The organism is Nocardia jinanensis (genome assembly GCF_014645735.1).
Taxonomy (GTDB): Bacteria; Actinomycetota; Actinomycetes; order Mycobacteriales; family Mycobacteriaceae; genus Nocardia; species Nocardia jinanensis.
In genome coordinates this window covers 1-41,497 of the sequence record NZ_BMMH01000036.1, presented here as the reverse complement: position 1 = coordinate 41,497, position 41,497 = coordinate 1, and the positions used below count along the sequence as shown (strand labels likewise).

At 67.9% G+C, this 41,497-nt stretch carries 34 protein-coding genes; 22 read left to right on the top strand and 12 right to left on the bottom strand.

Annotation, left to right across the window (positions count from 1 at the left end):
* The first annotated feature begins 192 nt into the window (after window positions 1-192).
* Window positions 193-3,807, top strand: coding sequence for a transcription-repair coupling factor (gene mfd / locus IEY68_RS33960; protein ID WP_058853036.1), 3,615 nt, complete (start codon window positions 193-195; stop codon window positions 3,805-3,807).
* Window positions 3,804-4,571 carry a nucleoside triphosphate pyrophosphohydrolase gene (locus tag IEY68_RS33955; RefSeq protein WP_058853037.1) on the top strand — a complete coding sequence of 256 codons (768 nt, stop codon included), beginning with the start codon at window positions 3,804-3,806 and terminating at the stop codon, window positions 4,569-4,571. Before mfd ends, IEY68_RS33955 begins: the two co-directional genes overlap by 4 nt.
* Window positions 4,572-4,582: 11 nt before the next feature.
* On the opposite strand, the gene IEY68_RS33950 is transcribed toward IEY68_RS33955, so the two are convergent.
* The 8 genes from IEY68_RS33950 to IEY68_RS33915 all read right to left on the bottom strand — a co-directional run bounded on the left by IEY68_RS33950 (window position 4,583) and on the right by IEY68_RS33915 (window position 13,682).
* Window positions 4,583-5,158 (bottom strand): TerD family protein, encoded by a 576-nt coding sequence (locus IEY68_RS33950; RefSeq protein WP_058853038.1) that lies wholly within the window; start codon window positions 5,156-5,158, stop codon window positions 4,583-4,585.
* Between the two features lie 112 nt (window positions 5,159-5,270).
* Window positions 5,271-5,753: a pyridoxamine 5'-phosphate oxidase family protein gene (locus tag IEY68_RS33945; protein WP_058853039.1), complete on the bottom strand. Its 483-nt coding sequence runs from the start codon at window positions 5,751-5,753 to the stop codon at window positions 5,271-5,273.
* A gap of 308 nt (window positions 5,754-6,061) precedes the next feature.
* Window positions 6,062-7,465: an MATE family efflux transporter gene (locus IEY68_RS33940; RefSeq protein ID WP_058853040.1), complete on the bottom strand. Its 1,404-nt coding sequence runs from the start codon at window positions 7,463-7,465 to the stop codon at window positions 6,062-6,064.
* On the bottom strand, window positions 7,462-8,598 hold the full coding sequence (locus IEY68_RS33935) for a PLP-dependent cysteine synthase family protein (protein WP_082681079.1): 1,137 nt from the start codon (window positions 8,596-8,598) through the stop codon (window positions 7,462-7,464). Before IEY68_RS33935 ends, IEY68_RS33940 begins: the two co-directional genes overlap by 4 nt.
* Window positions 8,599-8,654: 56 nt before the next feature.
* Window positions 8,655-10,037 carry an alanine racemase gene (locus tag IEY68_RS33930; RefSeq protein ID WP_082681080.1) on the bottom strand — a complete coding sequence of 461 codons (1,383 nt, stop codon included), beginning with the start codon at window positions 10,035-10,037 and terminating at the stop codon, window positions 8,655-8,657.
* Complete coding sequence (locus IEY68_RS33925) at window positions 10,028-11,038, bottom strand: ornithine cyclodeaminase family protein (protein WP_189094669.1); 1,011 nt, start codon at window positions 11,036-11,038, stop codon at window positions 10,028-10,030. The genes IEY68_RS33930 and IEY68_RS33925 overlap by 10 nt, the downstream gene beginning before the upstream one ends.
* The gene (locus IEY68_RS33920; protein WP_058853041.1) at window positions 11,010-12,170 is read right to left on the bottom strand and encodes a TauD/TfdA family dioxygenase; all 1,161 of its coding nucleotides are present in this window, start codon (window positions 12,168-12,170) and stop codon (window positions 11,010-11,012) included. The genes IEY68_RS33925 and IEY68_RS33920 overlap by 29 nt, the downstream gene beginning before the upstream one ends.
* Window positions 12,171-12,473: 303 nt before the next feature.
* Window positions 12,474-13,682 (bottom strand): DUF7373 family lipoprotein, encoded by a 1,209-nt coding sequence (locus IEY68_RS33915; protein WP_058853042.1) that lies wholly within the window; start codon window positions 13,680-13,682, stop codon window positions 12,474-12,476.
* Between the two features lie 144 nt (window positions 13,683-13,826).
* Here IEY68_RS33915 and IEY68_RS33910 point away from each other — a divergent pair, with 144 nt between their 5' ends.
* Complete coding sequence (locus tag IEY68_RS33910) at window positions 13,827-15,371, top strand: FHA domain-containing protein (protein WP_058853043.1); 1,545 nt, start codon at window positions 13,827-13,829, stop codon at window positions 15,369-15,371.
* 20 nt (window positions 15,372-15,391) lie between these two features.
* Here IEY68_RS33910 and IEY68_RS33905 read toward each other — a convergent pair whose 3' ends face one another.
* Window positions 15,392-16,825 (bottom strand): neutral zinc metallopeptidase, encoded by a 1,434-nt coding sequence (locus tag IEY68_RS33905; RefSeq protein ID WP_058853044.1) that lies wholly within the window; start codon window positions 16,823-16,825, stop codon window positions 15,392-15,394.
* A 115-nt stretch (window positions 16,826-16,940) separates the two neighbouring features.
* Between IEY68_RS33905 and IEY68_RS33900 the strand changes: the two genes are divergently transcribed.
* From IEY68_RS33900 to IEY68_RS33855, 10 genes are all read left to right on the top strand, one after another.
* Complete coding sequence (locus IEY68_RS33900) at window positions 16,941-19,559, top strand: FHA domain-containing protein (protein ID WP_063001146.1); 2,619 nt, start codon at window positions 16,941-16,943, stop codon at window positions 19,557-19,559.
* Between the two features lie 88 nt (window positions 19,560-19,647).
* Window positions 19,648-21,558: a hypothetical protein gene (locus IEY68_RS36635; RefSeq protein WP_268241639.1), complete on the top strand. Its 1,911-nt coding sequence runs from the start codon at window positions 19,648-19,650 to the stop codon at window positions 21,556-21,558.
* Between the two features lie 152 nt (window positions 21,559-21,710).
* Entirely contained in the window at window positions 21,711-22,154 is a 444-nt protein-coding gene (gene rplM, locus IEY68_RS33890) for a 50S ribosomal protein L13 (protein WP_063001142.1), read from the top strand.
* Window positions 22,151-22,663: a 30S ribosomal protein S9 gene (gene rpsI, locus IEY68_RS33885; protein ID WP_189094668.1), complete on the top strand. Its 513-nt coding sequence runs from the start codon at window positions 22,151-22,153 to the stop codon at window positions 22,661-22,663. The genes rplM and rpsI overlap by 4 nt, the downstream gene beginning before the upstream one ends.
* Window positions 22,664-22,858: 195 nt before the next feature.
* Window positions 22,859-24,244, top strand: a complete 1,386-nt coding sequence (glmM, locus tag IEY68_RS33880; RefSeq protein WP_063001141.1) for a phosphoglucosamine mutase — start codon at window positions 22,859-22,861, stop codon at window positions 24,242-24,244.
* Window positions 24,245-24,382: 138 nt separating this feature from the next.
* Window positions 24,383-24,574, top strand: a complete 192-nt coding sequence (locus IEY68_RS33875; RefSeq protein WP_063001148.1) for a PspC domain-containing protein — start codon at window positions 24,383-24,385, stop codon at window positions 24,572-24,574.
* Between the two features lie 156 nt (window positions 24,575-24,730).
* A complete protein-coding gene (locus tag IEY68_RS33870; RefSeq protein ID WP_063001140.1) occupies window positions 24,731-25,039 on the top strand; it encodes a DUF6802 family protein in 309 nt (102 codons plus the stop codon).
* A 130-nt stretch (window positions 25,040-25,169) separates the two neighbouring features.
* Window positions 25,170-25,490 (top strand): hypothetical protein, encoded by a 321-nt coding sequence (locus IEY68_RS33865; protein ID WP_189094667.1) that lies wholly within the window; start codon window positions 25,170-25,172, stop codon window positions 25,488-25,490.
* Window positions 25,491-25,495: 5 nt separating this feature from the next.
* Window positions 25,496-27,145 carry a hypothetical protein gene (locus tag IEY68_RS33860; RefSeq protein WP_189094666.1) on the top strand — a complete coding sequence of 550 codons (1,650 nt, stop codon included), beginning with the start codon at window positions 25,496-25,498 and terminating at the stop codon, window positions 27,143-27,145.
* Window positions 27,146-27,748: 603 nt separating this feature from the next.
* Window positions 27,749-28,195 carry a hypothetical protein gene (locus IEY68_RS33855; protein WP_189094665.1) on the top strand — a complete coding sequence of 149 codons (447 nt, stop codon included), beginning with the start codon at window positions 27,749-27,751 and terminating at the stop codon, window positions 28,193-28,195.
* Between the two features lie 73 nt (window positions 28,196-28,268).
* Here IEY68_RS33855 and IEY68_RS33850 read toward each other — a convergent pair whose 3' ends face one another.
* Window positions 28,269-29,153, bottom strand: coding sequence for a poly(ethylene terephthalate) hydrolase family protein (locus tag IEY68_RS33850; protein WP_063001133.1), 885 nt, complete (start codon window positions 29,151-29,153; stop codon window positions 28,269-28,271).
* 36 nt (window positions 29,154-29,189) lie between these two features.
* Between IEY68_RS33850 and glmS the strand changes: the two genes are divergently transcribed.
* Window positions 29,190-31,073, top strand: a complete 1,884-nt coding sequence (glmS, locus tag IEY68_RS33845; protein ID WP_063001131.1) for a glutamine--fructose-6-phosphate transaminase (isomerizing) — start codon at window positions 29,190-29,192, stop codon at window positions 31,071-31,073.
* Between the two features lie 54 nt (window positions 31,074-31,127).
* On the opposite strand, the gene IEY68_RS33840 is transcribed toward glmS, so the two are convergent.
* Complete coding sequence (locus IEY68_RS33840; RefSeq protein WP_063001129.1) at window positions 31,128-31,535, bottom strand: cupredoxin domain-containing protein; 408 nt, start codon at window positions 31,533-31,535, stop codon at window positions 31,128-31,130.
* A gap of 57 nt (window positions 31,536-31,592) precedes the next feature.
* Between IEY68_RS33840 and IEY68_RS33835 the strand changes: the two genes are divergently transcribed.
* From IEY68_RS33835 to tsaD, 8 genes are all read left to right on the top strand, one after another.
* Window positions 31,593-33,062 (top strand): NAD(P)H-hydrate dehydratase, encoded by a 1,470-nt coding sequence (locus tag IEY68_RS33835; protein WP_063001127.1) that lies wholly within the window; start codon window positions 31,593-31,595, stop codon window positions 33,060-33,062.
* 335 nt (window positions 33,063-33,397) lie between these two features.
* Window positions 33,398-34,357 carry a class I SAM-dependent RNA methyltransferase gene (locus IEY68_RS33830; protein ID WP_063001125.1) on the top strand — a complete coding sequence of 320 codons (960 nt, stop codon included), beginning with the start codon at window positions 33,398-33,400 and terminating at the stop codon, window positions 34,355-34,357.
* Window positions 34,358-34,495: 138 nt separating this feature from the next.
* Window positions 34,496-35,644 carry an alanine racemase gene (alr, locus tag IEY68_RS33825; RefSeq protein WP_082681321.1) on the top strand — a complete coding sequence of 383 codons (1,149 nt, stop codon included), beginning with the start codon at window positions 34,496-34,498 and terminating at the stop codon, window positions 35,642-35,644.
* Entirely contained in the window at window positions 35,641-36,720 is a 1,080-nt protein-coding gene (locus IEY68_RS33820) for an alpha/beta fold hydrolase (protein ID WP_058854731.1), read from the top strand. The genes alr and IEY68_RS33820 overlap by 4 nt, the downstream gene beginning before the upstream one ends.
* The gene (gene tsaE / locus IEY68_RS33815) at window positions 36,713-37,180 is read left to right on the top strand and encodes a tRNA (adenosine(37)-N6)-threonylcarbamoyltransferase complex ATPase subunit type 1 TsaE (protein ID WP_189094664.1); all 468 of its coding nucleotides are present in this window, start codon (window positions 36,713-36,715) and stop codon (window positions 37,178-37,180) included. Before IEY68_RS33820 ends, tsaE begins: the two co-directional genes overlap by 8 nt.
* 85 nt (window positions 37,181-37,265) lie before the next feature.
* Window positions 37,266-37,973 (top strand): tRNA (adenosine(37)-N6)-threonylcarbamoyltransferase complex dimerization subunit type 1 TsaB, encoded by a 708-nt coding sequence (gene tsaB, locus IEY68_RS33810; RefSeq protein ID WP_058854729.1) that lies wholly within the window; start codon window positions 37,266-37,268, stop codon window positions 37,971-37,973.
* A gap of 2 nt (window positions 37,974-37,975) precedes the next feature.
* Window positions 37,976-38,488 (top strand): ribosomal protein S18-alanine N-acetyltransferase, encoded by a 513-nt coding sequence (rimI, locus tag IEY68_RS33805; RefSeq protein ID WP_058854728.1) that lies wholly within the window; start codon window positions 37,976-37,978, stop codon window positions 38,486-38,488.
* Window positions 38,485-39,528: a tRNA (adenosine(37)-N6)-threonylcarbamoyltransferase complex transferase subunit TsaD gene (gene tsaD / locus IEY68_RS33800; RefSeq protein WP_058854727.1), complete on the top strand. Its 1,044-nt coding sequence runs from the start codon at window positions 38,485-38,487 to the stop codon at window positions 39,526-39,528. The genes rimI and tsaD overlap by 4 nt, the downstream gene beginning before the upstream one ends.
* A 152-nt stretch (window positions 39,529-39,680) precedes the next feature.
* Here tsaD and IEY68_RS33795 read toward each other — a convergent pair whose 3' ends face one another.
* Complete coding sequence (locus tag IEY68_RS33795) at window positions 39,681-41,258, bottom strand: DUF7159 family protein (protein ID WP_063001123.1); 1,578 nt, start codon at window positions 41,256-41,258, stop codon at window positions 39,681-39,683.
* Between the last annotated feature and the right edge of the window lie 239 nt (window positions 41,259-41,497).

The window sequence follows — 41,497 nt, the reverse complement described above, 5'->3', positions numbered from 1 at the left end:
CGTCTCGCCGTTCAGGCCTCGAAAGCGCATGAGCCGAAGGCTCGAGTCTCGAGGCCTGAACGGCGAGACTCAGGGCCTCAACCCCCGCGCGCCAGCGCGCCGAAAACACAGCCGCTGGTAATTCGCTGGATGCTCGTCGATAGACTCGCGAGGCCCGGTGGAATCGCTTTCGTTCGGCGTTCAGGAGAGAAAATGTCTGCCCCACGTCCACCACTGGCGGGACTGGCCGCCGCGGCCGGTGCCGATACCGCGTTGCGGACCGTTTCCGGGATGCTCGGGCGATCGCTGGTGGAATTGGTGGCGCCGGCGGCGGCGCGATCGTTCGTGGCGGCGACCATGGCGGCCGAGCGGCCCGTGGTGGTGGTGACCGCGACCGGCCGGGAGGCCGATGATCTGACACTGGAACTGAGCGAGATGCTGGGGTCGGCGATCGCGCAGTTCCCGTCCTGGGAGACGCTGCCGCACGAGCGGCTGTCGCCGGGTGCGGATACCGTCGGGCGCCGGCTCGAGGTGTTGCGGCGGCTGGCGCATCCGGAGGATCCGGTGTTCGCGGAGCCGTTGCGGGTCGTGGTGACCACGGTGCGGTCGCTGACGCAGCCGATGGCGAGCGGTCTGGGCGATATCGAACCGATCGTGCTGCGAATCGGCGGGGAAGCCGATTTCGACGAATTGGTCGCGCGGCTGGTCGAATTCGCGTACACGCGGGTGGATATGGTCGGTAAACGCGGCGAGTTCGCGGTACGCGGCGGCATTCTGGATCTCTTTCCGCCCACCGCGGATCATCCGGTCCGGGTGGAGTTCTGGGGGGACGAGATCACCGAACTGCGGCCGTTCTCGGTGGCCGATCAGCGTTCCCTGGGGGAGAACTCGGTCGATACCGTGGTCGCGCCGCCGTGCCGGGAGCTGTTGCTCACCGCGGCGGTGCGGGAGCGGGCCGCGCAGGTGGCGGCGGCGAATCCGGCGGATGCCGCGCTGGTGGAGATGCTGGCGAAGCTGGCCGAGGGTATTCCGGTCGAGGGTATGGAGGCGTTGCTGCCGGTGCTGCAGCCCGGCGAGCTGCGGCTGCTGACCGAGCAGCTGCCCGAGAACACCCATCTGCTGGTGTGCGATCCGGAGAAAGTGCGGACCCGGGCGGCCGACCTCATGCGGACCGGGGAGGAGTTCCTGGAGGCGTCGTGGACCGCGGCCTCCTTCGGAGCCGATGCGCCGCTGGGCGCGCACGGGCTGGACCTGGCGGCGTCGGCCTATCGCCCGCTCACCGATATCCAGGCGAGCGCCGCGGCCCGGGAACTGCCCTGGTGGACCCTGAGCCCGCTGGCGTCCGGTGATCCGTCGGAAGTGGAGTTGCCGGTGCAGTCCGGCCCCACCGCGCGGGGCTCCGACGAACTGGTGGCGACCATTTTCGCCTCGCTGCGCGCGCATGTGACAACCGGCGGCCGTGCGGTGGTGGTGCTGGCCGGGCACGGTACTGCCCAGCGCACCCTGGAGCGGCTCGGTGAGGCGGAGGTTCCGGCCGCGGAGTTGACCGCCGGTGCGGAGCCGGTGCCCGGGGTGGTCGGGGTGTTGTGCGGGTCGCTGCACGACGGGGTGATCTTCTCCGACGCCGGCCTGGTGGTGGTCGCGGAATCCGATCTCACCGGTAACCGGGTCACCGCCCCGGGCGACGGGAAGCGGCTGCCCGCCAAACGCCGCAACCAGGTGGATCCGCTGGCATTGAACGCCGGGGACATGGTGGTGCACGACCAGCACGGGATCGGCCGGTTCGTGGAGATGATCGAGCGTACGGTCGGTGGCGCGCGGCGCGAATATCTGGTGATCGAGTACGCGCCCGGTAAACGAGGGCAGCCCGGCGACCGGTTGTTCGTGCCGATGGAATCGCTGGATCAGCTGTCCAGGTACGTGGGTGGGGAGCTGCCCAGCCTGTCGAAGCTGGGTGGTGCGGACTGGGCGAATACCAAGCGCAGGGCACGTAAGGCGGTCCGGGAGATCGCCGGTGAACTGGTGCAGCTCTACGCGGCACGGCAGGCGGCGCCCGGTCACGCGTTCGGGCCGGACACCCCGTGGCAGCGGGAGATGGAGGACGCGTTCGCGTTCACCGAGACCGTGGATCAGCTCACCGCCATCTCGGATGTGAAGGCGGATATGGAGAAGGCCGTGCCGATGGACCGCGTGGTCTGCGGCGATGTCGGTTACGGCAAAACCGAGATCGCGGTGCGGGCGGCGTTCAAGGCCGTGCAGGACGGTAAGCAGGTGGTGCTCCTGGTGCCGACCACCCTGTTGGCCCAGCAGCATCTGCAGACCTTCTCCGAACGGCTCGCCGGGTTCCCGGTGACCGTGAAGGGTCTGTCCCGGTTCACCGATCCCGCGGAATCGCGGGAGGTGCTCGCCGGGATGGCCGAGGGGGAGGTCGATATCGTGATCGGCACCCATCGCCTCCTGCAGACCGCGGTGCGCTGGAAGAACCTCGGCCTGGTGATCGTGGACGAGGAACAGCGTTTCGGAGTGGAACACAAGGAACACATCAAGGCGCTGCGCACACATGTGGACGTGCTCACCATGTCCGCGACCCCGATCCCGCGCACACTGGAGATGAGCCTGGCCGGTATCCGCGAGATGTCGACCATCCTCACTCCGCCCGAGGAGCGGCATCCGGTGCTCACCTATGTGGGCGGCTACAACGACAAACAGGTGACCGCGGCGATCCGGCGCGAACTGCTGCGCGACGGCCAGGTGTTCTATGTGCACAACCGGGTGTCCTCGATCGAGAAGGCGGCCAAGCGGATCCGCGATCTGGTCCCGGAGGCCCGGGTGGTGGTCGCGCACGGGCAGATGAACGAAGACACCCTCGAACGCACCGTGCAGGGATTCTGGCAGCGCGAATTCGATGTCCTCGTCTGCACCACGATCATCGAGACCGGACTCGACATCTCCAACGCCAACACCCTGATCGTGGAACGGGCCGATGCCCTCGGCCTCTCTCAGCTGCATCAGTTGCGCGGGCGGGTCGGGCGCAGCCGTGAACGCGGATACGCCTACTTCCTGTATCCGGGGGAGAAACCGCTCACCGAAACCGCCTACGACCGGCTGGCCACCATCGCGCAGAACTCCGATCTCGGCGCGGGTATGGCGGTGGCGATGAAGGACCTCGAGATCCGCGGCGCCGGTAACGTGCTGGGCGCCGAACAGTCCGGGCATGTAGCGGGCGTGGGATTCGACCTCTACGTGCGGCTCGTCGGCGAGGCGGTGGAGGCGTATCGGGCCGCCGCGGACGGGAAGCCGATCACCACCGAGGAGACCAAAGAGGTCCGTATCGATCTCCCGGTGGACGCGCATATCCCGCCCGACTACATCGCCAGCGACCGGTTGCGGCTGGAGGCATACCGCAAACTCGCCGCCGCCCACGACGATCCGGCGCTGGCCGCGGTGGTCGAGGAACTCGTGGACCGCTACGGCCCGCTGCCGGTCGAGGTCGGCCGGCTGGTCTCGGTGGCCAAACTGCGACTGCTGGCGCGTGAGTACGAGGTCACCGAGATCGCGGTCACCGGGACGACAGTGAAGGTTTCGCCGCTGTCGCTGCCCGATTCGAAACAGATGCGGCTCAAGCGGATATATCCGAGCGCCACCTACCGGGCGGCCAGTTCGGTCGTGCAGCTGCCGCTGCCCCGGGTGCGGGACAGCGTCGGTGCCGACCGGTTGCGCGATGTGGTGCTGCTGCAGTATCTCGCCGATCTGCTGCTCGCGCTCGACGGCAAAGCCGCCGGAGCGGTCGATCTCACGGTCGCGACCGAGGTGAGTCCGGCGCGATGAAATCCGATCCCGGCGACGAGCGGGCCGATCGCCCCGAACCCGGTGTGCTCGAATCGGAAACGGCCACCGTCGCCGCCGGTCTGACCGATGCGGTGGAGGTGATGGATCGGCTGTGGCGGTTCGGCGGCTGGGAGGTCACCCAGACCCACGATTCGCTGCGTCCCTACCTGCTCGAGGAAACCTACGAGCTGCTCGACGCCATCCAGCAGGAGGATGCCGCCACCATCCGGGAGGAGCTGGGCGATCTGCTGTTGCAGGTTCTGTTCCACTCCCGGATCGCCGAGGCGGCCGCGGAATTCACCATCGACGATGTGGCCGCCGCCCTGGTGGCCAAATTGGTGAATCGCAGCCCGCATCTGGCCGCGGGCCCCGACGAATACGGTTTCGGTGCGGCGGCCACGGTCGAGGAGAAAGCGGCGGCGCAGGAAAAGGCCTGGGAGGAAAAGAAATCCGCGGAGAAGACGCGGCGTTCCTGCCTGGACGGTATCGCCATGGCGCAACCGGCGCTGGCGCTGGCCGAGAAGATCTGCTCGCGTAGCGTGCGTGCCGGTCTTCCGGCGGATCTGATCCCGGAGGATCTGCGTATCGTCCACCTGGGCGGCCCGGAGAGCGCCGAAGAGCGATTGCGCAAAGCCGCCCTCGCCTTCGCTACTGCCATTCGGCAGGCGGAGGACGCCGCCGAAACCGCACGGGGTGCCCGTCTTCCGCTGTCCGCCGAGGATTGGCTCGAGCACTGGCCGGCCGGCACCCGGCGAGGTCACTGACCGCGGCTGTCCTAGATGTTCACTCCGTAGTCGCGGGCGATCCCCGCCAGCCCCGAGGCGTAGCCCTGGCCGATCGCGCGGAACTTCCATTCGCCCTGCCGGCGATAGAGTTCCCCGAACACCATGGCGGTTTCCGAGGAAGCGTCCTCGGACAGGTCGTAGCGGGCCAGTTCCGCGCCGGTGTTCAGATCGACGACACGGATATAGGCGTTGCGGATCTGTCCGAAGGACTGACCGCGCTGGTCGGCGTCGTGGATGGAGACCGGGAAGAAGATATTGGTGATCGTCTCCGGCGTATTGGCCAGATCGACATTGATCACCTCGTCGTCACCGTCGCCCTCACCGGTCAGGTTGTCGCCGGTGTGCTCGACGGCGCCCTCCGGTGACCGGAGGTTGTTGTAGAACACGAAATGCTGATCCGAAAGGACCTTCAGGCTCGGCCCGGTGACCAGGGCACTGGCATCGAGGTCGTAGTCGGCGCCCACTGTGGTGCGCACATCCCAGCCGAGGCCGACAGCGATCTTGGTCAAATTGGGGGCCTGTTTGGACAGCGAGACATTGCCGCCCTTGGCCAGTGTGACGCTCATATTCTCCTTCCCACGGCGCCGGAAGCGCCCGATGGCCGACGGCGCCGGGGTGCCCGGCAGATGTATACGAGGCGCCGCCGCACCGGATGAGTACTGTGCCGGGCGGCCGGACTCAGATCTTCTCTTCGTTCTCGGCCCAGGACTTCAGCGTCGCCACCCGGTGCTCCAGGGCCCGCAGCTCGCTGTCGTCGAGCACCGTGCGCTGAATACCCTGCGCGACCGCGAAAGCCGACTGCCGGTGATCGTCGATAACGTCCACATCGAGCCGGACCGCCACATAATCATCGGCTCCGGGCATCTCCTCGGCGATAACCTTGGCCGCACCACGAGCACACAGCGCCACATTGCCACCGCCCAGGATCAGCAGGGCGACCTGCGGCCGCTCCCGCAGCCGGGCCAGCGATCCGCGATCGAACTTGAGGCTCAGCAGGATTCGCCGGTCACCGGCGCGCACGGGCCACGAAACCGGAATGGCATGCGGCGCGGGATCGGTGGTGACCAGAACCGCGATCGTCTCCTGCGGCCATACCGGCAGTGCTTCCAGCTCGGGATGGTCGGTTGCGGGATCTTCCGCAGGACTGATTGCGGCTGCCATATCGTCCCCTCCTGGATCGACGTGGTACAGCGGGGGTATGCCGCACCACGTACCAGTCTAGAGGGCGGCGCGGACACGCGCGTGGGAAGCACCGGCCGCGACCTGCGATGGAACGCACTGGTACCGACCGGAATCGGTGAGATGCCGGAAAGGGGAACCTCAGAACCCGAGGTAGGTTGTTTTTGCAGGCCGGTCAGATCCGGGTGGTGCGCTTCCCTCGGCCACTTTCTCCGCTGTGCCCATTTCCGAACCGAACAGGACGACGATACGTACGCGCCACTCCTTCCCTCGGGTTTTGGAAGGCAACCCTAACTTACAGCCTCCCGCTGGCGGGGTGCGAGCATTGCGTCCTGCTCGTCCAGCAAGCTGAAATATTTGCGCAGCATGAGGGCAGCGGTGGCGGCCAGGCCCGCGGTCAGTCCCCACCAGACCCCGGCCGCGCCCAGACCTGCCGGATAGGCCAGGACCAGCGCCGTCGGCAGTCCGACGATCCAGTAGCCGACCACCGACAGCCGGAAACCCGCATTGGTGGCCTGCAACCCGCGCAGCAGGCCGGTGCCGATGTTCTGGGCCGCGTCGAAGAGCTGCAGCACGATACCGATGAGCAGCAGCGACCGGGCCATCTCGACCGTCGCGGAGTCGGTGGGATCGAGGAACGGGCGCAGCACCAGGTCGGGGACGAAGGCATAGGCCAGGCCGGTGAGCAGCGTGACCGCCCCGGCGAACTGCAGCGCCAGCCAGGCCAGGCCCCGCGCGTGTGCGGTCTCGTCCCGGGCGACACTGTGGCTGACCAGGATCGAGGCGCCGTGCGAGATACCGATCGCTATCTGGAACACGATGTAGATCACCTGGTACACCACGTTGTGAGCGGCCAGCGCCGCCGGCCCGAGCGCGCCCATGACCAGTGCGAGTACCGAGAACATCCCGGCCTCGGAACCGTAGGTGAGGGCGATGGGTGTGCCCAGCCGCAGTTCACCGCCCACGGTCGCCATTCGCACCGGCCACGGGCGGACCGGCAGGGTGCGGCCCAGTTCCGGATCGCGGCGCACCATCGTCCACAACACGGCGAACATGAGCAGGAACACCAGCGAGGTCGCCACCCCGACACCGGTCAGCCCGAGCGTGGGCAGCCCGGCCCAGCCGTGGATGAGAGCCATGGCGAGCACGAGATTGACCGCGATCGAACCCAGGGTCACCGCCAGCAGTGCCTGCGGCCGCTGCATCCCCACGGTGTATTGGCGCAGCACCTGGAACCAGAGGCAGGGCAGCAGACCGGGCGCCAGCGCCACCATCAGCGGTCGCGCGTCGGCCAGCACGCCGGCGTCCTGGCCGAGCCACTGCAGCGACCAGCCCAGTCCGATCAGTATCGCGCCGCCGAGCAGGCCGGCGATGGTGGCGATCAGGAAACTCGACCGCACCACCTCGCGGACCTCGGGGTCGGGATCCTCGCCGCGTTTTCCGGCGGCGCCCACCGCGGCGGCGATTTGATTACCGCTGCCCGTGATCAGTCCGACGCACATGGTGCGGATCTGGTTGAACAGCACCAGCGCCAGACCACCCGCGGCGACCGCGCGTACACCGAGGCTGCCCATCAGGGCGATATTGGTGGTGGAAACGGCGACCTGCGCGAGCTGGGTCAGCGCAATGGGGGCGGCCAGGGCGGCCAGCCGCCGGGCGTCGGGACGATATCGCGAGAGGGGTGTGCTGATCACCGGGCCCGCACCATAGTGTCCGATTCCTCCGTATGGTCGTGATCGCCCGGTCGAGCGACGCGGACGGCGTGGGTATTCCCGGCAGCGGCATCGTTCAAAACAGCCGCCCCCACCGGATGATTGCCCCGGCCCGCCGGGGCGTACTGCGCCAGCATGGCGTGGACTTCGCGTTCGGCCTCGGTATCGAGCAGTTCACGAGCGGCCATCCAATCGTCGTCGAAGACGGTATCGAGATACTTCTCGCCACCGTCACAGACGATGGTGACCACGGTGGACCCGGCCGGGAACTCCTCCAGCCGGGTCAGCGCGGCATGGACCGAACCGCCCGCCGAACCACCGAGCATCAGGCCCAGCCGGCGCGATACCGCGCGGCAGGTGGCGAACGCGGCCCGATCCGTCACCTTCACTCCCTCGTCGAGCAGGTCGTAGTCCACGGCGGTGCCGATGGTGGCCCCGGGCGGGGTGCCCGTGCCGGACTGCCAGTACGGTCCGCCCGCTCCGCCGAAGGCGATCGACCCGACCGGTTCCACCCCGATCACCCGCGGTACACAACCCAGCTGTCGCAGCCGGGTCGCGGTACCGAACAGGGAACCGCCGGTACCGACCGCGGACAGCAGGATATCGACGCGGTCCACCTCGGCCAGTAATTCCTCGGCGACCGCGTAATACCCCACGGCGTTGGCGTCGTTGTTGTGCTGTTCGGTGAAGAACGCGTCGGATTCCCCGGCCGCCATCGCCGCCGCGTGATCTTCCCGCGCCGAGGTCGCCAGATTGTCGTCACCGTCGTCGGCGACGAAAACCAGCTCCGCGCCCATTGCCCGCATCGCCCGCAGTTTGTCCTTACTCGCGTGATGGTCTACTACCGCGGTGAAACGATAGCCGCGTTCGGCGGCGACCACCGCGAGACCGAGCCCGGTATTTCCGGAGGTGGATTCGATGATATGTCCGCCATCGCGCAGCAAACCCCGACGCTCCGCGTCGAGAACCATTTCCCGCGCCATCCGGATCTTGGCGGCGCCGGTGGGGTTGAACTGTTCGAGCTTGAGAAGTAATCGGGTGCCGGACGGGGTCGCGGCCAATTCGAAGAGCGGGGTGCGGCCGATCAGGTCCGTGACACGGGTGACGAGGGACATGGCGGTTCTCCTGGGCGTCGATAGCGGGCAGTGCGACGAGACCGGGGCTGCCGGTCTCACTGACAGGATTGATCGAGAGCCCAGCGATACCGGCCGCCCGGTGCCTCGGAGAGCACCACCTTCGGCGGGAGGGGTAGTTCGTGAAAGGGCGATTCGTTGGAATCCATTTGATATCCGGCGGTATTCGGGTAGATCAGCAGATCGCCGGGAACGGCTGCGCGGGGCAGCGGAATCCGGCGCCAGCTCAGCATGTCGGATTCGAGGCAGGTGGCGGCACCGACGACGGTGGCCGTCGGGGTACCGGGCTCCTCGGGCCAGAGCACCGGGTCGGGGAGGTATTCACTGTCGAACCATTGTTCGGAAAGGCTCAGGCTGGAGCCGTCCACGGTCAGGATCCGGTAGGGCTGCCCGTGTTCATGGCGGGTCTTGCCGCCCTGTACCCGGAAAACCGTGCTGCCCGCCCGGTCCAGCAGGGCGCGGCCCGGTTCGACCGCGACGGTCGTATCGGTACGCCGCAGTCGGCCCGCGAGATCGTCGCGTTCGAGAATCGTGGCGAGCATGGCCGGGCCGGGCTCGGGAAAGGAATACGGGTAGTACGACTCGAACGCTTTGCCGGAATGGAACCAGCGACGGGTCACCTGCTGCTGGAATGCCGACCATTCGGTGGCGGGAACATAGTCGACACCGAAGCCGCCGCCGAGGGAGATGATGGTCGCCGGATGGCCCAGTGAGCGTGCGGCACGGCAACGGTCGAGCAATTGCCCGGCCATATCGGCGCGCGGAATCGGGTCGTAACCGGAGAGATGGAAGCTGAAGCCCTGCACCGAAATCGACGGATACTCCGCCGCCTCGGACACCGCGTGGTCGAGTTCCTCGGCCGACATCCCGAACCTGCTGGCCGACGCCGCGGGCAGGGCCCGCAGCAGGACTCTCATCGGGATATCCGATGCGGCCAGTCGTTTCAGCTCACCGATACTGTCCACCGCGATCAGGCAGTCGTGCCGGGCGGCCAGCCAGTGCAGCTCGTCGGATTTCTCGGGGCCGGTGACCATCAGCTCGGATCCGCGGATTCCCTGCCCCAGCGCAGCGGTGAGTTCACCGGTGCTCGCGATATCGATACCCGCCCCGGCGGTGGCGCAGGCGCGCGCCACGCAGGCCGCTTTATTGGCCTTCTTGCCGTAGTAGACGGTTCCCGAGACCCGGGATTCGGTGAAAACCCGCTGGAATGCCCGGATATTGTCCACGACCCTGGCCGGATACATCAGATGGAAAGGGCCCCCGACCGCGAAGGCGATATCGCCCAGGAGTTGCGGGTCGGCGAGGACCTGCTGCTCCCATCGATCGCGACGGGCGGGCACCGGTACCGCCACCGTCCCGGCGTTTCGGCCGGGAGAACCCGGTTCTGCTCCGGCCGGGGCGTCGGCTCCGGTCAATCCCATAGCGGAACCTCCGTGCCGCGGCCTTCGGCGATCGCGCGGACGGCCAGGGCGTGCGCCACCGCGACATCGGTGAGCACCAGACCGCTGTTGTAGACGAAGATCTTGTCCTCCGCCCGATGCCGGGCCACGGCCCGCCGGCTCAGAATCTGTGGCAGTTCCGCGTCGACTCGGCGCAGTTCGCCGTTGTCGTCGGCCATATCAGTGCCCGTGAGCGCCATCTGCTCGGCACTGGTGGCGACGACCCGGTCGGCGTCGTGCAGGGTCGAGGGGGCCAGTCCGTAACCCACGAGAACGACTACCGAACCCGGTTTCAGGTGTTCGGATTCGATGGCCACCTCGGTGCCCGGCCCGGCGGTCGCCAGCACCACGTCGGCCGTCCGGGCCGCGGCGTACGGATCGTCCACATTCTCCAGCAGCGCGTGCGGTGCGTAGTCGGCCAGCTGCCGGTGTACCGCCTCGATGCCCTCGGGATGGGTGCCGTACAACATCAGTTTGCGCAGTTGCGGATTGGCGGCCAGCAGATGCGGCAGTGCGTTGCGGCCCTGGGTGCCGGTGCCGACGAGCAGCACGGCTTCCGCGTCCCGGTGCAGCGTTTCGCGTACCAGCAGCGCCGAGACCGCCGGGGTCCGCAGCGCGCCCACCCGGGAGCAGTCCATCATGGCGATGGGCGCGCCTGTGGTGTCGTCGTAGAGCGTGATGGTCGTGAAGTAGCGTTTCGTGGTGCGGTCGTGACCCGGATCGAACTTGTACGACGTCTTCATGGCGACCACCCGGCGCCGGCCGTCGCGGCCGAGCATCGCGTAGGCGACCGACCAGCCGTCCGGATTGGCGACGCTGAGCTTGCGTGGATTATCGGAATCCCCAGCGGCCAGTGCGATATACGCTTCCTCCACCGCGCGGACCACCTCGACCGGGGCCACCGGCACATCGGCGAGATCGCCGCGGCTCAGGATACGCAAGGGGGTCGCTCGGTCACGTGTGCTCAACGGATCCTCGATCATCTACTGCACCGTTCCGCTCTGCTCGCGCCCGTTGCGCCGGTGGCGGCGCGAAGGGCGCGATGATCTGCTGACCGTATCCATTCTCCTCGGATTCGGCCGCGCGGCGTGGGCGTTCGGGTAGCCGGATGTTCACTCGTTTGAGCCAGCGGTCGGTGCCGTCGTAGCGCGCGGTGAACGGGACCCGGCCGTGAACTGCGACGTCGTTATCGACCAGGAGCAGCTCTCCGGGTTCGAGACAGGCCAGTACGCAGACTCGTTCGAGTTCGTCCTCCAGCCGCCGGTAGGCCGCGCGGTAATCCGGATCGGCCTCGTCGAGCGGGGTGTAGGCAGGGTCGAACCGCATCGTGAGCGCCCCGGATACGCCTTCGTACCCGGGCTCGCACCACAGTGTGGGCACCGATATGGCGGTGTCGCGGTCGAATCCGGACCCGTAGGAGACATCCGGCAGGATCGGTAGCGTAGGTCTGCGCAGCGTGTCCTGTTCCGCCGCTGTCAGTTCTACTCGGCGCACCGACGATACCGTGGTGCCGACCCGGTCTGGGTTGCGCAGACAGCTCAGCAGCAGCAGGTTCGCGCGCCGCGGATGGAACGCGTCCTCGGTGTGCGGGCTGAGCAGGATAGTGCTGCTGGCTCCGGACTGCTCGAGTTCGTGGCCGACGGCGGGCACGATGTTGTTGACCAGGCGTCCGTCCTGCTGACCGGCCCAGCCGAAGGGTTCGCCGGCCGCCGCGGCGAGCAGCAGCATGGCGATATCCAGCTCGAACGAGCAGCCGGGGCGGTTTGATTCGGCGGTCCACGCGGTCGCGGTCTGCCAATCCGGCGGGGTGGGGCCGATCTCGTCGTCACGCAGTGGCAGCCGCCGCAGTACACAGGCTCCGGCCGGGGCCGCCGGTGGGCGCATCGCCCGGCGGACCGCCGCGGGAAGTTCGCCGGAACGAGCGCGGATCAGCTCGAGCAGAGCGGGGTCGGCGAGGGTGCGCGCGGCAGCGCCCGGGGCGGGATCCAGTGTGAACGCGATCTCAGCGGCCAATTCACGTACGGCCTGTCCGGCGGCTTCGGGTAACTCGCGGTGCTCGATATCTTCGATGCTAGGTGGGTGAAGCGTCTTACGTTCGGAGAGAACGCTTTTCACCAAAATTCCCCTTCTCGGAAGCGTTGTTCGGAGTACCGGAGTGCGGATTCGATGTGCGAAATTAGTGCCTTTGCGCGGCCATAGCAAGGGTTACCTAACTAAGGCGTGTGATAGCAATTGCGCATTGAACACTCAACGTACAGGTGGGCGGGTATGCGGGCGCCCGGCGTTCGTGCTGTGATGAGACGCAGAACACGGTAAGGCTAGCCTGCCCTTGGAGCAAAATCGGCGCGGCGCGCCGGGCGGCGAGAGTGTCCGCGCCGCAACGAATTCCGTGCGGGTCACCGTCCGGCCGGCGTGGGATCAGAGACTGTTGGCGAGCAACGCGTACTGGGCCGCGGTCTTCTGCTCGACCTCGGTCTCGTTATCGCTGGACACGACGCCCACATACCGCTTGTAGGGGACGAAGCAACGAAACCGGTACTGGTGCTGTGGATCGCCTTCATCGTTGAGCCGCAGGCATTTCGCACCGGGAACACCGGCCACGGCGGGATACGGATCGTAGGCCTCGCCCGCCGATTCGATGAAACCGTCCACCAGGATCGGCGCGCCCGCCGGATCGCGCACCCGGGCCACCGAACTGCCGTCGGCGTAGGCGGCGCTCTCGAAACCGGATTCGTCGAGCAGACGGGCGCGGGTGGGCTGATCGTCGGCCGAATCGATCAGGTGGTTCCGGCCGTAGACGGCGAACTTGTCGGGATCGGGGACCTGCCCTTTCCGATCGGCGACGACCACCCGGGACAGCATGTTCTCGGGATCGACCGGCAGATCCGCGATATCCGCGATGGGGGTCGGCCGGAACCGGCCGAGCTGAGCGAGCTGGGCGGTGAGCGTTTTGTCGACCCAGGACACCAGATCCGAGCTATCGGCTTTCGGCCGCTGCACGAACAGTGAGATCACGAATTCGTCGTGGGCCAGGAATGCGCCGATATTGGCGATACCGGGCCGCCAGTGCACCAACGCGTCGGGATATTCGTCCGATTTCAGCCGCCGGTTGTCCCGGGAGACATTGATATCGGCGTCCTCCAGCTCCTTGGCCGCTTTGGTGGCCGCCGTGGTGTCGGGAAAACGCAGTGCCACCACAGTGATCGCGGTGGCGCCGGACTCCGGCCGGGTCTGGCCCTCCGGATCGTCGCGGTCGGCGCCACTGACGGCGTAACCGACCACCAACTTCCGGTTCTTCAGCACCGGCTCGGACACATTCGCGAGGAAGTCGATCGCGGTGGCGGGATCGGGCAGTACCTTGGACCCGCGGCCGTATTTCAGTGCGGGGTCGATCTGATCGCTGGTCACGACAGACTCCGACATCCGGATGCCCTCCAGTATCGGGCCGTAGTCGCCGGCATCGCCCGGATAGCTGAATTTCTCGACCGGGAAATCGCCGACAGCCAGGGTGCGTACGTCGATCTCCCCCGGGACCGCCGTCCCGGCCAGCGAACCGCATCCGGACAGTGCGGCCGCCACGAGAGCGACGACCGCGGTGACGGTGCCGGCACGCGATATCCGAACCATGGGCTGGCCCCCCGTTCCGATCGAAGCTGCGGTGTCGAAGTTACCCGACCGAGGACGATCTCGGGGAGGGGCGCCGGGCCCCGTGCCATACCCTGGAGCGGTGGCAGGCGAACCGCAGCGCGACTCCGACGGAGGCTGATCCCGATGCGGGATCAGCAGGTCGAGGTCGTCGCCGGACCACACGCGGCGGCCCGGGTCGCGGGCGCGGTGGTACTGGTCGCCCATCGCGGGCCCGGCCGGCCCACCGAGGACGCCCCCGCGATGCGAGCTCTCGTGGCCTTGGCCGAACTGGTGCACGAGGCAGCCGCGCGGCGGCCCGACGGTCCGGGAGCGCTGATCGCCCGCGAAGCCACCAGATGGCTCATGGCGCAGTCGGACCGGACCAGCCCGGGGACCTCGACAGATTTCGGCATTCTCTCCGCCGCGGGGCCCGGTCGCGTCGCGATATTCCTGCACGGCGCCGTCACCGCGGTGCTCACCGGTGTGGACAGCGAGTACTTCCACGGCCGGGACGCGGTGTTCACTGTCGACCGTGCGGCGGCGACACCGGCCCGAGCGGTCGCGCTGTTCGTCGACGACACCTCCGTCGACCCGGACGAGGATTTCCGGCCCGCACTACCGTCCACCCGCGGTATCGGCCGGTTGGTGGAGGGGATCGCCGAGGCCGGCGGGGTGATCGCCTGGACGCCCCCCGGCGACCCGGGCGGGGCCGTCGCGCCCGGCACCGCGACCGGGAGCCGGACGATCCGGGAGCCGGCCGCCGATCCGGGGGAGACCGCGGATACTGTCCGGCCGCTGCGGGGATCGCCGGATCGGCAGCCGGTATCGTCCCCGGACCCGGACGCTGTGGTCACGGCGGTATCGACGCCGTTGATAGATACGGTCGAACTCTCCCAGCGGGGCAGCCGGCCCGGCGCCGGGGTGGGCGACCCCGCACTCGCCGGCGGGTCGCGCGATGGCAGCGATACCGATCCGCATCGGGCGCAGACCGAGATCAGCGGACGGCAACTATCGCGCGGCGGCACCGGACCGGAGGACACACCGGGCGCCCGGCCGGACGATGCCGATCCACTCCGGCGGACCCCCGCGCATCCCACTCCGCGCCAGGACCTGCCGTACGTGGCGCACGGGCCGGTCGAGCGCGGTACCCCGCCGCTGGACCCGGAACTGCGCCGCCGGACCGAGGCCACGGCCAAGGGCAATGCGCTCACTGTCAAGGTCATGGGGTTCAAATGTGCGCGCGCGCATCCCACCGATCCGCGCGCGGCCTTCTGCAGCGTCTGCGGTATGCCCGTGGATCAGACCCAACCGCTGATCGAAGTGGTGCGGCCGCCACTGGGCATCCTGGTCCTCGACGACGGCGCGACCTATCTACTGGAAGGCGATTCCGTGCTCGGCCGCGACCCGGAACATTCCGAACCGGCCCGGCGTGGGCTCACCCCGCTGCAGGTGATCGACAATTCCGGCGGGATGTCACGCGCGCACGCCGAACTGCGGCTGGTCAATTGGGATGTGGCGCTCGTCGATCGCGGGTCCACCAACGGCACCCGCACCCGGGCCGCGGGCTACCGCGACTGGGTCCGTATCCCGCCGCACCAACCGGTGGTGCTGGTCCCGGGGAGCGAGATCCTGATCGGTCACCGGATGCTGCGGTACGAATCGGCCGCGCCGCCGCCGTTCGGTCTGTGAGACGGCGGCGCGCACCTGCTCTATTCGTACCGGGCGCTACAGGTGTCCTCGCCGCCGAGAACGCCCGCGCGGAACGCGTCCACTCGGGAGAATCCGCTCGGCACCGTTTTACCCTCGACATCGCTGGCGGCCAGGCCGTCGGCCAGCAGACCCGATACGGCCTCGTCCAGATCCCCGGCCGCCAGCGTGATATCGCCCTGTGCGCGCCCGGATTCCGCCAGCTTCCCGGTGGCCACCCCGGACAGGCAGGCCGCCCGCAGTCCCGTTTTCGCGCCGACCAGCCCCTGGTCCCGGCTCTGCTGTACCGCCAATGTGTAGCGCGAGATGAACACCACATAACCGTTGAAATCGCCGGTGACCTTCACCGGTAGCGGGACTTCCGAATCATCGGTGGCCGTCCCACGCTCGGCGAGCCCGTCGATATTGGTGGCGATCGTGTTGCTCGCCGGGCAATAGGTGACGGGTTCGGTGGAAACCCCGTCGCTGCACTCTATTTCGGCGCCGTCGTAGCGATAGGTCGGTTCCTTCGGGGTCGGCAGGATCACCGACAGGGCCTTGCTCAGCTCGACCAGGCTCTTCTCGGTGATCTCGAACTCCCCGGACGCCCCCTCGAAACTCTGCGGCAGATCACCCCGGCGCTGCTCGATCTCGTCCATATCGATCCCCTTACAGCCCTTGGCGCCGTCGGTGAAACCGATCTGCACCGCCGAGACCCGTTCGAAGGCCGAGCCGTGCACGCTCTCGGGGTCGTCGGGGTCGGAATCGCGGATCGCCACCGTGGCGGCCAGTACCGAGTTCAGGCCGTCGGAGGTGTTGATGGTGAAGTAGTCCGATTCTCCTTCGGCGACCCAGCGCATGTACGCGCCGGCGAAACAGTCGGCCTGCTGTTCCTTGACGATCACCGGATCGTCGCGATCGACGATCTTCGCGTTGTTCTGGATCGCGTGCCCGTACTCGTGGGCGATCACCATCACCACCGACATCTGCCCGAATGTCTCGGTCATGGTGGGCAGCAGCAGCGCCCGGTCCCAGCCGATGGAGTTGTCCAGCCGACAGTAGGCCGCGTTCACCATGCGATAGGTCGACTCCGTGCAGAACTCCACCGAATCGCGACGCGAATCCCGGGCACTCCAGGAGATCAGTTTGTCGACCGGTTCGAATTCACCCTCGAACTCGGCGCCGTAGTGCTCCTCCCAATACGCCTGCACATCGGTCACCGCGTTCAGCGCCAGCGTATCGACCTCACCGCCGTCGCCGTGTTCGGCGATCAGATCGGAGGTCGGGGCGTTCTCCCGCGGACCGCTGGGACCGCTCGTGGTCGGCAGACCGGCCACCTGGAAGGGATTGTCGTAGATCGATACCGCGCGACCGTCCACGGATCGGGTACACCCGGTGACCAGCAACAGTGCGCACAGGGCCGAGACGACGACAGCGGAAGTCGTGAGTTTCGGCATGGATCCTCCCCCATTTTCGGCCGGTTCGGGTGCAACTACGTTGCCTCCGGAGCGGGGAGATCGCCCCCGCTCGGGGGCACCTCCGACGCCCGGGTAATGGAATAGTATCCGCTGCATGTCTGCACCGGGGGTGCGCACCATCACGGTGCGCCATGATGGAACCGAACGAGTCTTCGATTCGAATCAGCAGATCACGCTGGGCCGCGCGCCCGATGTGACGCTGTTCGTCGACAGTCCGCTGGTATCACGAGTACACGCGATACTGGCCTGGCAGTCGGGAGCCTGGGTACTCTCCGACAACGGCAGTACCAACGGGGTGTTCGTCGATGCGCGGCGAGTCGGTGGGCCTGTTCCCATCGACCGGCCCACCCAGGTCCGTCTCGGTGACGCGATCAGCGGTCCGCTGCTCTGGCTCGTTCCCTCCGGAGTCCCCCAGCAGCAACAGCAACCGCCGCGCCCGCAGGCGCACGCACGGCCACCCCAGCAGTCGCAGCCGCTGCGGCGGCCCGCTCCGCCGCCGCGGCCGCAATCCGGTTCGCAACCGCAGGTCCCGCCGCACGGGCAGCACGGACCGGCACCGAGCCAGCCGCTGCCCGCGCAACGTCCGGCGCCGGAGCCGTGGCCGCCGCACGGTGGGCAACCGCCCCGGGCACCGCAGGTCGCCACCGGCGGCCGGCCGCCGGTGGTACCGCCGCAGGCCGCCAATGTGAACATGACCGCCAAGGCGAGTGTGGCGGCGGTACCGCCGGTGCGCCACCGGGCCACCGAAGGGCCGATCGCCCGGGCCGACCGGATCCCGCCGGGGGGTCTGGCGATCGGGCGTACCTCGGACAACCAGATCGTCGTCAACGATCCACTGGCCTCGCGTAAGCACGCGCGCCTGGTCGCCGGCGCCGAGGGCCTCACCCTCGAGGACCTCGGTTCGGCCAACGGGACATTCGTCAACGGTGTCCGTCAGCAGCGCACCGCACTGCGCGAACGCGACATCATCACCATCGGCAACATCGACTTCGAGGTACAGCAGGGCACCCTCGTACACAGGCAGCGTCCGGTCGCCGAACAGGGCCTGGCCGTGCACGGGGTCGGGTTCACCGTCGAGGGCAACAAACAGTTGCTCGTCGATGTGAACATGCAGGCCGCGCGCGGCACACTGACCGCGTTGATCGGACCCTCCGGCGCCGGTAAGTCCACACTGTCGAGGCTGATCGCGGGCAGCACCCAGCCCTCCGGTGGTGCGGTGAGCTTCGAGGGCCGTGATCTGCACGCCGAATACGAGGCGCTGCGTTCGCGTATCGGCATGGTCCCGCAGGACGATGTGCTGCACCGTCAGCTGACCGTCCGGCAGGCGCTGGGCTTCGCCGCGGAACTTCGGCTGCCACCGGACTCCTCCAAAGCGGACCGGCAGCAGGTCATCGACGGTGTCCTGCGTGAACTCTCGCTCACCGAACACGCCGATACCCGGGTCGACCGGCTCTCGGGTGGTCAGCGCAAACGTGCGTCGGTGGCGCTGGAACTGCTCACCGGTCCCTCCCTGCTGATCCTGGACGAACCGACTTCCGGCCTCGACCCGGCACTGGACCGGCAGGTCATGGTGATGTTGCGGGAATTGGCCGATGCCGGCCGCGTGGTCATCGTGGTCACCCACTCCGTGGCCTGCCTGGACATGTGCGATCAGGTGGTACTGCTGGCGCCCGGCGGCAAAACCGCCTACGCGGGAAACCCGGCGGGTGTGGAAGCCGCGCTGGGTACCAGCGATTGGGCCAAGATCTTCGCCGATGTGGCGGCCAACCCGGACGCCGCGTTCGCGCACTACCGATCCCGGCAGGCGGCGCTGCCACCACCACCGCCGCCTGCCGCGCGGCAGAGCGGCGGGGGCTCGCCCCCGCAGTCCGGCGCCTGGAAACAGTTCTCCACCCTGGCCCGGCGGCAGTTGCGTTTGATCCTGGCCGACCGCGGCTACCTCGTCTTCCTGGTGGTGCTGCCGTTCGTGCTCGGCGGATTGTCGCTGGTGGTGCCGGGCCAGTACGGGTTCTCGCCACCGCCGCTGACCCAGACCGACGACGGGAGCTTCGTCCGTATCGGCAGCTCCGAACCGCAGCAGTTGCTGGTGGTGCTCATCCTCGGCGCCTGTTTCATGGGATCCACCCTCACCGTGCGTGATCTGGTCGGGGAGCGGACCATCTTCCTGCGGGAGCGCGCGGTCGGGTTGCGGTCGGGTGCGTACCTGACGGCGAAGATCGTGGTCTTCAGCGTGGCCGCGCTGCTGCAGTCGGGTGTGATGATCGGTTTCGTGTTGCTGGGCAAGAAGCGGCCGGAGGAGGGGTCGGTGCTGGCCATCGGTGGCGCCGAACTCTATCTGGATATCGCCGCCACGGCCGTCGCCTGCGTGGTGTTCGGACTGCTGCTGTCCAGTCTGGCCAAATCCAGTGAACAGGTGATGCCGCTGCTGGTGGTGGCGATCATGGGTCTGCTGGTGATGGCCGGGGGCCTGATCCCGGTGACCGATCGCGTGGTGCTGGAACAGGTCTCGTGGCTGTTCCCCTCGCGCTGGGGTTACGCCGCCGGAGCATCGACGGTGGATATTCGCTCACTGTTCGTCCAATCGCAACAGGACGGGTTCTGGGAACATACGCGAAGCGCATGGTTCCTGGATATCGGCCTGGTGGTGGCCATCACAGTGGTGCTCGGACTCATCACCTGGACCCGCTTGCGACTGAAGAAGTCCGCGAGATGAGAGCGTCGAACGGGCCGATCCGCTGCCCCCGTCGCTGGTGGGTGGGGGCGGCGAGCGCGACGACCACACACCAGGCACACTGATGCCTGTGATGGTGCGAGTTGGGGCGGTACATCTCGGGTGGGATGTGGTGTCCGTCGCCGCGGGCGGATCCGGCGTGCCCATCCGCCCCGTGCAGGTCGAGGGAAGCTACAACCCGCCCGCCTATCTGCTGGCCGACGCCTCCGGCCGTCTCTACACCGCCGGTGCGGACCGGCAGCGGCCCGATCTCGGGATGGCGATCCCGGATGTGCGGGAGATCCTCGGTCATCCCCAGATCGTCATAGCCGGGGCCACCTGGCCGGCCGAGCTGGTGTTCCGGGCCCGTCTCTACAACCCGCTGGCGTCGGTGGGGACCTATCTGCGGGGTAAGCCCGATGTGGTCGCACTGCCGTATCCGGACGACTGGCCGGACGCGAAGATCGACGCGTACGCCCAGCTGGTCGAACAACTCGACGTAGAGGTCGAGCCGATTCCGGAATCCATCGCACTGTCCGGTTACGTACGCGCGCTCGGCCTGGTCCGGCCGCCCGACCCCGTGTTACCCGAGGGCATCGGGGCCACCGCGGTCCATTTCGACGGGCAGGTCGTGGACGGCCGCGCCAACATACTCGTCGTCGCCGTACACGGTGACGACGAGCGGCCGACCGAATCGGTGTACGTGTCGATCGACCCCGAATCGACCCGCAATCCCCGGATCGCCGACGACACCGTGATCGAAGTGATGGCCGCGGCACGCTCGATCGGCGCGGACAATTCGACGGTGCTGCTGGCCGGGCAGGTGGTGTTCAACGAAACCCTGCGGTTCGCGTTCCGCAACCATCTGGGGCAGCGGCTGAAGAAGGCCGAACATCCCATGCACGCGCTGGTACTCGGCGCCACACACCTGCTGATCAGCGAAAACGAGGACGACGAAGCGGATCCGGCCCCTCACCCGCAGGCCGCGCCGGGCGCGCCGGTGCCGCAGCCGGAACACGGTGCGCCCGCGGCGAACTACGCGGCTGGCGGGTGGCCCGCGGGCGGTCCCGGACCGAACGGCCCCGCTCCCGGTCAGAACCCGCCGCCGGACTCGTATCGACCCGCGCCCGGGCCGCATCCACCGGTACCGGCTCCGAATACCGCGCCGCCGGGGCCGCCGTCCCCGAAACCTCCCGAGTGGAATGTCCCGGATACGGGCCCCTACCCGCCGCACGCCGGGCCCGGGCCGTCCGGCGCCGGTGGTCCGCTGCCGGGACAGGCCCAGGGCGGGCCCGCCGCACCGCCGCCACCCGGTCCGCCCAATTCCTCCCCGTACGGTTCACCGGATCAGGAAGCCACGGTGAAGGTCGAGCGCGGGGAGTTGCCGCCGCCGATAGCGGGGCCCCCGAGCCGGTTCACCCGGGCCCCGGATCCGGCGACCGGTAACCAATCGGCGGTATCGCCGGGGCCCGGATGGCCCGAACCCGGCCGGAACGGACCGGCCGCCGAATCGCGGACCGGTGCGGAACCGGAAGGTGACCGGGGCAAGGGCAAACTCTGGAACAAGATGAAGGACAACCTGTTCGGCGCGCACGCCGTTATCGGGGTGGCCGCACTCGCTGCCACGGCCTGGGGTACCGACGCGGCGGGAACAGCGCGGGCTCAACCGGGAACCGAGACCGCGGTCGCCGCTCCGGTCGCCCCGGGCCACCCGGTGTCGACCGCGACGGCCGGATGCGTGCCCATGCCGCGGGTGACCATCGAACCGCACGGCCGGACCGCCACCGGCGACGAGGCGCCGGGCGGTACCGGTCACCCGCTCTACGCCCGTGTTCCCGCCGCACCCGGACCGGGAGATTCCGTGCGGGGATCGGCGCCGGAGCCCGGCGCGGCCGAGGCGCCGGACCGGGCCGAATGCGCGGAACCCGGTATCGACACCCTGCGGTACTCGGTGCCCGGTGTGCCGGGTATCGCCGACCCGGGCCCGCCGATCGATATCTGAGCAGCGTCCGGGCAGTTTCCGGGTGCCGATACCCGGCTGGTATCGTGGCCCGCTGGTGTGTGGAACGCCGAGGCCCGGGTCTCAACCGGCCGCCGGGAACCCCTCGACCACGCACCTGGGCCGGCAGCATCGACGACAGACAGGGAAGCACTGTGCCTACGTACAGCCCGAAGGCGGGTGACGTGACCCGCCAGTGGTACGTCATCGACGCCACTGACGTAGTGCTCGGCCGTCTTGCCGTTCAGGCAGCGAATCTGCTGCGCGGTAAGCACAAGCCGACCTACGCACCGCATATGGATGGTGGCGATTTCGTCATCATCATCAACGCCGACAAGGTCGCCATCAGCGGCAACAAGCGGCAGAACAAGCTCATCCACCACCACTCCGGGCATCCCGGTGGCCTGAAGTCCCGCACTGTCGGCCAGGTGCTGGAAGCGCGCCCCGACCGGCTGGTGGAGAAGGCCGTCAAGGGCATGATCCCCAAGAACAAACTCGGCAACGCGATCGCCGGCAAGTTGAAGGTGTACGCGGGCCCGACCCATCCGCACACCGCTCAGCAGCCCGTTCCGTTCGAGATCAAGCAGGTGGCCCAGTGACCGCTCCCGAGGAATTCACCGAATACGACGAAGCGGTCGTCGAGGACGCCGCCGCCGAGGTGCTGGACGAAGACGTGTCCTACGACGACGATGCCGAGTTCGTCGAGTACGCGGCTCCGCTGGATCGCCCGGTGCAGACCGTCGGCCGCCGCAAGGAAGCCGTCGTCCGCGTGCGCCTGGTGCCGGGTACCGGCAACTTCGTGCTGAACGGCCGCTCGATCGAGGACTACTTCCCGAACAAGGTGCACCAGCAGCTGGTGAAGTCGCCGCTGGTCACCGTCGAGCGCGTCGAAGGCTTCGATGTGTTCGCCCGCCTGCACGGCGGCGGCCCCTCGGGACAGGCCGGCGCGCTGCGTCTGGCCATCGCCCGGGCGCTGATCGTGGTCAACGCGGACGATCGTCCCGCACTCAAGCGCGCCGGGTTCCTCACTCGTGACCCGCGTGCCACCGAGCGCAAGAAGTACGGCCTCAAGAAGGCCCGTAAAGCGCCGCAGTACTCGAAGCGCTGATATCGCCGATGCCGGCTGTCCGCCCGCCGCGTGCGGGTGGGCGAGCCGGTGTCGGTTCCGAGAGCAGGCGACCGGCCGGAGTCCGGTCGCCTGCTCTCGTGCTATATCTACCGCGGTGTTCGCCGGCCGGCCGTTCCGAGGGCAGTTTCGGCAGGGATCGTCGCGCGCTGTGGACTCACTGACGAGGGGCAAGGTATGGGACATCTGTTCGGCACCGACGGCGTACGCGGGCTCGCCAACGATTCGTTGAGTCCGGAGCTGGCGTTACGGGTCGCCGGGGCGGCGGCGCAGGTACTGGGCGGGAACGTCCATTCCGGCCACCGTAGGATCGCGGTCCTCGGGCGGGATCCGCGCGCCAGCGGCGAGATGCTGGAGGCCGCGGTGACCGCGGGACTGACCGCCGCGGGAATGGATGTGTTACCGGTCGGCGTGCTGCCCACTCCGGCTGTCGCCTATCTGACCGGCCTGTACGGCGCGAGCCTGGGTGTGATGATCTCCGCCTCGCACAATCCCATGCCGGACAACGGAATCAAGATCTTCGCGGCCGGTGGGCACAAGCTCGAGGACGCCGTCGAGGAACGTATCGAGGCACAGGTCGACGCCGGTGGCTTCGATCGCCCGACCGGAGCGAAGATCGGCCGGGTGCTCGGCGCCGCCGGAACGCGCCAGCCCGGTTCGGATCTGCCCGATCAGTTCAGCGTCGGCGGGACCCACGAACGTTATATCGAGCATCTGGTGGAGGCCACCGGTCAGGACCTGAGCGGGCTGACGGTTGTCGTGGACTGCGCGCACGGCGCCGCGTCCGAAGTCGGGCCCGCCGCCTACCGGGAGGCCGGAGCCCGAGTCGTCGCGATCAACGCAGACCCCGACGGACTGAACATCAACGCCGGATGCGGGTCGACCCATCTCGAGCAGGTGCAGCAGGCGGTCCGGGAGCACGGAGCCGATCTCGGCCTGGCCCACGACGGCGATGCCGATCGCTGTCTGGCGGTGGACGCGGCGGGCGATGTCGTGGACGGTGACGCGATCATGGCGATCCTGGCCATCGGTATGCGGGAAGCCGGGACTCTCGTCGACGACACCCTGGTGGCCACCGTCATGAGCAATCTGGGACTCCATCTCGCGATGCGCGCCGCCGGAATCGCCGTGCGCACCACCGGCGTCGGCGACCGCTATGTGCTGGAGGAACTGCGCACCGGTGGTTACACACTGGGCGGCGAGCAGTCCGGCCATGTCGTCTTCCCGCGGCACGGCACCACCGGCGACGGTATCCTCACCGGCCTGCAACTGATGGCCCGGATGGCGCGGACCGGTGAACCGCTGGCCGAGCTGGCGGGTGTGATCCAGAAAGTGCCGCAGGTGCTGGTGAACGTCCCGGTCTCGAACAAATCCGCGGTCACCTCCGATCCCGGGGTCCGCGAAGCCGTCCGCGCGGCCGAGGACCTGCTCGGCGAATCCGGTCGAATCCTGCTGCGCCCCAGCGGTACCGAACAGCTGGTCCGGGTGATGGTGGAAGCCGAGGATCACGACCGGGCTGTGCAACTCGCCGACGATCTCGCGAAGCTGGTCGCGGCTGTCTGAACCGGTAGGTGGCTCAGGGATCCACCCTGAGCCACGGGCCCCGGAAATCAGGGTGCGGGTCGGTAGCGCTACCGATGCGAGCGTCCGGTGACGGTGCGGATAGTGGACGGTGTAGCAACCGCGATCGAAAGGACCGCCATGACCGCCCCCGCACGCCGTTTCACCCGCTCCACCGCCGATAAGTGGATCGGCGGAGTCTGCGGCGGTATCGCCGAATACTTCGGCTGGAGCTCAGGTATCGTCCGGCTGCTGTTCGTCGTGTCCTGTGTGCTGCCCGGCCCGCAGTTCCTCATCTATCTCGCGCTGTGGCTGTTCATGCCGAAGCGCTGATCGCGCAGCCGGTTCGGCAACGCCGTAACCCCTTGTGTCCCATAGCCACCACCAGCCCCGTTCCTGTCCAGGAGCGGGGCTGCGCTGTACGGTCGGGGATGGAAAGATGAACGGGAAATCGTTCCCGTGGTCGACCAGTGGAGCTCAGGAGAATCCATGCCTACATCAGGAGAGTTCCCCGGCATCGGTATGCCGAGTTTCGAGGCTTCCTCGTCGCTGGACGGTCTGGGTCCGGTGGAAATGGAACCACCCACCCAGGATCTCGACAGCGACGGCATCCTCGACACGTTCACCACCAGCGGCCCCGACTCGATGAGTGTCTGGACCGATACCGATCTCGACGGCTACGCCGACCAGTTGAGCGTGGTGGAGAACGACGGCGACTACTCGGCCTGGGAGTACCACCGCAACCCGGACGGGACCGGGGATTGGCGGCAGACCGACCAGGGGACGCTGGGGGAGTAGGGAATATCGAACGCCCGGGTCCGGTAGGGAACCGGACCCCGGGTGGGCGCGTCGAATCAGGTAGCAGCAGAGCGCCGCAGGGCCGCTCGGGGTGGTTCCCGGGAGGGCGGGCAAGAAAGAGGGGAGACCCGTGAGCACAGGTGATCAGCCGGTCGGGATGGACGCCGATGCGCTGGGAAAATTGGGCAATGATTTCTGCGGCAGCGCGGGGGTGATCAAAGATCAGGCCAAGAAGGTCGCTGACAACATCATCCCACCGTCGGCTACCGGATTCGCTTATATCGGAGATCAAGGAAAAAATATAGATAACGGGCTCCGGAAGATCGAAACATGGTTGAACGACTGGGCGGAGGCCACCGATCTCACAGGTGATGCGATCGGACAGGATGTTGTCACCTACTCGAATGTCGATAAAGAGAATGCGAATCAGACTCAGCAGGCGGCGAGCTGATTCTCATGACAAACGATACGGCTCCGGTGGCTGACACTGTTACAGTACTACTCGAAAAGGGCTCTGAAGCTCTGCGTTTTTTTGAGCTCTTCGAGCCCCCGTACCTCAAATGGGTCGGTGGTAATAATCCTGGTTACCGGAACTATGGTGACCTACACGGGTTGTATTATCAGCAGAACGGCCTGGACGAAGACAGCTTCACTCGCGCGGCCGATGCCCTGAAAGAAGCTTTGGACAACGTCGAAGCCCAGCACGGGCAGCTGCAGCAGCTCGCGCAGAATCTGCCGTCCGTGTGGTCGGGGCAGGCGGCCGCGAACGCCTCGGATATGATTGCCGATCAGCTTTCCATGGCTCAGGCCGATATAACTATCGTCAAGAATGTTCACACGGAGATTTCCGACTCTGTCTCGGAGTTGCGCGCGGCGGTTTCTCTGAAAGCCGCGCTCGTCGGGGCGATTCTGGAGGACGGGAACATGACGATTCTGGAAGGTAAGTCCCCGGAAGACGTCTATACCGTTATCGAGGGCGCGGAACACCTCGGCGTCACGCACGCGTGGGGATCTGCGATGGAAAACCTCGAACGTATATTCCCGGATATGTACAAGGATATCAGCGCCCCGCGAGGGATGCTCAACGATGCCGTTCAATGGATATCGCTCGGGTTCATCGGCCCCGGTAGTCCGACGACACATTCGATCGAGACTTTTTGTAAAGACTGGCTGGTGAAGTTCGCGGAAGAGTACGAACGCCTGATCGGTGTATTCGTCACCGCATGCACGGAAACCGATCGGATGGTGCGGGAAGAGTACGACAGGATCGTCGCCGCGTTCAAAGGTCTTTCCGAAAAGCCCTATCCCTGTCCGCAGGGCACTCGGCAAGCCACCACGCCGCAGACAACCACCGGAACGCCGACTACCACCGGAACCCCGTCGACCACCACCGGAACCCCGTCGACCACGACCACGACCACTCCTTCCACGACGACCACGCCGTCCACCACAACTACGACTGCAGGGGACGATCCGCTGTCCGCGCTGACGCAATTGGGTACACAACTCGCGTCGTCCGGACTCGGTACCCAGCTGGTCGAGGGAATCGGTCAGCTGGTCAGCTCGGCCACCGAACAGGTCGGCAATACCCTCGAGCAGCTTCGGGCCGAAGCGGAGCAAGAGGTCGACACGGAGGGCGAGGGTGAGCCGGACGACCCGGCGGGTACGCCGGAGCAGCCGGGCGACCCCGCGGACGGCAACGGCATCGAACTGGATGGTAAGGAGTACAAACTCGAACTCGGACCCGACGGCAATCTACAGCTCGTGGTAACCGGGGACGCGGGTGAACCACAGACCTATCGTGTCGAAATAGGCCCTGATGGAAAACCGATCATCGTGGACGGAGAAACCGGCGATGAACAAGAGCCTGAATCGACCGACTCCGGTGCGGGGCAGCAGCCCACCGGGCCATCGCCGGGCATGCCGGCCGGTAGGAAGGAAGAGGACGGCGAGCATCAGCCGCAGGACTATCCGGTCGAGCCTGACACTGACCCCGAGCAGGAAGAGCCCTCGGGCCCACCCGAATCGGAACCGGACGTGCAGACGCCGCCTGCCCCGCCACCGGTTGACACCGGGGCCCAACTGGCAGAAGCCGGCCCGTTGTGATGGGCGGCCGGTCGTGTCGATAACAACCGACGGAGGATCGAGCAATGACTCGCGGTGAGATCGCGGACCAGGCCCGGAGGCTTACGCAACAGATGCTCGAAGAGGCGACCGAGCACCGACGACGGAACTCGATGAAGCTGAGAGAGCTGGAGCAGCGCACCCATCAGCGCCTTCAGCAGATAGTCGAGGACGCCCAGAGTCAGGCGGAACGGGTGCGAGGAGAATCCACCGCATCGCCCTCCGAGGCCGGCCGGCATACCGAGAGTGCGCCCCGGGGAGAGGGCGCCGGGGAGTCGCCCCGCTCGAGGGACGAGGAGCCGCGGAGGCAGCAGGAGCCGCGGGCACGGCCTACCGAGAGTGGAGGCGTGCCGGTGCGGTCGGGGGATGGGGACGGAAGCCGTCCGACGACAGTGCCGAGCGGTGAAATCGACCGACAGGAAGCAATCGCGCGATCCGTTGCCGCTCGTCGCAGAAACAATGTCGTCGCACCGATCGACGACGACGGTGATGACGAAGCGGAGTACTACCGGCGCAACAGCTGGCTGGTCTGACCCGGCCTCCGGCAGCGCGACCGGCCACCGCCGGGTGTGTCATGATCATCCGATGAGTCTGGGGGACGCCTTCGGGTTGACGGATACGCCCAATTTTCTACCGGGATACCACGGGTCCGACGGGGATACGCGGTATCCGTCACCACGCAGTCTGCGATCGATGGGTGCCGCGTTGATCGACCTCGTTCTGCTGGTCGGCCCGATTCTCGCGTTGAGCGTGCTGGTGGTGGTGGTGGAAATGCCGAGAACGTATAGCTATTCGCTGCTGCCGATACCACTTGTCATCATCGGCGGGAACCGGATTCTGCTGCGGAAATGGGTGCATGCGAGTGTCGGGGAGTTGATCTTCGGGCTGGTGGAGATTCGCGGTCGTGACGGGGCGTGGCCCGGCTGGGGCGATCTGTTGTCAGGACGTGCGGCGGGTCGCGATGGCGTGCCGAATATCGTGAGCGTCCGCCGCTGCGATATCCGAAGCCGAGGCCGCGAATCGGACCGATGAGGCCCTTTACGGCCATGCCGATCCGCCACCTCTGTCACCCGAGGGGTCGTCGGGACGGCTCGTCTCCGGGGGACTACTTGCGCAGCGACCGGACCAGCTTGCCCACCGTCGCCGGGTCCGGAGTCGCGGCGGCTTGCCGGCTCTCTTCCTGATCCAGCAGGGCGGCGGCGGGATCAATCACATGCGTGTGCTTGATCGCTGTCTCCGGGTCGGCGAACGGCTTGTAGGTCTTGTCGCCGAGCAGGGTGTGCAGCAGGAACCCGGTGAGCAGGGCGCGGGTGGCGCGGGAGGTCTTCTCCTCGTGTTTGCCGCCACCGAGTGCGGACAGCAGGCGGCGGCCCTCGGCGAGGCCGTTGTGGCCCGCGCCGTCGAGTGTGCGCAGGATCACCGGACCGCCCCAGGTGGCCGCCAACGGGACCGCGTCGGAGCTCAACGAGTCGATATCGCTCACTCCGGCCAGGATCAGGGCCGGGACCGTGAGGTCACCGGCCACCGAGGTGGCGGCGGGAGCGGTGGGCGCGGGAAACAGCGGAGCCACCGCGGCCACCCGGCGCTGGGCGGCGGCGAGTACGGCTGCGCCCGCTCCCATCCCGTGCCCGGCCAGGGCCAGGCGTTCGGGATGCACGGTGAGAGTGCCGTCACCCAGCCGGACACCGGTGCAGATATCGAGGGTGGTGAGCAGGTCGGTGGCCAGGTTCAGATGGGAGGGCACGGGGCCGCGCTCGGTATTCGGCGCCGCCGCCACGATCCCCCAGGACGCGAGGTGTTCGAGCAGCGTGCGGTAGTTACCGGCGCCGCTCAACCAGCCGTGCCCGAACGCGACCGCGGGTAGGTCCCGCCCGGATTCCGGCGTGTACACCACCCCGGGTTGCCCCGCGATGGCAAGATTGCCGCGGAGCACCCGATTCGGGCCACGGCTGGTCAGAGTGCTCAGAAGTGATTTCACAGACGCCGACACGACGAGAACGTTAGCCGATAAGTAGGCTGGGGAGCCATGTGCGGAATCGTGGGGTACGTCGGGTACCGGGACGCGTTGGGCGTCGTCGTCGCTGCCTTGCGCCGCATGGAGTACCGAGGTTATGACTCCTCCGGGGTGGCGATTCTCGATGGCGCCGGTGGGGTAGCGGTCGAGCGGCGCGCCGGGCGGCTGAGCAATCTGGAAACGGCGTTGGACTCCGCGGCGGCGGGCGTGTTCGCGGGCAGCACCGGAATGGGGCATACGCGGTGGGCCACCCACGGCGCGCCGACCGACCGCAACGCCCATCCGCACCAGGATGTGAGCGGCAAGGTCGCGGTCGTGCACAACGGCATCATCGAGAACTTTGTCCAGCTGCGGCGTGAACTCGAGGACGCCGGGGTCGAGCTGCGCAGCGAGACCGATACCGAGGTCGCCGTGCACCTGGTCGCCCGGGCCTACGCCGAGGGGTCGACCGCGGGCGATTTCGAGGCCAGCACATTGTCGGTACTCCGGCGGCTCGAGGGCGCGTTCACGCTGGTGTTCACGCACGCCGACCATCCGGGAAAGATCATCGCGGCGCGCCATTCGACCCCGCTGGTCGTGGGAGTGGGCGAGAACGAGATGTTCATCGCCTCCGATGTGACCGCGTTCATCGAGCACACGCGGGAAGCGGTGGAACTCGGTGAGGGCCAGGCCGTGGTGATCACCGCCGACGGTTACCGCGTCACCGACTTCGACGGCTCCACCGACGGTGTGAGCACCCGGCCGTTCACCATCGACTGGGATCTGGCCGCCGCCGAGAAGGGCGGCCACGACTACTTCATGCTCAAGGAGATCGACGAGCAGCCCACCGCGGTCGCCGATACGCTCATCGGTCATTTCGATCAGACCCCGAGCCGGGCCGGCCGGATCGTGCTGGACGAACAACGCCTCTCCGATCAGGAACTGCGCGATGTGGAGAAGGTCTTCGTGGTGGCCTGTGGCAGCGCCTACCACTCCGGGCTGGTCGCCAAGTACGCCATCGAGCACTGGACCCGGCTGCCGGTCGAGGTGGAACTCGCCAGTGAGTTCCGCTACCGGGACCCGGTGCTGGACCGCTCGACCCTGGTGGTGGCGGTTTCCCAGTCCGGTGAGACGGCAGACACGCTCGAAGCCGTCCGGCACGCCAAGAGCCAGAAGGCCCGGGTGCTGGCGGTCTGTAATACCAACGGCGCGCAGATCCCGCGCGAATCCGACGCGGTGCTCTACACCCGGGCCGGGCCGGAGATCGGGGTCGCCTCCACCAAAGCGTTCCTGGCGCAGGTGACGGCGAACCTGCTGGTCGGGCTGGCGCTGGCGCAGGCGCGCGGTACCAAGTACCCCGACGAGGTGGCACGCGAGTTCGCCGAACTGGAGGCCATGCCGAAGCTGGTGGCGCGAGTGCTGGAAACCGCGCCGCAGGTGCGGGCCATCGCCCGGGAGCTGGCGCGCGAGCGGACCATCCTGTTCCTGGGTCGGCATGTCGGATATCCGGTGGCGCTCGAGGGTGCGCTCAAGCTCAAGGAGCTGGCGTACATGCACGCGGAAGGTTTCGCTGCGGGTGAGCTCAAACACGGTCCGATCGCGCTGATCGAGGACGGTCTGCCGGTGATCGTGGTGATGCCGTCGCCGAAGGGGCGCGGGGTGCTGCACTCCAAGCTGCTGAGCAATATCCGCGAGATCCAGGCCCGCGGGGCGCGCACGATCGTGATCGCCGAGGAGGGCGACGATCTGGTGCGCCCGTTCGCGGACGATCTGATCGAGATCCCTTCGGCGCCCACTCTGTACCAGCCGCTGCTGTCGACGGTCCCGTTGCAGATCTTCGCCGCCGAGGTGGCGCAGGCGCGCGGCTACGACGTGGACAAACCCCGCAACCTGGCGAAATCCGTCACCGTGGAATAGGCGTACCTCCGCATTCGCTCCGGCTGTGCGCGTCGACGTGTGGAGCCGACCGGGTTACGTCTTCTCGACGGTGATCGTGCCGCGCATATCCGGGTGGATCGGGCACAAATAGCGGTATTCACCGGGTGCGGTGAAGGTGTGACTCCAGTCGCCCACCTCGAACAACGGGCTGTTGATCCCCATCGCCTTGTCGCCGATGCCCTGCACACCGTGTGGCAGATCGCCGTCGAAATGCCAGGCGACCGTATCGCCGGCGGAAATGGTGATATCGGCCGGCGAGAAGCGGTCCTCTTCGACCTCCACCGTGACGGTGGCCTCCGGAGCGTGCTGCGAATGCGCGCCGGAGGTATCGGATTTCGTCGCCCCGTCCGCCGAACTACCGGAATCACAACCGGACAGCAGCGCCGCGACGAGGGCGAATCCGGTGGCCGGGACGAGTACGGCGCGGTGAGCTCTGGGCATGAAGGTCAAGCGTAGTCTGCTGGCATCGCTGCCCGTCCAACTGCGGAGGTGTGTCCGGTGACCCAGCCGCGCGGCTACTACACCGCCGACGAGGTGCGCCTCGCCGAGGCCGAACTGTTCACCAGAGTTCCCGACGGGGTGCCCATGCGCCGCGCCGCGTACGGGCTGGCCACGGTGGTCGCGTCCGAGCTGCGGGCACGCAGCGGCGGCGTCGCGGGGCGGACGGTGGCGCTGCTGGTGGGGTCGGGTGACAACGGCGGCGACGCGCTGTGGGCGGGGTCGATGCTGCGGCGGCGCGGTGTCGCGGTGACGGCGGTGCTGCTGAATCCGGCACGGGCGCATGCGGCGGGCCTGGCCGCGCTGCGGCGCGCCGGGGGACGGGTGTGCGCCGATCCGGTTGCGGCGGTAGCGGAAACGTCTCACGCCGATCTGGTGATCGACGGGATCGTCGGCCTCTCCGGTCGTGGCCCGCTGCGCCCGGGGGCGGCGAGAATCGTTGCGGAGTGCGATGTTCCGATCGTCGCCGCCGATCTGCCCAGCGGCGTCGACCCGGATACCGGTGTGGTGTCGGGCCCCGCGGTCCGGGCGGCGGTCACGGTCTCCTTCGGTGCTTGTAAACCCGTGCACGCGCTGGCCGCGGACCGCTGCGGCCGGATAGAGCTGGTACCCATCGGTCTACGGCTGCCCGAGCCCGGTCTGGCCGCGTTGGAGCCCGCCGCGGTGGGCGCGGGCTGGCCGGTGCCGGGAGCCACGGACGACAAGTACACGCAGGGGGTGACCGGTGTCCGCGCCGGCAGCGCCACGTATCCGGGCGCGGCGGTGCTGTGCACCGGGGCGGCAGTCGCCGCGACCTCCGGGATGGTGCGCTACGCGGGCACCGCCGCCGCAGCCGTCCTGGCCCGGTATCCCGAGGTGATCGCGGTATCGGACCTGGCAGCCGCCGGTCGCGTCCAGTCCTGGGTTTTCGGTCCGGGCTCGGGTACCGACCGCGCCGCCCGCGATGAGCTCGCCGAGATCCTGGCCACCGATCTGCCGGTGGTGGTCGACGCCGACGGTCTCACCGTGTTGGCGAGCGAACCCGAGTTGGTGCGTGACCGCCGGGCGCCCACGGTGCTCACCCCGCACGCCGGCGAGTTCGAACGGCTCATCGGCCGTGAGCCGGATCCGGACCGTGTCGCCGCCGTCCGGGAATTCGCCGACACCTGGCAGGTCACCGTTCTCCTGAAAGGCCGAGCGACCTTGGTCGCCGAACCGGGTGCTCCGGTACTGATCAACGAAGCCGGTGGGTCCTGGGCGGCGACCGCCGGGGCCGGTGACGTGCTGTCGGGGATGATCGGCGCTCTGCTGGCCGGCGGCCGGGAGCCCGGCTGGGCCGCGGCCGCGGCGGCCCGGGCGCATGCCGTGGCGGCCGAGCTGGCCGCCCACGACACAGGTCCGAGTGGGTCCGGCGCGGCACCGATTTCGGCGAGCCCGCTGCTGCAGCACCTATCCCGCGCCGTCGGAGCACTCCGCTCGCTGCCCGCTTGACCGGCCCCCGTCACCGGCGGCGAGTCCCCTCGGATGTTTCGACATCCGGGCGGCGGGCGAGCCGGGCGAATGCGACCGGACCAGCGTCGGTGGAGCTCTGAACCACTTCTCGCCTATCGCTCATCGGATGGGCACCGAGGACCGAAGAGTTGTGGCACTATTTTCTTGCCACTGTCCGGTCGGCGAAGTTCTGAACGGATATACGCGACGGCTTCGACGCTGTCAGCGAGGCGATCCCGTGCCGGTGCCACGACCGACGATGCGGGGTTTACACCGCATATGACGCACGATGGGTGTGAACACCGTTGCTGGGAACGGACATATTGCGGGCTCTGATGGCCGATACCGTCGATGCCTTGCGCGAGCAACTGGTCCGGCGCGCGGCTCCGGCTCTGGCCCGACGTCACAGTGGGGAAAAGCTGCGCCGGGGCAACGACTCCCTGGAGGGAGGCGGTGACCGGGCCGGCGAAGCATCGGTCGCAGATGTTGCCACCTCCCGCGCCGACGGTGCCGAGCCCGGGCACCTCCATACCTCCGCGGTACGCGTTTCGCAGGACGCCGACCCGACCTTCCTCGATATTCGTGAACGTCTCTTCGTACGCGGCGACGCGGCGGCGCGTACGGCCTGGGGCCGTGAGTTGATGGAGCTGACGGAACTCGGCTACGGCAGGCAGGCCGACCACCATCTGGAACAGGTCTTGGGTCTGCCCGAATATCGATACCACGAAACTCGAGGAGCAGACCGACCGGTCGCGCCGTTCGAAGGATTGTCCGCCGAACTGGCGGGGCGGCCGGGCGTGCACGCACCGGAACCCTCGCGAATGGTCTATCTGTCTCCGGTCGCGAAGGCGTTGAACCTCACCCCCGACGATGTCGTCTACGACATCGGTTCCGGCCTCGGCAAGGCCGGTCTGTTCTTCGGGGGGTTCACTCCGGCCAAGCGAGTGGTCGGCCTCGAGATCGAGCCGGCGTATGCGATGTTCGCCGATAGGCGCGCACGCGAACTGGGGCTTTCACATGTGAGCTTCGCGAACCGGGACGCGCTGGAGGCCGATATCTCCGACGGTACGGCCTTCTACTTCTACAACCCGTTCGGATCGACCCCGGACCGGGATGCCGTGGGCATGCTCGCGGATCGGTTCGCTGAACTGGGCAGTGCGAAAGATATCCAGATCGCCGTCAAGGGGAAACCGTTGCAGACGCGTCTGGATGAAACCGGTGTGTTCTCGGCGGAGACCGTACTGGAGGATCCGGCGGTCTGGAAGGTATTCCGCAGTCACCAGGATCCGTCCTAGCTGTATCGGCGGACTCCGGCCACCTATCGGAAGCGCCCGGCAATGCCCGTCCACGCTGGACCCTCACCGGACAGAGGGTTGCCGGGCGGTCGTCCACGCCACGACGCGGGTGGCCGTTCGACCGGGCGGCCCGGACGGATGGCAGTATCGGCAGGTGTGAACGGTCAAGTGGAGGCAGTCGTCGATCTGGACGCCATCGCGCACAACGTCGGAGTGCTGCGTGCGCACGCAGGCGACGCCGCGGTGATGGTGGTTGTCAAGGCGGACGGCTACAACCACGGTGCCGTCGAGGTCGCGCGGACCGCGCTGGCCGCGGGAGCGGCCGAACTGGGGGTCACCACGGTGGCCGAGGCGGTCACCCTGCGCGCTGCCGGGATCACGGCACCGATCCTGTGCTGGCTCAATGTCTGTGATTCCGATTACGCCGCGGCCGTCGCCGCCGATATCGAAATCGGGATCTCTTCCCTGGAGCAGTTGGACGCGGTCGCCGCGGCCGCCCGGAAGGTGGGCGAGCAGGCCGTCGTGAGCCTCAAGATCGACACCGGGCTCAACCGCAACGGGATAGAGCAGAGTATCTATCCCGTGGTGCTGGCGGCCCTGCGAAAACTCGTGGACGAGCAGGTCGTGCGGTTCCGCGCGATCTTCTCCCATCTCGCGCACGCCGACGAGCCCTATCACCCGACCATCGATGTGCAGCGCGTCCGCTTCCTCGACTCCATCGCCGCGGCGAAGGAATACGGGCTGGAACCGGAACTGGTGCATCTGGCGAATTCCGCGGCCACTCTCACGCGGCCCGATCTGGCTTTCGATATGGTCCGCCCGGGTATCGCGGTGTACGGGCTCACTCCCGTACCCGATATCGGCGAATTCGATCTCCGGCCCGCGATGACATTCCAGGCCGAAGTGGCGCTGGTCAAACATGTCGCCGCGGGTGAGGGCGTGTCCTACGGGCACGAGTGGATCGCCCCGGCCGATACCACCGTCGCGCTGATCCCCGCCGGTTATGCCGACGGTGTCTTCCGGCCCCTGGGCGGTCGGATGGAGGTGTGGGTCGGCGGACACCGCCGCCCGAACCGCGGCCGGGTGTGTATGGATCAGTTGGTGGTGGATCTGGGTGACAACGCCGAGGGCGTCGTCGAAGGCGATACGGCGATCCTGTTCGGATCGGGTAGCCGCGGCGAACCGCGGGCCCAGGATTGGGCCGATCTGCTCGGCACGATCCACTACGAAGTGGTGTGCGCGCCCCGTGGCCGGGTACACCGGCGGTATCGAGGGGGTATGCGATGACACGACGAACAACCCTGTTGCGCGGTGGGCTGGCCACCGCCGGGGTGGTCGGCGCCATGGCCGGTGTGCACGCATTGCGCCGCGCCGGCGCGAAGGTGCTGTGGCCCCCGGTCCGCGACGAATACCGCGACGAGAACTTCGCGCTGATCGATCTGGACCGCGCCGGTGAGGTGCTTGCCGACGACGGTGTGTGCTTGGCCACCCGTGAATGGGGGTCCGGTGACGCCGACGCCACAGTGGTTTTCGTGCACGGCTTCTGCAACAGCATGGAGTCGTTCCATTTCCAGCGACGCCATCTGGCGCAACGCTGGGGCTCGCGACTGCGGCTGGTGCTGTTCGATCTGCGTGGCCACGGTCGCTCGGGAACACCGGAAACCGATACCTGTACCGTGTCCCAGCTCGGCCGGGATCTGCTCACGGTGATCGATGCCCGGGCACCGCGCGGGCCGTTGATCCTGGTCGGGCATTCGCTGGGCGGGATGGCGGTGCTCGCCGCGGCCGCGCATGCCGGTGGACTCTTCGCGCAGCGAGTGCGCGGCGTCGCGCTGCTGTCCACCGCCGCGGCGGAGGTGACCTCCGCGGGTATCGGACAGTTGCTGCGCAACCCCGCGATCGACGGATTCCGGCTGGCCGTGCACACCGCGCCGGCGCTGGTGCAGGCGGGGCGGGTCACCGCCCGGCATGTGATCACCCCGATTCTGCACGTGAGTTCTTTCCACGGGCCGGTGAGCCCGACACTGTCGCGGTTCACCACCATGATGATCGACCGCACGCCGGTGGAATCGGTCGTGAAATTCCTGAAGGCCATCGAATTGCACGACGAGGCGGCGGCGTTGCCGGTGCTGCGCGATATTCCGGCGCTGGTCCTCGGCGGTACCCGGGATCTGGTGATTCCGTTCCGCAATTCCCGTGTACTGGCACGGGAATTGGTGGATTGCGAACTCGTCCGCCTGCCGGATGCGGCACATATGCCGCAGTTGCAGTACCCGGACGAGACCAATGCCGCGCTGGACCGGTTGCTGATACGAGCCGGGGTGGTCGGCGAGGACGATCGGCGGGAGGCCGCCGGTGGCTGACCGCGGCGAACGCCGGCTGCCGGAGGTCGCCGATACCGAGGCGCTCGGGCGGGAACTGGCCACCGGACTGCGGGCGGGCGACCTGGTGGTGCTGGACGGGCCGCTGGGGGCCGGTAAGACGGCCCTGACCCGCGGTATCGCGGCGGGCCTGGGGGTCGGGGGCCGGGTGAGTTCACCGACCTTCGTCATCGCGCGCCGGCATCCGGCGGGTGACCGCACCGACGGCCCACCCGTACCGCTGGTCCATGTGGACGCCTATCGGCTCGGCGGCAGTCTCGACGAACTCGACGCACTCGATCTGGATACCGAACTCGACGACGCGGTCGTGGTGGTCGAGTGGGGCAGCGGAATGGCGGAACGGCTCACCGGCCGGCATCTGCTGGTGCGATTGTCGCGCGCGCCGGAATCCGAAGTCCGCACGGCATCTTGGGAGTGGGTGCACATCGCGGAAGCGCGATAGGTCGCGCGAATTCGGTAACCGGGCTGCTGGGGCGCCGTGCGCCACCGCCGTGTGAAGCGGGTCACCCGGTATCGTTGACCAGACCATGCTTGCACTTGCTGTCGACACCGCGACGCCTGCCGTTACGGCGGGACTTGTCGAATTGGAGCAGGCGGCCGCCGGTACGAACACCTCGGACGCCGCTCTTCCGCGCACTCTGGCCGCCCGGGTGCTCGTCGATGCCCGCGCGCACGCCGAGGCATTGACTCCGCAGATCCTGGAATGCCTGGCCGAGGCCGGGGTGTCGCGTACCGATATCGCGGCGGTCGTCGTCGGTATCGGGCCGGGGCCGTTCACCGGTCTGCGAGTGGGGATGGCCACGGCCGCCGCATTCGGTGACGCGCTGGGTATCCCGGTGCACGGTGTCTGCAGTCTGGACGCGATCGCGGCCGAATGCGTACCTGAACTCGGATCCGGCGACGAACTGCTGGTGGTCACCGATGCTCGTCGCCGCGAGGTCTACGCCGCGCGGTACCGCGACGGCGGCCGCACCAGGGTCGCCGGGCCCGAAGTACTCAAACCCGATGAGGTGCCGGTGGCCGGCGCGACCGTGATCGCGGGATCGCCCGCGCACACCGCGCTGTTCGATCTTCCCGCGCTGACCGTGCAAACGCCCTCGCCCGCCGCCCTGGTGCGGGTAGCGGCAGCCGCGCTGCTGTCCGGCGCGACCCCCGAACCGCTGGTCCCGCTGTATTTGCGCCGCCCCGACGCGGTCGAACGCAGCTTCCGCACTCTCGACCGGATGGGAGCGTGACAATGGGAATTCGCATCGAACCCATGGAGCCGACCGATATCGCGGGCTGCGTGGAACTGGAGCAATTACTGTTCCCGGAGGACGATCCGTGGCAGGCGGTATCGTTCCGCTCCGAATTGGCCGCCCGGTACAACCGCTACATCACCGCCCGTGACGACGCCGGGAACATGGTGGGCTACGCGGGGATAGCGCTGCTCGGTGACGCCGAGCACCCGGAGGCCGAGGTGCACACTATCGGCGTCGACCCGACCTGTCACCGTGCGGGTATCGGAACACTGCTGTTGGAGGCGCTGCTCACCGAGGCCGGGCGCCGCGGTGGGCCGGTCTTCCTCGAGGTGCGCACCGATAACGCCGCCGCGATCGCGATGTATGCCAAACACGGCTTCCACATCATCGGCCTGCGCAAGAACTACTACCACCCCAGCGGCGCCGACGCGTACACGATGCGCCGCCCGGCGCTGGAAGACGTCCCGGTGGTCTTCGGCACCCGGACCCCGGACGGAGTGTTGTCGTGATCGTCATGGGAATCGAGAGTTCCTGCGACGAAACCGGCGTCGGAATCGTGCGCCGCCACCCCGACGGCAGCTGTGAACTCCTGGCCGACGAGGTCGCCTCGAGTGTGGCCGAACACGCCCGGTTCGGCGGTGTGGTGCCCGAGATCGCCTCGCGGGCGCATCTGGAGGCGATCGTGCCGGCCATGCGGCGCGCCCTGGCGGTGGCGGGGATCACCGCGCCCGACGCGCTGGCGGTGACGATCGGTCCCGGCCTGGCGGGAGCGCTGCTGGTCGGGGTCGCGGCCGCGAAAGCCTATGCGGCGGCTTGGGATATTCCGTTCTACGCGCTGAACCATCTCGGCGGACATGTCGCGGTGGATACGCTCGAACACGGGCCGATGCCGCCCTGCGTGGCGCTGCTGGTTTCGGGCGGGCATACACATCTGCTGCATGTGAAGGATCTGTCGGAGCCGCTGATCGAGTTGGGTAGCACCGTCGACGATGCCGCCGGGGAGGCGTTCGACAAGGTCGCCCGGCTGCTGGGTCTCGGTTACCCGGGTGGTCCCGCGCTGGACGCGGCCGCGGTCACCGGCGACCCCGGGGCCATCGCGTTCCCACGCGGGATGACCGGTCCGCGGGATCCGCGCTACGACTTCTCTTTCTCCGGATTGAAGACCGCGGTGGCGCGCTATGTGGAAGGGCAGGCTCGGCAAGGGGTCGAGCCGGGACAATTGCCGATTCCCGATATCGCGGCCTCGTTCCAGGAGGCGGTCGCCGATGTGCTCACCATGAAGGCGGTGCGCGCGGCCCAGGATGTGGGTGTCGACACCCTGGTACTGGGCGGCGGCGCGACGGCGAACACCCGGATCCGCTCGCTGGCTCGAGAGCGGTGCGCCGCGGCCGGTTTGACGCTGCGTATCCCGAAACCCCGGCTGTGCACCGACAACGGTGTGATGATCGCGGCGCTGGGAGCACATGTGATCGGCGGCGGCGCCGCACCCTCGCCGCTGTCGGTGGCCTCCGATCCCGGGCTGCCGGTATCGGTCAGCCAGGTGGGCTGACCGGGGAGCGGCCGTATACCGGCGGTTGCGCCGGGCTCGGTAGGAGCTTTCGGAATACCTTGCCGCCGACGATCGCGAATGCTTCCGCGCTCGGCTCGCCGGGCCGCGACCTCGTAGCTGTGCGGCGGTGTGAACGGGCCGGGGACGACCGGCTAACCGGCCGAACCGGATCCGGGCAGTTGCGGACGTGGCTGGGGCGGCGGAATTTCCAGTGTTGTCTGGGTTCGCTGCGAGCCGGTCGGCGGCGGGACGTCCGAGATGGACGGCTCATCGGTCGGGGGCTGGTCCGACGAAGGCGGCGCGGGGACGAGCCCGCCCGGCCCGATACCTTCCGGGAAGGGGATATGCGGCAGGTTCGGATCCGGTCGCAGCGTGGGCGGGGACGGTTCGGTGACCGGCGGTGTGGTGCTCGTGGTGGGTGACGGGGGTGCACCCGATGTCGTGGGCGTGCCGCCGTCCGACGGATACTCGCCCGTGGTGGGGTCTGCCGTGATCGGTGGTTCGGTGTAGGTGGTCGTGCCCTCGCCGGTGTCCGCGGGTTCCTCCACGGGCTGCTGAGGGACCTCCTCGGTGGTGCCGGGTACCACGCTCGTGGTCGTCGGAGCGATCGTCGCGGTGGTCGGCAACTGAGCACTGCTGGTGGTACCGGCGGGAGAGACCTCTTCATCGGAACTCGGGGCCATAGTGTTCACCCCGTACCCGACGATCAACCCCACCACCACGATCGCGCCGGCCACTGTGCCGAACGCTTTGAGCAGAGTGTTCCCGGATTTGTCCGGTGTCAGTGCGCCGATCGGCGCACTGGACCGCGCGGTATCGGCGAGCAGGGCCGCGCCTTTGGCGATCACCGCGTCCGGGTCCGGCACCGTGAGTACCGGGAGATCCAGTTCGGTGCGCAGTGTTTCCAGCACCGCCGGGATATTCGCGCCGCCGCCGATCACCACCACCGCTTCGGGAGCCCGGTCGGCCAGGCCGAAGGTCATCGAGGCGAAGCGCGCCAGTTCGCGCATCAGGCCGGCGGTGAGCGATTCGAAATCCGCCCGGGTGAGTTTCAGCGGCCGGCCCGCGATGTGGTCGATGGTGACGGCCTGGGTCACCGAAAGATGTTCCTTGGCAGTGCGGGCCCGGTTCACCAGCACACTGCGGTTCGGCCGGGTGCCGCGGCGGGCGTAGTGCTGATCGACCAGGTGCCGGTACAGCAGATCGTCGATCGCGCGGCCGCTGACCGTGCTGGAGCGCGCGGTGTGCAGCACGGAGCCGTCGGCCGGGTCGGCCACCGAGACGGTACAGCCGGAGGCGCCGAGATCCACCACGGCCACCGTGCCGTAGCGGTCCATCAATCCGGTATCACGCAGGAAGGTGAGCGCTGCGGTGGTCTCCGGAACCAGTTGCGGGTCGCGGTATTTGCCGGTGCCGACCCGGATGGCGTGCGCCTGCTCTTTGCTGCGATAGGCGACCGCGACACCGGTGGGCGGACGGTCGGCTACCACGTCGAGCCCCGAGGTCTTGGTGGCGGGGACCTGGGTACCGAAGATCGCCTCGTGCGGGTGGCTGGCGGGCAGCTGGGTGGTCATCAGCTCGATGGAGGAGGCGACGAGATCACCGAGATCGGAATGCGCGTCCGCGGAGACCACCCGGTAGTCGAAGGTCCGCGCGCCGTTGGCGGCGGTGGTGACCAGTGCGGAGCACACCACTTCGTTCCCGGCCGAGATACCGAGCGATGTACGCATACTCACTTCACCTCCCTTCGAGTGGACGCGGCTGTCGTGGCGGCCGGCGGTGTCCGGACATGGCGAAAGGTGTTCGCGAAACCGCCGTCGTCTGCGGTGAACGGTGGTTTCGCGAACAACCATCACACATGGTGTCACGATCTGTTATCCGAACGTTACAGAGTCGGAGAATTATTGGGAAGCCCTACCTTTCTTCCTGGGTCGGTTGGGCCGGTAATGTCCCGGCGGCCCAGGGGAAC

Bases quoted from the DNA above. Each gene is read 5' to 3' on its own strand.
- IEY68_RS33955 (WP_058853037.1), top strand. From the start codon at position 3,804: ATGAAATCCGATCCCGGCGACGAGCGGGCCGATCGCCCCGAACCCGGT.
- mfd (WP_058853036.1), top strand. From the start codon at position 193: ATGTCTGCCCCACGTCCACCACTGGCGGGACTGGCCGCCGCGGCCGGT.
- IEY68_RS33820 (WP_058854731.1), top strand. From the start codon at position 35,641: ATGACACGACGAACAACCCTGTTGCGCGGTGGGCTGGCCACCGCCGGG.
- rimI (WP_058854728.1), top strand. From the start codon at position 37,976: ATGGGAATTCGCATCGAACCCATGGAGCCGACCGATATCGCGGGCTGC.
- IEY68_RS33925 (WP_189094669.1), bottom strand. From the start codon at position 11,038: ATGATCGAGGATCCGTTGAGCACACGTGACCGAGCGACCCCCTTGCGT.
- alr (WP_082681321.1), top strand. From the start codon at position 34,496: ATGGCAGTATCGGCAGGTGTGAACGGTCAAGTGGAGGCAGTCGTCGAT.
- IEY68_RS33830 (WP_063001125.1), top strand. From the start codon at position 33,398: ATGGCCGATACCGTCGATGCCTTGCGCGAGCAACTGGTCCGGCGCGCG.
- IEY68_RS33905 (WP_058853044.1), bottom strand. From the start codon at position 16,825: ATGCCGAAACTCACGACTTCCGCTGTCGTCGTCTCGGCCCTGTGCGCA.
- IEY68_RS33900 (WP_063001146.1), top strand. From the start codon at position 16,941: ATGTCTGCACCGGGGGTGCGCACCATCACGGTGCGCCATGATGGAACC.
- glmM (WP_063001141.1), top strand. From the start codon at position 22,859: ATGGGACATCTGTTCGGCACCGACGGCGTACGCGGGCTCGCCAACGAT.
- IEY68_RS33915 (WP_058853042.1), bottom strand. From the start codon at position 13,682: ATGGTTCGGATATCGCGTGCCGGCACCGTCACCGCGGTCGTCGCTCTC.
- IEY68_RS33875 (WP_063001148.1), top strand. From the start codon at position 24,383: ATGACCGCCCCCGCACGCCGTTTCACCCGCTCCACCGCCGATAAGTGG.
- IEY68_RS33945 (WP_058853039.1), bottom strand. From the start codon at position 5,753: ATGGCAGCCGCAATCAGTCCTGCGGAAGATCCCGCAACCGACCATCCC.
- IEY68_RS33910 (WP_058853043.1), top strand. From the start codon at position 13,827: ATGCGGGATCAGCAGGTCGAGGTCGTCGCCGGACCACACGCGGCGGCC.
- IEY68_RS33855 (WP_189094665.1), top strand. From the start codon at position 27,749: ATGAGTCTGGGGGACGCCTTCGGGTTGACGGATACGCCCAATTTTCTA.
- IEY68_RS33870 (WP_063001140.1), top strand. From the start codon at position 24,731: ATGCCTACATCAGGAGAGTTCCCCGGCATCGGTATGCCGAGTTTCGAG.
- IEY68_RS33795 (WP_063001123.1), bottom strand. From the start codon at position 41,258: ATGCGTACATCGCTCGGTATCTCGGCCGGGAACGAAGTGGTGTGCTCC.
- IEY68_RS33840 (WP_063001129.1), bottom strand. From the start codon at position 31,535: ATGCCCAGAGCTCACCGCGCCGTACTCGTCCCGGCCACCGGATTCGCC.
- IEY68_RS33950 (WP_058853038.1), bottom strand. From the start codon at position 5,158: ATGAGCGTCACACTGGCCAAGGGCGGCAATGTCTCGCTGTCCAAACAG.
- IEY68_RS33860 (WP_189094666.1), top strand. From the start codon at position 25,496: ATGACAAACGATACGGCTCCGGTGGCTGACACTGTTACAGTACTACTC.
- IEY68_RS33930 (WP_082681080.1), bottom strand. From the start codon at position 10,037: ATGGGATTGACCGGAGCCGACGCCCCGGCCGGAGCAGAACCGGGTTCT.
- tsaB (WP_058854729.1), top strand. From the start codon at position 37,266: ATGCTTGCACTTGCTGTCGACACCGCGACGCCTGCCGTTACGGCGGGA.
- glmS (WP_063001131.1), top strand. From the start codon at position 29,190: ATGTGCGGAATCGTGGGGTACGTCGGGTACCGGGACGCGTTGGGCGTC.
- IEY68_RS33935 (WP_082681079.1), bottom strand. From the start codon at position 8,598: ATGTCCCTCGTCACCCGTGTCACGGACCTGATCGGCCGCACCCCGCTC.